This is a genomic window from Devosia sp. P2_G7 (assembly GCF_056403495.1).
Genome location: NZ_JBFUFI010000003.1, coordinates 53,890 through 108,785 on the forward strand (window position 1 = coordinate 53,890; position 54,896 = coordinate 108,785).

The 54,896-nt window shown below is 65.1% G+C and carries 59 protein-coding genes (2 of these 59 only partly in view); 28 read left to right on the top strand and 31 right to left on the bottom strand.

Annotation, left to right across the window (positions count from 1 at the left end):
- Positions 1-274 carry the 5' portion of an MmcQ/YjbR family DNA-binding protein gene (locus tag AC1DWU_RS06290; RefSeq protein WP_477149129.1) on the bottom strand. It extends 89 nt beyond the left edge of the window, so the window shows 274 of its 363 coding nt (coding positions 1-274); its start codon is at positions 272-274; the stop codon falls past the left edge of the window.
- A 119-nt stretch (positions 275-393) separates the two neighbouring features.
- Here AC1DWU_RS06290 and mgtE point away from each other — a divergent pair, with 119 nt between their 5' ends.
- The 5 genes from mgtE (at position 394) to AC1DWU_RS06315 (ending at position 4,666) form a co-directional block, all read left to right on the top strand.
- Positions 394-1,809, top strand: coding sequence for a magnesium transporter (mgtE, locus tag AC1DWU_RS06295; RefSeq protein ID WP_477149130.1), 1,416 nt, complete (start codon positions 394-396; stop codon positions 1,807-1,809).
- A gap of 357 nt (positions 1,810-2,166) precedes the next feature.
- Positions 2,167-2,844: a glutathione S-transferase family protein gene (locus AC1DWU_RS06300; protein ID WP_477149131.1), complete on the top strand. Its 678-nt coding sequence runs from the start codon at positions 2,167-2,169 to the stop codon at positions 2,842-2,844.
- Positions 2,841-3,272: a DUF1489 family protein gene (locus AC1DWU_RS06305; protein WP_477149132.1), complete on the top strand. Its 432-nt coding sequence runs from the start codon at positions 2,841-2,843 to the stop codon at positions 3,270-3,272. Before AC1DWU_RS06300 ends, AC1DWU_RS06305 begins: the two co-directional genes overlap by 4 nt.
- Complete coding sequence (locus AC1DWU_RS06310; RefSeq protein ID WP_477149133.1) at positions 3,272-3,619, top strand: DUF4180 domain-containing protein; 348 nt, start codon at positions 3,272-3,274, stop codon at positions 3,617-3,619. Before AC1DWU_RS06305 ends, AC1DWU_RS06310 begins: the two co-directional genes overlap by 1 nt.
- 144 nt (positions 3,620-3,763) lie before the next feature.
- On the top strand, positions 3,764-4,666 hold the full coding sequence (locus AC1DWU_RS06315; protein ID WP_477149134.1) for a division plane positioning ATPase MipZ: 903 nt from the start codon (positions 3,764-3,766) through the stop codon (positions 4,664-4,666).
- Positions 4,667-4,669: 3 nt separating this feature from the next.
- Here the strand turns inward: AC1DWU_RS06315 and AC1DWU_RS06320 are convergent, their stop codons facing one another.
- Together AC1DWU_RS06320 and AC1DWU_RS06325 are read right to left on the bottom strand one after the other, a co-directional pair.
- Positions 4,670-4,948: a hypothetical protein gene (locus tag AC1DWU_RS06320; protein ID WP_477149135.1), complete on the bottom strand. Its 279-nt coding sequence runs from the start codon at positions 4,946-4,948 to the stop codon at positions 4,670-4,672.
- Positions 4,949-5,008: 60 nt separating this feature from the next.
- Entirely contained in the window at positions 5,009-6,670 is a 1,662-nt protein-coding gene (locus AC1DWU_RS06325; RefSeq protein WP_477149136.1) for an SPOR domain-containing protein, read from the bottom strand.
- Between the two features lie 291 nt (positions 6,671-6,961).
- Here AC1DWU_RS06325 and clpS point away from each other — a divergent pair, with 291 nt between their 5' ends.
- From clpS to AC1DWU_RS06340, 3 genes are all read left to right on the top strand, one after another.
- Positions 6,962-7,363 carry an ATP-dependent Clp protease adapter ClpS gene (clpS, locus tag AC1DWU_RS06330; protein ID WP_477149137.1) on the top strand — a complete coding sequence of 134 codons (402 nt, stop codon included), beginning with the start codon at positions 6,962-6,964 and terminating at the stop codon, positions 7,361-7,363.
- Between the two features lie 10 nt (positions 7,364-7,373).
- The gene (gene clpA, locus AC1DWU_RS06335) at positions 7,374-9,746 is read left to right on the top strand and encodes an ATP-dependent Clp protease ATP-binding subunit ClpA (RefSeq protein WP_477149138.1); all 2,373 of its coding nucleotides are present in this window, start codon (positions 7,374-7,376) and stop codon (positions 9,744-9,746) included.
- Between the two features lie 77 nt (positions 9,747-9,823).
- Complete coding sequence (locus tag AC1DWU_RS06340) at positions 9,824-10,564, top strand: SDR family oxidoreductase (protein ID WP_477149139.1); 741 nt, start codon at positions 9,824-9,826, stop codon at positions 10,562-10,564.
- A gap of 1 nt (position 10,565) precedes the next feature.
- Here AC1DWU_RS06340 and AC1DWU_RS06345 read toward each other — a convergent pair whose 3' ends face one another.
- From AC1DWU_RS06345 to AC1DWU_RS06390, 10 genes are all read right to left on the bottom strand, one after another.
- Positions 10,566-12,314, bottom strand: coding sequence for a SulP family inorganic anion transporter (locus tag AC1DWU_RS06345; RefSeq protein ID WP_477149140.1), 1,749 nt, complete (start codon positions 12,312-12,314; stop codon positions 10,566-10,568).
- A gap of 78 nt (positions 12,315-12,392) precedes the next feature.
- Positions 12,393-12,656: a helix-turn-helix domain-containing protein gene (locus AC1DWU_RS06350; RefSeq protein ID WP_477149141.1), complete on the bottom strand. Its 264-nt coding sequence runs from the start codon at positions 12,654-12,656 to the stop codon at positions 12,393-12,395.
- Positions 12,657-12,768: 112 nt separating this feature from the next.
- Positions 12,769-13,368 (bottom strand): YoaK family protein, encoded by a 600-nt coding sequence (locus tag AC1DWU_RS06355; RefSeq protein WP_477149142.1) that lies wholly within the window; start codon positions 13,366-13,368, stop codon positions 12,769-12,771.
- Between the two features lie 32 nt (positions 13,369-13,400).
- Positions 13,401-13,826, bottom strand: a complete 426-nt coding sequence (locus AC1DWU_RS06360; protein ID WP_477149143.1) for an HIT family protein — start codon at positions 13,824-13,826, stop codon at positions 13,401-13,403.
- Positions 13,823-15,151: a glycosyltransferase gene (locus tag AC1DWU_RS06365; RefSeq protein WP_477149144.1), complete on the bottom strand. Its 1,329-nt coding sequence runs from the start codon at positions 15,149-15,151 to the stop codon at positions 13,823-13,825. Before AC1DWU_RS06365 ends, AC1DWU_RS06360 begins: the two co-directional genes overlap by 4 nt.
- A 146-nt stretch (positions 15,152-15,297) precedes the next feature.
- The gene (locus AC1DWU_RS06370; RefSeq protein WP_477149145.1) at positions 15,298-16,464 is read right to left on the bottom strand and encodes a GNAT family N-acetyltransferase; all 1,167 of its coding nucleotides are present in this window, start codon (positions 16,462-16,464) and stop codon (positions 15,298-15,300) included.
- The gene (locus AC1DWU_RS06375; RefSeq protein WP_477149146.1) at positions 16,457-17,218 is read right to left on the bottom strand and encodes a glycerophosphodiester phosphodiesterase family protein; all 762 of its coding nucleotides are present in this window, start codon (positions 17,216-17,218) and stop codon (positions 16,457-16,459) included. Before AC1DWU_RS06375 ends, AC1DWU_RS06370 begins: the two co-directional genes overlap by 8 nt.
- Positions 17,219-17,295: 77 nt before the next feature.
- Entirely contained in the window at positions 17,296-17,760 is a 465-nt protein-coding gene (locus AC1DWU_RS06380; protein WP_477149147.1) for a RidA family protein, read from the bottom strand.
- Entirely contained in the window at positions 17,741-19,069 is a 1,329-nt protein-coding gene (locus tag AC1DWU_RS06385) for a DNA polymerase IV (protein ID WP_477149148.1), read from the bottom strand. Before AC1DWU_RS06385 ends, AC1DWU_RS06380 begins: the two co-directional genes overlap by 20 nt.
- A 3-nt stretch (positions 19,070-19,072) precedes the next feature.
- Positions 19,073-19,345 (bottom strand): DUF3572 family protein, encoded by a 273-nt coding sequence (locus AC1DWU_RS06390; protein WP_477149149.1) that lies wholly within the window; start codon positions 19,343-19,345, stop codon positions 19,073-19,075.
- A 96-nt stretch (positions 19,346-19,441) separates the two neighbouring features.
- Between AC1DWU_RS06390 and AC1DWU_RS06395 the strand changes: the two genes are divergently transcribed.
- Positions 19,442-19,816 (top strand): response regulator, encoded by a 375-nt coding sequence (locus AC1DWU_RS06395; protein WP_477149150.1) that lies wholly within the window; start codon positions 19,442-19,444, stop codon positions 19,814-19,816.
- A 56-nt stretch (positions 19,817-19,872) separates the two neighbouring features.
- Complete coding sequence (locus AC1DWU_RS06400) at positions 19,873-21,243, top strand: PleD family two-component system response regulator (protein WP_477149408.1); 1,371 nt, start codon at positions 19,873-19,875, stop codon at positions 21,241-21,243.
- A gap of 362 nt (positions 21,244-21,605) precedes the next feature.
- Here AC1DWU_RS06400 and rpmG read toward each other — a convergent pair whose 3' ends face one another.
- The 4 genes from rpmG to topA form a co-directional block, all read right to left on the bottom strand.
- Positions 21,606-21,773 (bottom strand): 50S ribosomal protein L33, encoded by a 168-nt coding sequence (gene rpmG, locus AC1DWU_RS06405; RefSeq protein ID WP_055048921.1) that lies wholly within the window; start codon positions 21,771-21,773, stop codon positions 21,606-21,608.
- A gap of 145 nt (positions 21,774-21,918) precedes the next feature.
- Complete coding sequence (locus AC1DWU_RS06410; protein WP_477149151.1) at positions 21,919-22,335, bottom strand: DUF983 domain-containing protein; 417 nt, start codon at positions 22,333-22,335, stop codon at positions 21,919-21,921.
- A 2-nt stretch (positions 22,336-22,337) separates the two neighbouring features.
- Positions 22,338-24,629, bottom strand: a complete 2,292-nt coding sequence (gene rnr / locus AC1DWU_RS06415; protein ID WP_477149152.1) for a ribonuclease R — start codon at positions 24,627-24,629, stop codon at positions 22,338-22,340.
- An 11-nt stretch (positions 24,630-24,640) separates the two neighbouring features.
- Positions 24,641-27,292, bottom strand: coding sequence for a type I DNA topoisomerase (gene topA / locus AC1DWU_RS06420; protein ID WP_477149153.1), 2,652 nt, complete (start codon positions 27,290-27,292; stop codon positions 24,641-24,643).
- A 172-nt stretch (positions 27,293-27,464) separates the two neighbouring features.
- Between topA and AC1DWU_RS06425 the strand changes: the two genes are divergently transcribed.
- Positions 27,465-28,811 (top strand): hypothetical protein, encoded by a 1,347-nt coding sequence (locus tag AC1DWU_RS06425; RefSeq protein WP_477149154.1) that lies wholly within the window; start codon positions 27,465-27,467, stop codon positions 28,809-28,811.
- Here AC1DWU_RS06425 and dprA read toward each other — a convergent pair.
- The 5 genes from dprA to ruvX form a co-directional block, all read right to left on the bottom strand.
- Positions 28,779-29,897 (bottom strand): DNA-processing protein DprA, encoded by a 1,119-nt coding sequence (gene dprA, locus AC1DWU_RS06430; RefSeq protein WP_477149155.1) that lies wholly within the window; start codon positions 29,895-29,897, stop codon positions 28,779-28,781. The two genes, AC1DWU_RS06425 and dprA, sit on opposite strands and share 33 nt — an antisense overlap.
- 4 nt (positions 29,898-29,901) lie before the next feature.
- Complete coding sequence (gene plsY / locus AC1DWU_RS06435; RefSeq protein ID WP_477149156.1) at positions 29,902-30,537, bottom strand: glycerol-3-phosphate 1-O-acyltransferase PlsY; 636 nt, start codon at positions 30,535-30,537, stop codon at positions 29,902-29,904.
- Entirely contained in the window at positions 30,534-31,847 is a 1,314-nt protein-coding gene (pyrC, locus tag AC1DWU_RS06440; protein WP_477149157.1) for a dihydroorotase, read from the bottom strand. The genes plsY and pyrC overlap by 4 nt, the downstream gene beginning before the upstream one ends.
- Positions 31,844-32,830 (bottom strand): aspartate carbamoyltransferase catalytic subunit, encoded by a 987-nt coding sequence (locus tag AC1DWU_RS06445; protein ID WP_477149158.1) that lies wholly within the window; start codon positions 32,828-32,830, stop codon positions 31,844-31,846. Before AC1DWU_RS06445 ends, pyrC begins: the two co-directional genes overlap by 4 nt.
- Positions 32,831-32,925: 95 nt before the next feature.
- Positions 32,926-33,393: a Holliday junction resolvase RuvX gene (gene ruvX, locus AC1DWU_RS06450; protein WP_477149159.1), complete on the bottom strand. Its 468-nt coding sequence runs from the start codon at positions 33,391-33,393 to the stop codon at positions 32,926-32,928.
- 59 nt (positions 33,394-33,452) lie between these two features.
- Between ruvX and AC1DWU_RS06455 the strand changes: the two genes are divergently transcribed.
- The 5 genes from AC1DWU_RS06455 to AC1DWU_RS06475 all read left to right on the top strand — a co-directional run bounded on the left by AC1DWU_RS06455 (position 33,453) and on the right by AC1DWU_RS06475 (position 36,839).
- Entirely contained in the window at positions 33,453-33,968 is a 516-nt protein-coding gene (locus AC1DWU_RS06455; RefSeq protein ID WP_477149160.1) for a hypothetical protein, read from the top strand.
- A gap of 82 nt (positions 33,969-34,050) precedes the next feature.
- Entirely contained in the window at positions 34,051-34,338 is a 288-nt protein-coding gene (gene gatC, locus AC1DWU_RS06460; protein WP_477149161.1) for an Asp-tRNA(Asn)/Glu-tRNA(Gln) amidotransferase subunit GatC, read from the top strand.
- Between the two features lie 4 nt (positions 34,339-34,342).
- On the top strand, positions 34,343-34,822 hold the full coding sequence (locus tag AC1DWU_RS06465) for a GNAT family N-acetyltransferase (RefSeq protein WP_477149162.1): 480 nt from the start codon (positions 34,343-34,345) through the stop codon (positions 34,820-34,822).
- A 94-nt stretch (positions 34,823-34,916) separates the two neighbouring features.
- Positions 34,917-36,401, top strand: a complete 1,485-nt coding sequence (gene gatA / locus AC1DWU_RS06470) for an Asp-tRNA(Asn)/Glu-tRNA(Gln) amidotransferase subunit GatA (RefSeq protein WP_477149163.1) — start codon at positions 34,917-34,919, stop codon at positions 36,399-36,401.
- Between the two features lie 123 nt (positions 36,402-36,524).
- Entirely contained in the window at positions 36,525-36,839 is a 315-nt protein-coding gene (locus AC1DWU_RS06475; RefSeq protein ID WP_477149164.1) for a hypothetical protein, read from the top strand.
- Between the two features lie 372 nt (positions 36,840-37,211).
- On the opposite strand, the gene AC1DWU_RS06480 is transcribed toward AC1DWU_RS06475, so the two are convergent.
- On the bottom strand, positions 37,212-37,469 hold the full coding sequence (locus tag AC1DWU_RS06480) for a YjhX family toxin (RefSeq protein ID WP_477149165.1): 258 nt from the start codon (positions 37,467-37,469) through the stop codon (positions 37,212-37,214).
- 310 nt (positions 37,470-37,779) lie between these two features.
- On the opposite strand from AC1DWU_RS06480, the gene AC1DWU_RS06485 reads away from it, so the two are divergent.
- The 6 genes from AC1DWU_RS06485 to AC1DWU_RS06510 all read left to right on the top strand — a co-directional run bounded on the left by AC1DWU_RS06485 (position 37,780) and on the right by AC1DWU_RS06510 (position 41,498).
- Positions 37,780-38,088 (top strand): chorismate mutase, encoded by a 309-nt coding sequence (locus tag AC1DWU_RS06485; RefSeq protein WP_477149166.1) that lies wholly within the window; start codon positions 37,780-37,782, stop codon positions 38,086-38,088.
- Positions 38,089-38,115: 27 nt separating this feature from the next.
- The gene (locus AC1DWU_RS06490) at positions 38,116-38,637 is read left to right on the top strand and encodes an N-acetyltransferase family protein (protein WP_477149167.1); all 522 of its coding nucleotides are present in this window, start codon (positions 38,116-38,118) and stop codon (positions 38,635-38,637) included.
- Positions 38,638-38,652: 15 nt separating this feature from the next.
- Positions 38,653-39,132 carry an N-acetyltransferase family protein gene (locus AC1DWU_RS06495; RefSeq protein WP_477149409.1) on the top strand — a complete coding sequence of 160 codons (480 nt, stop codon included), beginning with the start codon at positions 38,653-38,655 and terminating at the stop codon, positions 39,130-39,132.
- Entirely contained in the window at positions 39,129-40,631 is a 1,503-nt protein-coding gene (gatB, locus tag AC1DWU_RS06500; RefSeq protein ID WP_477149168.1) for an Asp-tRNA(Asn)/Glu-tRNA(Gln) amidotransferase subunit GatB, read from the top strand. The genes AC1DWU_RS06495 and gatB overlap by 4 nt, the downstream gene beginning before the upstream one ends.
- A gap of 9 nt (positions 40,632-40,640) precedes the next feature.
- Positions 40,641-40,934 carry a DUF1330 domain-containing protein gene (locus tag AC1DWU_RS06505; protein ID WP_477149169.1) on the top strand — a complete coding sequence of 98 codons (294 nt, stop codon included), beginning with the start codon at positions 40,641-40,643 and terminating at the stop codon, positions 40,932-40,934.
- Between the two features lie 78 nt (positions 40,935-41,012).
- Positions 41,013-41,498 (top strand): VOC family protein, encoded by a 486-nt coding sequence (locus AC1DWU_RS06510; RefSeq protein ID WP_477149170.1) that lies wholly within the window; start codon positions 41,013-41,015, stop codon positions 41,496-41,498.
- Here the strand turns inward: AC1DWU_RS06510 and AC1DWU_RS06515 are convergent, their stop codons facing one another.
- From AC1DWU_RS06515 to AC1DWU_RS06525, 3 genes are all read right to left on the bottom strand, one after another.
- Positions 41,499-42,083, bottom strand: coding sequence for a carboxymuconolactone decarboxylase family protein (locus tag AC1DWU_RS06515; protein ID WP_477149171.1), 585 nt, complete (start codon positions 42,081-42,083; stop codon positions 41,499-41,501).
- 101 nt (positions 42,084-42,184) lie between these two features.
- Positions 42,185-43,075, bottom strand: a complete 891-nt coding sequence (locus tag AC1DWU_RS06520; protein WP_477149172.1) for a DMT family transporter — start codon at positions 43,073-43,075, stop codon at positions 42,185-42,187.
- A gap of 21 nt (positions 43,076-43,096) precedes the next feature.
- Entirely contained in the window at positions 43,097-43,483 is a 387-nt protein-coding gene (locus AC1DWU_RS06525) for a tautomerase family protein (protein ID WP_477149173.1), read from the bottom strand.
- A gap of 158 nt (positions 43,484-43,641) precedes the next feature.
- Here AC1DWU_RS06525 and AC1DWU_RS06530 point away from each other — a divergent pair, with 158 nt between their 5' ends.
- Positions 43,642-44,607, top strand: a complete 966-nt coding sequence (locus AC1DWU_RS06530) for a bifunctional helix-turn-helix transcriptional regulator/GNAT family N-acetyltransferase (RefSeq protein ID WP_477149174.1) — start codon at positions 43,642-43,644, stop codon at positions 44,605-44,607.
- Here the strand turns inward: AC1DWU_RS06530 and AC1DWU_RS06535 are convergent.
- From AC1DWU_RS06535 to purM, 4 genes are read right to left on the bottom strand one after another with little or no spacing between them, the layout of a single operon-like run.
- Positions 44,604-45,110, bottom strand: a complete 507-nt coding sequence (locus AC1DWU_RS06535; protein ID WP_477149175.1) for a P-loop nucleotide/nucleoside kinase family protein — start codon at positions 45,108-45,110, stop codon at positions 44,604-44,606. The genes AC1DWU_RS06530 and AC1DWU_RS06535 overlap by 4 nt on opposite strands.
- A gap of 3 nt (positions 45,111-45,113) precedes the next feature.
- The gene (gene purN, locus AC1DWU_RS06540; protein WP_477149176.1) at positions 45,114-45,713 is read right to left on the bottom strand and encodes a phosphoribosylglycinamide formyltransferase; all 600 of its coding nucleotides are present in this window, start codon (positions 45,711-45,713) and stop codon (positions 45,114-45,116) included.
- Positions 45,706-46,188 carry a P-loop nucleotide/nucleoside kinase family protein gene (locus AC1DWU_RS06545; RefSeq protein WP_477149177.1) on the bottom strand — a complete coding sequence of 161 codons (483 nt, stop codon included), beginning with the start codon at positions 46,186-46,188 and terminating at the stop codon, positions 45,706-45,708. Before AC1DWU_RS06545 ends, purN begins: the two co-directional genes overlap by 8 nt.
- A 2-nt stretch (positions 46,189-46,190) precedes the next feature.
- On the bottom strand, positions 46,191-47,267 hold the full coding sequence (gene purM / locus AC1DWU_RS06550) for a phosphoribosylformylglycinamidine cyclo-ligase (protein WP_477149178.1): 1,077 nt from the start codon (positions 47,265-47,267) through the stop codon (positions 46,191-46,193).
- 33 nt (positions 47,268-47,300) lie between these two features.
- Between purM and AC1DWU_RS06555 the strand changes: the two genes are divergently transcribed.
- Genes AC1DWU_RS06555 through AC1DWU_RS06570 form a run of 4 tightly spaced genes read left to right on the top strand, consistent with a single transcriptional unit; the run spans position 47,301 to position 52,927 of the window.
- The gene (locus tag AC1DWU_RS06555; RefSeq protein ID WP_477149179.1) at positions 47,301-48,488 is read left to right on the top strand and encodes an AI-2E family transporter; all 1,188 of its coding nucleotides are present in this window, start codon (positions 47,301-47,303) and stop codon (positions 48,486-48,488) included.
- The gene (locus tag AC1DWU_RS06560) at positions 48,485-49,225 is read left to right on the top strand and encodes a P-loop NTPase family protein (protein ID WP_477149180.1); all 741 of its coding nucleotides are present in this window, start codon (positions 48,485-48,487) and stop codon (positions 49,223-49,225) included. Before AC1DWU_RS06555 ends, AC1DWU_RS06560 begins: the two co-directional genes overlap by 4 nt.
- 1 nt (position 49,226) lies before the next feature.
- Complete coding sequence (locus tag AC1DWU_RS06565; RefSeq protein ID WP_477149181.1) at positions 49,227-51,392, top strand: RNA degradosome polyphosphate kinase; 2,166 nt, start codon at positions 49,227-49,229, stop codon at positions 51,390-51,392.
- Entirely contained in the window at positions 51,389-52,927 is a 1,539-nt protein-coding gene (locus AC1DWU_RS06570; RefSeq protein ID WP_477149182.1) for a Ppx/GppA phosphatase family protein, read from the top strand. The genes AC1DWU_RS06565 and AC1DWU_RS06570 overlap by 4 nt, the downstream gene beginning before the upstream one ends.
- A gap of 10 nt (positions 52,928-52,937) precedes the next feature.
- Here the strand turns inward: AC1DWU_RS06570 and rnd are convergent, their stop codons facing one another.
- A complete protein-coding gene (rnd, locus tag AC1DWU_RS06575) occupies positions 52,938-54,101 on the bottom strand; it encodes a ribonuclease D (RefSeq protein WP_477149183.1) in 1,164 nt (387 codons plus the stop codon).
- 177 nt (positions 54,102-54,278) lie between these two features.
- Between rnd and aspS the strand changes: the two genes are divergently transcribed.
- Positions 54,279-54,896, top strand: the 5' end (the start) of a protein-coding gene (gene aspS, locus AC1DWU_RS06580; protein ID WP_477149410.1) for an aspartate--tRNA ligase. Its footprint extends 1,155 nt past the window's final position; only the first 618 of its 1,773 coding nucleotides appear in the window; it begins with the start codon at positions 54,279-54,281; its stop codon lies off the right edge, out of view.

Genomic DNA, 54,896 nt, shown 5'->3' on the forward strand with positions numbered 1-54,896 from the left:
CGCCAATGACTTCGAGCCGCACCAGCAGACCCGGCCAGCCTTTGAAGTGGTCAGTCTGCCAGTAGATGTCGGGCGCCATCTCCATCAGCAGCTCTTTCTGCTCAAGCGGGCAGTGGAGGACCATCTCCTGCGGGCCGCGCACCGAGGCGAAATTCTTGCCCTTCACTTTGATCGATGGCGCGCCGTAGCTGGTGGACTGACTGACCTCGGGCAGGCCTAGCGCCGAGCACAGGCGCAGCATGCGGGCCATCTCGGCTTCCTTGGTCCTCGCCATCGCCATCTCCCTCTGAGCGAAGCAAAAAACAGCGGTCGACTGGGCAGCAAGTCTGGCGCATCTGCAACCGATTGGCTACACCAGCCTTGAACCCGAAGCGCCAGCCTCCCGGGGTCTCCATGACCAACGAATCCGACATCGCGGAAATCGGGGAAACCCGGCCCGATCCGAACGCGCTTCGCGGCCCGGACGATCACCTTAACCAAGAGTGGATCGAGCGCCTGCGCGCCCACTTGTCGGCCGGCGAAGAGCATGACGTCGCCGAGATGATGGAGCCGCTGCACGCATCCGATGCGGGCGACGTGCTGGAGGCGCTGGAGCAGGACGAGCGCGTCGCGCTGGTCCAGATGCTGGGCGATAAGTTCGACTACCTGGCGTTGACCGAGGTCGACGACAACGTTCGTACCGACCTGATCGAGGAACTGCCCGCCGAGGACGTGGCGCGCGGCGTCGCGACGCTCGACAACGACGACGCCGTCTACATCCTCGAGGACATGGATGCCGGCGACCGCGAGGAGATCCTCGCGCAGCTGCCGGCCTTCGAGCGGCTGAGCCTCAAGCGCAGCCTCGATTTCCCCGAGGACTCCGCCGGCCGGCGGATGCAGACCGATTTCATCGCCATCCCGCCATTCTGGGCGGTCGGGCAGACCATCGACTACCTGCGGGTCGAGAAGGATCTGCCGGACGAGTTCTTCCAGCTCTACGTCGTCGATCCGAGCTACCGGGTGCTGGGCACCATTCCGCTCGACAAGTTCCTGCGCGCCAGGCGGCAGGTGCGGATCGAAGACCTGATGAACCGCGATGTCCTCACCGTCGATGCGACCGAGGACCAGGAAGAGGCGGCGCGCGACTTCGAGCGCTACGATCTCGTCGAAGTGGGTGTGGTCGATGAGAACAAGCGGCTCGTCGGCGTGCTGACGGTCGACGATATCGTTGACGTGATCCACGAAGAGGCCACCGAAGACATCAAGCTGCTCGGCGGCGTGGGCGACGAAGAGCTGTCGGACAACGTGCTTTCGACTGTGCGCAGCCGTGCGCCGTGGCTGGTGGTCAACCTCTTCACTGCGATGCTGGCCTCGTTCGTCATCAGCCTGTTCAATGGCACCATCGAGCAGATGGTGGCGCTTGCCGCACTGATGCCCATCGTCGCCTCGATGGGCGGCAACGCCGGAACGCAGACCATGACGGTGACGGTGCGTGCGTTGGCGACGCGCGACCTCGATCGCGGCCGGGTCCGCCGGCTGATCACCCGCGAAGTCACCGGCGGCTTCCTCAATGGCTGCATCTTCGCGGTGCTGATCGGGTTGGTCACCTGGCTGCGCTACGCAAATCTGAGTCTGGGGCTGGTGATCGGCCTCGCCATGATCATCAACATGATTGCGGCAGGTAGCGCTGGAATATTGATCCCGCTGAGCCTCAACAGGCTGAAGGTCGACCCTGCGATCGCCTCCTCGGTGTTCGTCACCACCGTGACCGATGTCATTGGATTCTTCGCGTTTCTTGGGCTGGCGGGGCTGTGGTTCGGGCTGTTCTGAAAGCCGTCCACAAGTAATACACGACCTATCCACTGTGGCTTTCCCGCCACTTCCCAACCACGCCCTTGCCGGGTTAACGAATCATTACTGTCGCAATTCCGTCACTGTGTGTGGTTGCGGCAGCCCTATGAACGGCAAGAAGGAGCTTTGATGAGAGGCCAATCAAAGACCGAATGGTGGCGTTCGGCAGTGCCGACGGTGTCCTGGACACTGGTCTGTTTGCTGGCAATGTCACTCGTGTTCACTATCGTTGCCGGCGCCTAGGACGGAGCGCAACTGGACCTGAAGGTCCTTCGATAGTACAGAATTTTGGAAGGGCGCCGGGCCACCGGCGCCCTTCCGCATTTGAGGCCTACCATGAAGCTAATCTTCGGCAACCGTAACTACTCGAGCTGGTCGCTGCGCGCCTGGCTGGTGCTCCGCCACTTTGGAATCCCCTTCGACGAGGACCTGGTCCTGCTCAGCGGCGAAGGCTGGAAAGAAAACCTCCGCAAGAAATCGCCGAGCGGCCGGGTGCCGGTGCTGGTGGATGGCGACGTCGTGCTCCCCGAGACGACCGCCATTTTTGAGTACCTGCACGACAAGTACCCGGCCAAGGGCATCTGGCCGTCCAACCGGGTCGAGCGGGCATATGCGCGCTCTGCCGCAGCCGAGATGCATGGCGGTTTCAACGCGCTGCGCGACGCTGCGCCGATGAACCTGCGTGCCTCGCATCCGGGCAAGGTCGATTTCGACGAGGTCGCCGATGACCTGAAGCGCATCGAGCGGCTGTGGGGCGATCTGCTGTCGCGCTCGGGCGGGCCGTATTTGTTCGGCGCGTTCAACGCCGCGGACGCGATGTTCGCGCCGGTCGCCACTCGCATCCGCACCTACGAGCTGCCGGTCAGCGACCTGGCGCAGGAATATGTCGAGGCGATCTATGCGCTGCCGGCTTTCCAGGAGTGGTTGGCCGAAGCGGTGAAGGAGCCCTGGGTGGTCGAACAAGACGAGATTGACATCATCAACGCCAAGCGGGACGCGGCCGGCAACGCATGATGCATATGATCAAGCTCTGCGTCGGTGTGGCGACGCTGGAGGCCCTGGAGAGCTATCGCAACGAGCGGGCTCACTGGTGGGGCGCCGACTATGGCGAGGACGTCCATGTCCACCGCACTCGCACCATGCCCAAACGCAAGGACGAGATGGAGGGTCAGGGCTCGATCTATTGGGTGATCTCGGGTGTCGTGCGCTGCCGCCAACCGATCCTGCGGCTCGCCGAAGCGGTGGATGAGCAGGGCCTGAAGTGCTGCGACATCATCATGGCGCCGGATATGGTGCGCACGATCCCGCGGCCGAAATCGCCGTTCCAGGGGTGGCGCTATCTCGACCCGAAGGACGCTCCGCCCGACATTGGCCAGGGCGGTTTCGAGGAGGAGGGCTCGATAGAGATCGCCGAGGAACTGGCACGATTGGGATTGATCTGATGGACGTGACTGAGATCAAGGGCGTCACTGTTGGCTTCTACGAGGGGCCGACCATCGCGACCGAAGCGGACTCGAACGATGTGATCGGCGCGACCTACGGGTTGGGCGTCGATCTCATCGCGATTCCTGTGGAGCGGCTGGTGGATGACTTCTTCTGGCTGAGCAGCAGGCTCGCCGGTGCCGTGCTGCAGAAGTTCCAGCAGTATGGCTTCCGGGTCGCCATCCTCGGCGACATTTCCCGCTTCACCGCCGAGAGCCCATCGCTGCGCGACTTCGTCTATGAGAGCAACAAGCGCGGGCAGGTGCTGTTTCTTGCCGACCGCGCGGAGCTGGAAGCGCGGCTTTAGGGTGACGGTCCACGCCCGTCATCGGCAGATGCTGAAACACCCCTTGAACGGTGCAGGCGATCTCATCAATAGTTCCGGCGGGCAGATACATACCGAATCCCGAAATCGCGTCGCTTCGGGTCACCGGAGCGGCAGGGGAGACTGATGGGCAGGACAGGGACGCATGTCATTGTCGTGGGCAATGAGAAGGGCGGCTCAGGCAAGTCGACCACTGCATTCCATCTCGCCGTTTTCCTGATGTATCAAGGCTTTCGCGTCGCCTCGATCGACGTCGACAGCCGCCAGCAGACCCTCACCCAATACGTCCGCAACCGCCGTAACTGGGCCCAGGCACACGACCTGAAGCTGCCGCATGCGACGCACTATCACCTGCCACTGTCGAAGTCGGATTCGGTCAAGGAGAACCAGCGAGTCGAGTTCGACCTGTTCCGGCAGGCGATCATCGAGGTCGAGGGCGACGCGGACTTCCTGATCGTCGACACGCCGGGTTTCGACACCCATCTGACCCGGCTGGCGCACTCGCTGGCCGATACGCTGATCACCCCGCTGAACGACTCGATCATCGACCTCGACGTGATGGCGCATGTGGATCCGGTAACCGGCGATCCGCGGGAGATGAGCCATTACGCACGGCTGGTGCAGCGGGCGCGGACCGAGCGGCTGTCGATCGATGGACGGACCATTGACTGGGTGATCGTGCGCAACCGCATCTCGATGCTGCCGTCGCGCAGCACCAGGATCGTGCAGGGCGCCATAGAGAAGATTGCAGTAAGGCTCGGTTGCCGTGTGGCAGAAGGCATAGCCGAGCGCGTGATCTTTCGCTCGCTGTTCCCGACTGGCATGACCGTGTTCGATCCGCTCGATGAAGAGATGCTCGGCGGGCTGCCCTCGATGTCGCATCTCAGTGCCCGGCAGGAGTACCGGGCGTTGGTCGAGGCGCTGAAGCTGCCGGTAAGCGAGCGGGCCAAGGCGCGGATCGAAGGTGAGAAGGCGCTGGCCGCCACGGCGGGCGAGCCGGTCACCTTCGAGCACATGGCCGGCGAATAGACCTCAGGTTCGCCGGGGCAGCGTGATGTGAACGGCGCGGGCGCCGTCCGGATCGAACACGTCGAGTTCGATCTCGACATGCGGCATCAGCATGCGCCGGGTGCGGGCGCTCAGCGCCATCACCACGCCGAGCAGATCCCCGACGCCGCGGCGTTTGAGACCCGGATTGAAGCGCGTCACCATGGCGTTGACCGCCTGCCTGCGGACAACGGCATCTTCAGACGCGAGAGCCGACTGCCCTACAAATCGGGCGAGTTCGGATAGGCTAGACGTATCGCTCATTTGGGCTACTCCAACACAGGCCACAAATTCGCTTCCCTGGGGCGGCTGCTTTTTGCGTGCTTAGGACTGCATCGCGAGGCAGCTCATCTTGGCTTTCTTGAGCTCGTTGCACACACCGGCCGCGTCTTCACGGCCACCGAAACCGCCGAAGCGGGCGCGGAAGAACACTTGCCCGTTCTTCTCGAACCGCTCGACGTAAGAGCGGAACCCGGTGAGGTCACCAACCTTGGACGAGGCATCGGTGATCAGCGAGTTGGCGCCGCCCTCGGTGGGCGCGGCGCCGATCTGGACGATCCAGCCACCGGTGACGGCCTGCGGCTCCTCTGCCACGGCTGCAACCTGCAGCGCCGGCGGAGGGGTCTGGTCCTCGATGATATCTGGCGCGGTGTCGCCGATGCCGCCCGACGTCATCAGGTCGATCGGCTGGCCTTCTTCGCCGATGCCGACAGGCGGCAGCAGCGGAGCGGACGGGGCGGTCTGGCCCAGCGGAGCCGGGGCTGCGCCGAGCGAGAAGGTATCGCTGAGCCAGGCGCCGATCACATCGAGCGGACGCTCTTCCTGCGGGGCGATGCTGGCGATGGTCGGCCGGGTGGCGAGAGTGTTCGCTGCTTGTACTGCCTCGTCGAAGCCGAGGTCGGCCGGACGTGCCTCCGGCAACGGCGCGGCTTCGCCGATCGAGGCGACGACGATATCGTCGGGCTGCTGCGCGGCTTCCACCGGCTGCAGCTTGGCCGTGACGCTCACCGTGCCGCCACCGAGGCGGAAGGACGGGTAGGGCGCTGGCATAACCGGCACTGGATCGGCGGAGGCGACCATGACGGTGGCGCCCTTGCGGCCCGGCTGCGGGATCATCGCGACATCGAGATAGCCGCCGCTGCGGCTCTTGGGCAGATACTTCTTGACCAGCTCGCGCACCTTCGCATCGCGGGCGCCGCTGGAATCGAAGCCGAACCCGGCAACGACGATGTGGTGTCCATCGGCGCGGGCGGCGGTGAGCAGGTTGAAACCCGAGGCATTGGTGTAGCCGGTCTTGATGCCGTCGACGCCATTGTTGCCGAGCAAGCGGTTGTGGTTGCCGTAGGTGCGCTTGCCGTACGAGAAGCTCTTGGTCTGGAAGAACTCGTAGTAGTTCGGGAAGTGCTGGTAGACGGCGATGCCGAGGATGGCCTGGTCGCGCACCGTGGTCACCTGGCCCTTGTCCGGCAGGCCCGAGGCGTTGCGGTAGGTGGTGCTGGCCATGCCGAGCGCCTTGGCTGTCGACGTCATGCGCTTTGCGAACGCGCTCTCGGAGCCGGAGATGTTCTCGGCGATCACGCGGGCAATGTCGTTGGCGGAAATGGTGACGATCGCCTTGATGGCGTTCTCGACAGTGATGGTCGAGCCGGCCTTGAGGCCGAGCTTGGTCGGCACCGCCTGCGAGGCGTATTTCGAGACGGTGAACTTGGTCTTCAAGGTAATGTTACCAGCCTCGAGTTCCTGGAACAGGACATAGAGGGTCATCACCTTGGTGACGGACGCCGGGTAGCGCGCGGCGTTGGCCGAGCTCTCGTACATCACCTTGCCGGATTTGGCGTCGATCACGATGCCCGCGAACTTGCGCGGCACGGATGCGGCGTCGGCTGCGCTGACCATGGGCAGGATCAATGCGAAGGCCAGCATCACCGCTGCCGCAAGGCGCGAAAACAGCCCGCACATAAGGGAAAAATGCTTTTGCGAAAGCACCCGGTACTCCAACTACTCTCGGGCGGTAACGCCACCCGTACTCTACTCTTGGAGAAGCGGCGGTAGGTCCTCCCCAAACGAGACCCGCCACGCTCCCTGTCAGACGGCAGCTTAGGCAAGCGGTCTTACCATTCCGTAAAATGCGATGGATTTCGGGCACTTGGTTAAGCGGAGGTGACCCGCGCGACCTGCTCCAAAGTTTAGGTAGTTCGGCACTTAACAGTGGGGGAGTTTTGCCTACATAATGGCCTCACCATGCTGCTTCGAACCGATCTTCCCCAGACCCGAGCCATGCGTGCAGCCATCGACCTGACGCTCCTGACGGTTGGCGCCTCTGGCGTGCCGCTGCGCGGGGCCGACGACGACCGCAAGGACGGCAACGGCAATAGGGGAAGCAAGAACGATACGGCGACCATCACCAAGCCGAAGACCAAGAGCAAGCGGCCCAGCCTCTATCGGGTGCTGCTGCTGAATGACGATTACACTCCCATGGAGTTCGTCGTCCTGGTGCTGCAGGATGTGTTCAACAAGACCCGCGAAGAGGCCATGCGCATCATGCTTCACGTCCACAACCAGGGCGTAGGCGAATGCGGCGTGTTCCCCTTCGAGGTGGCCGAGACCAAGGTCACCCGGGTCATGGACGCGGCGCGCAAGAACCAGCACCCACTTCAGTGCGTGATGGAAAAGCAATAGGAACCGACATATGCCCTCTTTCTCCCGCGGACTTGAGAAGGCCCTCCATCAGGCAATGAACCTGGCCCGCGAACGGGCGCATGAGTTCGCGACCCTGGAGCACCTGCTGCTTGCCCTGACTGACGACCGCGACACCATCGCGGTGCTGACCGGTTGCGACGTCGACATCGAGGCTCTGAAGTCGGACCTCGAGGACTTCATCAACGAAGAGCTCGACAGCCTCGTGGTGCCCAATGGGCAGGACGCACGGCCGACGGCAGCATTCCAGCGCGTCATCCAGCGCGCGGTGATCCACGTCCAGTCGTCCGGTAAGGAAGAGGTTACGGGCGCGAACGTGCTCGTCGCCATCTTTGCCGAGCGCGAGAGCCACGCTGCCTATTTCCTTGAGCAGCAGGACATGACGCGGCTCGACGCAGTCAATTTCATCTCGCACGGCATCACCAAGTCCGGCCAAACCGAGGAGCGGCGCGTGCGTGGCGCCGAAACTCCGAGTGGCAGCGGGCAGGGCGAGGAAGGCGAGCGGTCCGGCAACGGGCAGAGCTCAGCCTTGGCCGACTTCTGCGTGAACCTCAATGAGAAGGCCCGGGCCGGCAAGATCGACCCGCTGATCGGCCGCGACGCCGAGCTGCGCCGGACGATCCAGATCCTTTGCCGGCGGTCGAAGAACAACCCGCTCTATGTCGGCGACGCCGGCGTGGGCAAGACCGCCATTGCCGAAGGCCTGGCCCGCAAGATCATCGAAGGCGACGTGCCCGAGGTGCTGCGCGAGTCGGTGATCTACGCGCTCGACATGGGTTCTCTGCTAGCCGGGACCCGCTATCGCGGCGACTTCGAGGAGCGGCTGAAAGCCGTGATGAAGGAGCTTGAGAAGCATCCGGACGCCATCCTGTTCATCGACGAGATCCACACGGTGATCGGCGCCGGTGCCACTTCGGGCGGCGCGCTCGATGCTTCGAACCTGCTGAAGCCGGCTCTGGCTTCGGGCAACATCCGCTGCATCGGCTCGACCACCTACAAGGAGTACCGCCAGTTCTTCGAGAAGGACCGGGCCTTGGTCCGGCGCTTCCAGAAGATCGACGTCGCCGAGCCGACGATCCCCGATGCGATCGAGATCGTGAAGGGGCTACGGCCGTATTTCGAGGACTACCATAAGCTCAAGTACACCGATGACGCCCTGAAGGCTGCTGTCGAGCTCAGCGCCCGGTACATCAATGATCGGAAGCTCCCGGACAAGGCGATCGACGTGATCGACGAGACCGGTGCCAGCCAGATGCTGCTGACCCCGGAGAACCGCAAGACCACGATCGACGTGGAGGATATCGAGCAGACCATCGCCACGATGGCCCGCATCCCGCCCAAGTCGGTGTCGAAGTCGGATACCGAACTGCTCGCCAACCTGGAGAGCAACCTCAAGACGGTGGTGTTCGGCCAGGACCAGGCGATCACTGCGCTCGCTTCGGCGATCAAGCTGGCCCGTGCCGGCCTGCGCGAACCGGAAAAGCCGATCGGCTCGTACCTATTCACCGGCCCCACCGGCGTCGGCAAGACCGAGGTGGCAAAGCAGCTGGCGGATACGCTGGGTGTGGAACTGCTGCGCTTCGACATGTCCGAGTACATGGAGCGGCACACTGTTTCGCGGCTGATCGGTGCCCCTCCGGGCTATGTCGGCTTCGACCAGGGCGGCCTCCTCACCGATGGCGTGGATCAGCATCCGCACTGCGTGGTGCTGCTCGACGAAATCGAGAAAGCCCACCCGGACCTGTTCAACATCCTGTTGCAGGTGATGGACCACGGCAAGCTGACGGACCATAACGGCAAGTCCGTCGATTTCCGCAACGTCATCCTGATCATGACCTCGAACGTCGGGGCCATGGAGCTCTCCAAGGCGCCGATCGGCTTCGGCCGCAAGCGCGAGCAGGGCGACGACGAGGATGCGGTGAACCGGATGTTCACGCCGGAGTTCCGCAACCGCCTCGATGCCATCATCTCGTTCGGGCCGCTGCCGCCGGCAACGGTGCGCCGCGTGGTCGAGAAGTTCGTGCTGCAGCTCGAAGGCCAGCTGGCCGAGCGTGGCGTGACGATCGAGCTGACCCCGGAAGCGGCCGAGTGGCTGGCCGTCCGTGGCTATGACGAGAAGATGGGTGCGCGTCCGCTGGGCCGTGTGATCCAGGAGCACGTCAAGAAGCCGCTGGCCGACCAGGTGCTGTTCGGCGAACTGCAGAACGGCGGTTCGGTCACTGTCGCCGTGGTCGGTATCGGCCCGGATGCCAAGCTCGAGCTGATCGCGGTTCCGCCGCGGCCGGCCCGGCCCAAGGCGATCCCGGCACCCAAGGCCAAGAAGCCCGCAAAGGCGGCCGACAAGCCGGCAGAAGAGAAAAGCTGAGTTTCCATGCAGGGACTAGACGAGGCCGGGAGCGATCCCGGCCTTTTTCTTGAGGGCGAGGGTTTGGGGAGGGACGAATGGGACTTGAAGGCAAGACCATCGCCATAACCGGCGCGGCGCGGGGGTTGGGAGCGGCCCTCTCCATCGTCGCGGCCGACCGCGGCATGATCCCGCTCCTGCTCGGCCGGAATGCGGCGGGCATTGGAGCGGTGGCCGAGGCGATCGAGGCGCGGACGGGGAAGCGCCCGGATGCCTTCGTGTGCGACCTCGCCGATCCGGTGTCGGTGGCCGGTGCGGCAAGCAAGATCGGCGCGGTTTGCCCGGAGCTGGACATCCTGGTCAATTCCGGGTCGCAATGGGTGGGCGGCGCCTATCAGGCGATGACCGACGCGCAGATCGCCGCGGTCGTGGATTCCACCGTGACCGGGACCATGGCGCTGACGCGGCGGCTGCTGCCGCTGTTGCGGGCGCGGCCAGCGGCGGACATTCACACGGTCGTCTCGATGAGCGGCTTGCCCTATGCGCGGATGCGTGGATCGTCGGTTCCGTTCGTGGCGGCCAAGCACGCACAGAACGGCTTCGTGCAGGCGCTGACCGAGGAGATGATCGGCACGAGCGTGCGGGTCACGTCGGTGCATCCGGGACATATCGAGGATAGCTCGCCGCTCGAGGAGGGCTGGGACGTGCCGCGCGGCGCGGCCGATCCGCTGACCGATCGCGATGTGGTGGAGGCGATCCTTTACGTGCTCGGCCAGCCGCCGAACGTGGCGATCCGCTCGCTGGTGATCGAGCGGCAGCAGACCGAGTTCCTGTCCTGACCTAGGCCGGAACAGCGGGTTCCGAGGCGCTTCGTCGGGTGATTTCGCGGTGCGCTGCGACGATTGCAGCTTCGATGGTGCTTTCGTAGAGCACCTCTGGCGGCCGTACCCCGTGCGACGTCAGGGACTTTCGCGCGGCAGGCGTGGTGCCCGAGATCAGCAGCACGACGTGGTGGCGGGCGGCTTTGCGGGCGATGCCCTCGATAGTGTTGGCGGCGGTCGAGTCGATGAAAGGTACCGCCGAGAAGTCGATGACGAAGGCGCGGTGCTGGTCGGCGATGCGATCGAGGACCGAGCCGACCGTCGATGCCGCGCCGAAGAAGAAGGCGCCGGTGATGCGGTAAACGGCGACGTCGGGATCGGTGGCGATGCTGGGATCGTAGGGCCGGCGGGCCGCGCCGGCGGTGTCCGCCTGATCCTCGGGGATGGGCGGTACATGCACCTCTACGCCGGCCGATTGCGCCATGCGGTGGATGAACAGCAGCGCGCCGAGCGCGAAGCCGACGACAATGCCCTCGGTGAGGCCGCGGAAGACCGTGAGGCCGAAGGTCGCGAGCAGCACCACGGCGTCGCCGGGTGACGTCCGGAGCAGCGTGGCGAAGGCCTGCTTCTCCGCCATGTTCCAGGCAACGACCACCAGCACACCAGCCAGCGCCGCAAGCGGGATGAAGCTCGCCAGAGGTGCCGCGACCAGCATGAACAGCACGATGAAGGCGGAGTGGAACATGCCGGCGAGCGGGCTGCGGGCGCCCGAGCGGACGTTAGTGGCAGTACGGGCCACAGTGCCGGTGGCGCAGATGCCGCCGAACAGCGCCGAGCCGATATTGGCGATGCCTTGGGCGACGAGCTCCATGTTCGATCGATGCCGCCGGCCGGTCATGCCGTCGGCCACCATGGCGGAGAGCAGCGACTCGATGGCCCCGAGCAGGGCGAATGAGATGGCGTCGGGCAGGACGGCCTGCGCCTTGTCGAGCGAGAACGACGGCAGGGAGGGACTGGGCAGGGAGTTGGGGATGCCGCCGAAGCGGGTGCCGATCGTCTCGACAGGCAGGTTCAGCAGCGCCGCGGCCAGCGAAGCGGCAATGACGGCGATGAGAATGCCGGGCCAGTGCGGCCGCCAGCGCCGCAGCCCCACGATGATGCCAACACTGAGGGCAGCTATCCCGAGCGCGGCGGGGCTCGTCGTGCCAATGCCCCCGGCAAGCGCCTCGAGCTTGGGAAGAATATCTCCGGGAACGGCAGCCGGCAGGCTGAGCCCGAAGAGATCCTGGATCTGGCCGACGAACAGGATCACGGCGATGCCGGAGATGAAACCGACGGTCACCGGGTAGGGGATGAACTTGATGTAGCTGCCGAGGCGGAACACGCCCATCAGCAGCAGGAACAGGCCGGCCATGATGGTGGCGAGTAGCAGCCCGTCGAGCCCGTGCCGGCTGATGGTGGCGGCGACCAGCACCGTGAAGGCGGCGGCCGGGCCGCCGATCTGGAAGCGGCTGCCGCCCAGCGCCGAGATCAGGAAGCCACCGATGGCCGCCGTGAACAGCCCTCGTTCGGGCGTGGTGCCAGAGGCGATGGCAATGGCCATGGAGAGCGGCAGCGCGACGATGGCCACGGTCAGCCCGGCCAGAACGTCCGCCCGCAGGTCGGCGAGACCATAGCCCTCGCGCAGGACAGTGATCAGTTTGGGGGTGAACAGGTCGGTGAGTGCAGGTGACGGAGCGGCGCGGGAAGTCGGGGCAGTACTGGCCATCGGATCATTCGCCTTTCGCGAACAAGCGCGGCGATCATCGGGGGCTGGGGCCGTGATCGCCCGTATGACGTCTGGAACTCAATCGATCTTAGGCATGGGTCGTCGGAGGCGCACGCCGCGGCCGCCGGTGTCGCTCCGGGCGTTGTCGCCGATCAACTCGACACCCGCCTCGTTCAGCGCCTCGATCACTTTGGTGAGGGTTTCGACGATGCCGCGTACGGTGCCATCGCTGGCTTCCATGCGCTGGATGGTCGGCAGCGACACCCCAGCCATGTCGGCCAGGGTCTTCTGGTCGATGCCGAGCAGGGCCCGGGCGGCGCGGAGTTGCGAGGCAGTCATCATCGTGTGCTAACGCCTGGACCAGCAAGTCTAGGGTAGAATGTCGACGAACTAATGCTCAGAACATCACTGTTGAGAGGCTAGCACCTCTGCCCGGAGTCGCAAAGCGTGTGGACTAGTCCGGCCTGCGGACGATGAAACCGGCCATGAACAGCAGGTACACCGCTCCCGGGATGACCAGCGCCCCGACTTGCCAATATCCGTAGGCGGCAGCGCCAATGAAGGCGCCGAACAGTAGCGCGAACCAGACCAACAGGTGCTGGGCCCAGCGCAACGGCGGGGCTTCGCGGCGGACGGCGCGCGCCATATCCTGGCCCACAGCGAACAGCGTCCCGGTGACGAAGGTCGTGCCGAGCCGGGCGGCTCCGGTTTGCGGCAGCACCGCATTCTGTGCGCCTGCGGCAGCCGCCAGCGCGAGCATCGCCTGTGCGGCGGAAAAGCCGTTGGTGTGGAGCGTCAGGGTGATGAGCAGGCCGGCAATCACGATGGCCAGCACGCCGACCCGGCCGCGACGATTGCCGATGCTGGAGACCAGGCTGCCGAGAAAGCTGCCGATGACGAACATGACCACCAGGCCGGCAGGGAGTGCCAGCGCGGGGCCCAGATGTGCGAGGCCGGCGCCCAGTTGCGTAGTGTTGCCGCTCATGAACGAGGTGTAGAAGCCCCCCAGTTCGATGAAGCCGACGACGTCGATCATGCCCGCGGCAGCGGTCAACAGCAGGCCCAGGGAGAGATGCGGCGCCGGAGTCACGTCAGATTGGCTGCGATCGCCTTGGCCTGTGCGGCAAGTTCGGCATCGTCAGCCTTGCCGCTGTCGCCGTGCCGCCCGACGGGGATACCCTCGTAGACCGGGATGACGTGGAAATGCAGGTGGAACACCGACTGGCCGGCCGGCGCCTCGTTGTACTGCACGACGCGGATGCCGTCGGGGTTGAGGGCGGTCTGGGTGGCCTTGGCGACGCGCTGCACCTGGCTGATCGCCCTGGCGAGGACCGCCGGATCGGCATCGAGCAGGTTACGCGAAGCGGCCTTGGGGATGATCAGGACGTGACCCTTGGACTGCGGGAAGATGTCCATCATGACGAAGACATCGGCATCCTCGTAGACCTTGTGCGATGGGATTTCGCCCTTGATGATCCTGGAGAAGATGTTGCTCGGATCGTAGGCGGTCACGAGGCGGTCTCCATCACGTCGTCGGTGTCGTAGAAGTTGCCCGGGTAGCTCTCGATCGTCTCCTCGACGATGTCGGCGGCGAGGCCGGTGCCATCCTCGAGGACGAGGCGGTCGCGGAGTTCGGTCGCGGCGATCTGGAACGTGGTGTCGGTGGCGAGTTCATCGAGCGCCGAGGCGAGGATGCCCGGGGTAAGTTTCCGCAGGCGCACCGGGGCAGGGCCGCAGCCGAGTTCGTAGACGCGGCGGCCCCAGTAGGGCTGGTCGAAGAAGTGCGGTACGACGAAGGTCGGGCGACCGGCATAAAGGCCGGCATACGTGGTGCCGGCGCCGCCATGATGGACCAGCGCCTTCATCAGCGGGAACAGCTTGGTGTGGGGCGCCTTGTCGATGGTGTAGACGGTCTCGGGCAGGTCTTCGGCCTTGATGCCGCCCCAGCCCTTGCCGACGACGGCGCGGCCGCCCCATTCCTTGAGCGCTTTGGTGATGATTTCGGTGTTGCGCGCCGCGCCCCAGGGCATCGAACCAAAGCCGAGATAGATCGGCGCTTCGCCGGCATCGAGGAACTTGCGGAACGACGCGTCGGGTTGCCAATTGGTGATGTCGTCGAGCCGCCAGAAGCCGGTGACGGTGGTGGTCTCCGGCCAATCGCCGGGGCGGGGGGAGATCACGGGGGAATAGGCGTGCAGCGCCGGGATCGGCTCGCCGCGGGCGTTCTTGGAGAAGCCCGAGCGCTTGCGGCTGCGGAGGCCGAGAAGCTTGGCGCGCATCCGGTCGCGCGGGAAATCATAGTAGCTCTGGTGCGCGGCCTGGACGACGTAGCTCAGCCGGTTGAACAGCGGATCGAGGCTGATGCGGTTGAACAGCGGCTCGGGCTGCGGGCCGTCATAGCCGAAGTACGGGAACTCGCCGGTCGGGTTGATCGGCTGGAACGCCGTCATGATCGCCGGGATGTCCAGCGCCTCGGCGATGTCGACGGCGAAGTTGGTGGTCTGGTGGAAGATGATGGCGTCGACGTCCTGGGCGGTGGCCCAGAGGTGCCGGCAGGCCTCCTTCATGATCTTCTGGCCGTCGCGGAGCAGCTTTGGCGCGTAAAGCAGCGAGTTCTTCGACATGACGTTGTCGAACTGGCTCTGCCGCATAAAGGCCTGGATGTCGCTGCCCAGCGTCGCGAACTCGACGCCGTGGCCGGTGACGAAGCCCTCGAAATCGCTGGTGGCGCAGAGCACGACCGAATGCCCGCGCTTCTTCAGCGCGAGCGACAGCGCGACGAAGGGCTGAACGTCTCCCATCGTACCAATCGCGGCTATGGCGATGCGCTTGCTCATTCAGTCTCCGTCGGCCTCGGGATGAGGCGGGGCGTCATATCCATCGCGAGTGTGGTCTGGCTGAGGCGGCAAGGTACCGCGCCAGACCCAAACCCGTCCAGTGTGGTGCTTTCGAACCACAGCGGCGAAGGCCGCGCAACTCCCAGCTATTGCGGGTCCCCATGTCTGAATGGGGTGTAGCGCTCCAGCGCCTCCTGTTCGCGCGCCACCGATGCGCGTTCCTGCGCGACGAAACGGGACACCGCGTCGCGGAGACCCGGGTGGCCGATCCAGTGAACGGAGCGGGTGGTGGCGGGAGCGTAGCCCCGCGCCAGCTTGTGCTCGCCCTGCGCGCCGGCCTCGACCACGGGCAGCTTGTGCGCGATGGCGAAGTCGATGGCCTGGTAGTAGCAGAGCTCGAAATGGAGGAACGGCACGTTGCGGGTGGCGCCCCAGTAGCGGCCGTAGAGCCGATCGTGCCCAATCATGCTGAAGGTGCCGGCGATAGGCTCGTCGCCGTCATAGGCGAACATCAACAGCACCCGGTCGGCCATGGCCTCGGAGAGCAGCGAGAAGAAGCGGCGGTTGAGGTAAGGCCGACCCCACTTGCGGCTGCCGGTATCCTGGTAGAACTCGAAGAACGCGTCCCAGACACTCTCGGTGAGGTCGGCGCCGGTGAGCCATTTCACCGTCAGACCGTCGGCCTCCAGCGCATCGCGGCGCTCGCGACGGGTAACCTTGCGGTGACGCGATGACAGGGTGCCGAGGAAGTCCTCAAAGCTCGAGAAACCGTCATTGTGCCAGTGGTACTGGGTGTCGTGGCGCACCAGCCAGCCGGAGGCGCGGGCGAGATCGGCCTCGGCCTCGCTGACGAAGGTGGCGTGGACCGACGAGATGTTGTTGCGGGTGGCGAGCGTTTCGGCGGTGCGGATCAGCGCGGTGCGGCTGGCGTCGTCGCGGGCGAGGAAGCGTGGGCCGGTCACCGGGGTGAAGGGCACGGCGCATTGCAGCTTGGGGTAGTACTCACCGCCGGTGCGGGCGAAGGCATCGGCCCAGCCGTGGTCGAAGACATATTCGCCCTGCGAGTGCGACTTGAGGTAGAGCGGCATGGCCCCGACCGGGGCGCCGCCACTGTTGCTGAGCAGGATGTGCTGCGGCTGCCAGCCGGTGCGGTTGGAGGCAGAGCCGGACTGCTCCAGCGCCAGCAGGAAGCGGTGATCGAGGAAGGGGTTGTCGACTACCCCGTCATGACTCGGGGCCAGTCCGTTCCATACCTCCGCGGGGATCTCCGCGATGGAGCTGAGCACGTCGGCGCTGAGCGTTTCCTCAGGCACTTGGCGGATCGAACCCCTCGAATACGATCTGGTCGGCCTTGCCGAGCACGGCGAGCGCCGCGGCCGGCGACTTGATGGTCCAGGCGGTGACCGGCATGCCGAACGAGCGGAACAGCTTCACTGCCGGCAGATCGAGCGACTTGTCGCGGCATGAGATGAAATCGAAGCGGCTCGCCGGCCAGTGCAGCAAGTGGCGCAGCACGAACTTCGTGCCGTCGCTCAGATGCTGGTCCCACTCCGGTTCATCATAGGCATAAGTGACGATGCCGACGGGCATGGTGGCGCCGCGCTTCTTCACCTCGATGATCAGCTTGGGGTCGAAGGATTCGAGCGTCACCGGACCCCGATAGCCCTTGAGGCCATCCATCACCGTCTGCGCCAGCACTTCGGTCGAGGCCTGGTTCGGCTGCTGTTTCAATTCGATCTGCAGCAGTACGCGTCCGTTGATCTGGGCGAGGAACTCGTCGAAGCGCTGCGGGGTATCGCCGGCGGCACTGTCGAGCAGGGTGTAGCTCGCGAGCTCCGCCATGCTGCGCGCGCCGACCGGACCGGTGACGCCGGTCAGCCGGTCGAGATCGTCGTCGTGGAAGATCATCGGGATGCCGTCGCGGCTGAGCTGGACGTCGCACTCGATGGCGTAGCCACGGTCGATCGCCGCGGCGAAGGCGCTCGCGGTGTTCTCGATGATGCCGCGAGCGCGGTCATGCAGACCGCGATGGGCGATAGGGCGGTCGAAATTGGGTTTGGCGCTCATGCTTCTAAGCCGTCATATGGGGTTCAGGACGCGCCGGCGCTAGCAGCCCCGCATGACACTTTCGCGTCGCTGCCGTCTCAGTCCTCGACTTCGATGATGCCTTCGACTTCGACGGCGGCGCCGAGGGGCAGCGAGGCCATGCCGACAGCCGACCGGGCATGTTTGCCCTTGTCGCCAAGTACACCGACGATGAGATTTGAAGCGCCATTGGCGACGAGGTGCTGTTCGGCGAAGTCAGGCGTCGAGGCGACAAACACCGTGAGCTTCAGCACGCGCTTGACCTTGGCGAGGTCGACGCCGGCGCTGTGGACGATCTGGCTGAGGAAGTTGACTGCAGCGAGTTCGGCGGCGTTGCCGCCCTGGACGACGTTCATGGTATCGCCGAGCAGACCGACCGCCACGCCATCGGGGCCCGAGGAGATCTGGCCCGAGACATAGATGATGTTGCCCGTGCGGGTGACCGGAATGTAGGTCGCGACCGGCGCTTTCGGCTGCGGCAGCTCGTAGCCATATTCGCGGAGCTTATCGAGGGGGCTGGTCATCCTGGTTCTCTTCGTCTTTGTCTGCGTTGCGGGCGGCGCGAGCCTTCACCCGGTCGTATAGCTTGCCGCGGATCACCGCGTCCCGTCCGAAGCGATCGCGTACACGATCAATGGCCCGTTCGGCGGCAGCGCGCCGTGCGATTCCCGGCTCGATCAGGTCGACCGGATCGACGCCATCTGCCTCCGAAATGCCGCTGACGCCGATGCCGATCAAGCGGAACGCCGTCCCGTCGATCTCGCGGGCAAGAAGCTGCAAGCCGGTCTCGTAGAGCACGTTGGCAAGCTGTGTCGGGATCATCAATTGCCGGGCCCGGGTGCGCAAGCGAAAACCGGCGGACTTGAGCTTGAGGGTGACGGTATCGCCGAGGATCGACTTGGCCTTGAGCCGCTCCGACAGGCGTTCGCAGAGGGCCAGCAGCTCGGTCGACAGGTCGTCGAAGCTCTTGAGGTCGGTGTTGAAGGTGGTCTCCGCAGAAACCGTCTTCATCTGGTCGTCGGTGGAGACGATGCGCGCATCTTCGCCACGGGCCAGACGAGCGAGGCGGGCGCCGGAATCGCCATAGAGACGCATCAGCTTTTCGGGTGGCGTCGCCTGCAGCTGGCCGATGGTGTCGAACCCGTCCTTGCGCAGCGTTTCCGCGAACACCTTGCCGACGCCGTAGATCAACGTGACCGGTTGGCGGGCGAGGAAATCCACGGTTTCGGCCCGGCCGATCACCGCGAAGCCGCGCGGCTTGTCCAGGTCCGAGGCGACCTTGGCGAGGAACTTGTTGTGGCTGAGGCCGACCGAGATAGTGACGCCGATCTCCTGCTCGACCTTGCGGGCAAAACGGGCGAGGACCACGGCGGGCTTGGCCTTGTGCAGAGCCTCCGTGCCGGTGAGGTCGAGGAACGCCTCGTCTATCGACAGCGGTTCGACCAGCGGGGTGAGCTGGTCCATCAGCACGCGGATCTTGCGGCTGACCGTGACGTACTTCTGCATGTTCGGCGGGATGATCACCGCGTGGGGGCAGAGTTCCTTGGCCTTGAACATGGGCATGGCGGAGCGCACGCCAAACTGCCGGGCGATGTAGCAGCAGGTCGAGACCACGCCCCGTACGCCACCGCCGATGATCAGCGGCTTGTCGACAAGGCTCGGATCGTCGCGCTTTTCGATCGAGGCGTAGAAGGCGTCGCAGTCGACGTGGGCGATGCTGAGCGCGCCGAGCTCGTCATGGGCGATGATTCTCGGTGAACCGCACGTGCGGCAGCGGCTGGGGGCGTCGAGAGCCTCCAGCGTTGCCGAACAGTCGCGGCAGATCGAGAGCATGCGTCATCCCGCCGGGTTGAGCCTGGCCCAGACGCGCATGAAGTCGTCGGGCTTGAAGCTGTTGTTGGCGCAGAGCGCGAGGAGCAGGGCCTCGTTAGTGGCAAAGTAGTCGATCAGACCGCTATCGAGCCCGTCACCGCCGGCGGCCTTGCGCAGCGCATCGGGTGAGTAGCCGGTCAGGCTCATGAACTCGGCGAGTTGCGCCGGGTTCTCGGCCAGGTGGTGCAGGCACAGATCGCCCAGCGTGCGGGAGGTGAGTTCGGCGGTTTTGGGCAAGGGCAGGGGCTCGGTTGTAATCGATTGATGTTACCCCGAACTTCGGGCAGAACACGAGTACCCGCCAGCCCCCTTTCCGGGTGGATTTGAGTCTGCATGCCCAAGACTGTGATGATCGTTGAAGACAATGAGCTCAACATGAAGCTCTTCAACGATCTGCTTGAATCGCGTGGATATTCCATCATCCAGACCCGTAACGGACTGGAGGCGCTGGACCTTGCGCGGGCGCACCGTCCCGACCTGATTCTGATGGACATCCAGCTGCCGGAAGTCTCGGGCCTGGTGGTCACCAAGTGGCTGAAGGAAGACGACGAGCTCATGGCGATTCCCGTCATCGCCGTCACCGCTTTCGCCATGAAGGGCGACGAGGAGCGTATCCTGCAGGGCGGCTGCGAGGGATACATCTCCAAACCGATCTCCGTGCCTCACTTTTTGGAAACCATTGCCCGCTACATTGGACCCGCCAGCTAGGCTTTTGCCTTGGCTGGCAACGGCAGATTTCCTCAAATCGCGGGGGCTTGAGGTCTTTGACGGCGCGGGTGCTGATCGTCGACGATATTCCGACCAATGTACGCCTGCTCGAGGCGCGGCTTTCTGCCGAGTATTTCGATGTGGTCACGGCGTCGTCGGGCAAGGAAGCGCTCGCCATCTGCGCCGAAGGCGAGATCGACATCATCCTGCTCGACGTGATGATGCCCGAGATGGATGGCTTCGAGGTCTGCGCGCGGCTGAAGGCTGACCGCAAGACCAGCCACATCCCGGTGCTCATGGTCACCGCGCTCGACCAGCCCTCCGATCGGGTGCGCGGGCTCGAGGCCGGCGCCGACGATTTCCTGACGAAGCCGGTCGACGACATCCAGCTGATGGCGCGGGTGAAAAGCCTTGTTCGCCTCAAGGCGCTGACGGACGAGCTGAGGGCCCGTGCCCGCACCGGCCAGGAGATCGCCATCGAAGACGCGATGCGCGCCATGGACACCATCGACCACGAGGATGGCCGCATCCTGCTGGTTGACGCCGACGTTCGGCACGCGGAGCGGATCAAGGGCTACTTGAGCGCCAACAATCGGGTGGATGTGCTCGTCAACCCGTCCGACGCGGCGCTGGCGGTCAGTGGTGGCGACTTCGAACTGGCGCTGGTCTCGATGGCGCTGGGCGACTTCGACCCGCTGCGCATCTGCTCGCAGATGCGGACTGCCGAACAGACACGAACGCTGCCGATCATCCTGATCGCCGAGGAAGACGACCGGCCGCGCGTGGTGCGGGGGCTCGACCTCGGGGTCAACGATTTCATCATGCGCCCGGTGGAGCGCAACGAGCTGATGGCGCGGGTGCGGACGCAGATCCGCCGGCAGCGCTACGCCGTGGAACTGCGCCAGAGCGTCAACAATACGCTGGCGCTGGCGGTGACCGACGAGCTGACTGGGCTCTATAACCGGCGCTACTTCGAGCGGCATCTGTCGATTCTGTTGCAGAAGGCGCAGCAACAGGACCGCGACATGGCGGTAATGCTGATCGACATGGATTACTTCAAGGCGGTCAACGACACGCACGGCCACGACACCGGCGATGCGGTGCTGCGCGAGTTCGCCGATCGGCTGCGCCGCAATATCCGCGGCGTCGATCTCGCTTGCCGATTCGGCGGTGAGGAATTTGTGGTGCTGATGCCGGACACTGACTTTCGCCAGGCGCAGGGCGTTGCCGAGCGGGTGCGCGGGGCCGTGGCGGAGAAGGGCTTTGACGCCGGCAACGGGCGGCCCTTGGCAGTTACGGTGTCAGTCGGGATGGCGCTCAACGAGCACGATACCGATACCCCTGAGATGCTGCTGAAGCGCGCCGACGTGGCGCTTTACCGCGCCAAGCGCGAGGGTCGGAACCGAGTCGTATTCGACGCAGCGTAGTTGCGATCGTCACGATTCCGTCGCATACCCAAATCATTAAGGTTAAGGATTAGTAACGTTGTGGAGCGCCTATTTGCTCCGCAGCGAGAAAGGGTTAAGTTAGCCCCATAGAACAACGCCGACACTATCGGTGTCAGCAGTCACCCCTACGGTTCTCCTCAGGTCCGCCGCAACTCCTGGGTCCGTAGGGAGGCTGGTCCGTAGCGGGCAAGAGTGGCCTCTTCGACATGCCGCTACGGACCAGCCACTCATCGAACGCCCGTCCCGTTTACCGGGGCGGGCGTTTTCCATTCGTGATGCCCATAACGCAAAACCCCGCGCCAAGGGGCGCGGGGCTTTGAAACCGGCACGAAAGCGGCAGATTATTTGATCTTGGCTTCCTTGAACTCGACGTGCTTGCGCACGACGGGATCGTACTTCTTGAACGAGAGCTTCTCGGTCTGGGTACGCGAGTTCTTCTTGGTGACGTAGTAGAAGCCGGTGTCGGCGGTCGACACGAGCTTGATCTTGAGGGATACGGCTTTGGCCATGGTCAGGTTCCTTGAAACGGCTTGCCGCGCGCTATCCGCGGGGCACTGAATTCAACCGGCCAACCGGCCCGTGGAAATTTGGCCGGAAACTACGGATTTTCGGGCCGATGTCAAGCGGACACTAGGCGGCCGCCCGCCCATTGTCTCAGACGTCGCTGCGCGAAGTATCGCCGCGGCTCGGGTCGAACCCGTACATGTAGTTGGCCCACTGAAGGCCTACGACGGCGCCCTTGATCGAGGGCAGCATGATCAGCGGCAACAGAATCGCGGCGGGGATCATGGTCCAGACGTAGAGCATCGGATCGACCGGGCCGCTCATCTCTGCGTGCAGCATCCAGCCGATCAGCACGTGGCCAACGATGAAAATCGCGATATAGGGCGGGAAATCGTCGGCACGCGCCGCGCTCAGCTTCTCGCCGCATTCGCTGCAAGTGTCGTTGAGCTTGAGGTAGGAACGGAACAGCTTGCCCTTGCCGCAGTTCGGGCAGCGGCACATCACGCCGTTGCCGATTGCCTTCCACAGCGAACGCTGCTCGCGCACAAAACCGATCTCGACCGCCATCGCTATCTCTTTCGTTTGGCGAGCTTGCGATAGGCGCCCGCCTTGCCTCGGCTGCTAGATGGTCCTTTGCGGCCGCGCCCACCAGATGACGGAACGCCGCGGCTACCTTCGCTCAGGAGTTCGAAGCGAAGAGCCCCGGCAACGGGGGCGACCTCGAGCAGGCGGACGCTGACATCATCGCCGATGCGGAAGGTTTCGCCGGTGCGATCGCCGACCATCGCCTGCATCTCCTCGACGAAGCGATAGTAGTCCTGCCCGAGGGTGGAGGCGGGAACGAAGCCGTCGGCGCCGGTATCCTTCAACCGGACGAACAGGCCCGAGCGGGTGACGCCGGAGATGCGGCCCTCGAACTTGGCGTTGACGTGAGCGGCGAGGAACTCCGCCAACAGCCGGTCGATGGTCTCGCGCTCGGCCAGCATGGCGCGGCGCTCGGTCGACGAGATGTGCTGGGCGATGCCCGGCAGCTTGACGATCTCGCCTTCGGTCAGCCCGTCCTTGCCGAGATCGAGCGCAGTGATCAGCGCGCGGTGCACGATCAGGTCGGCATAGCGGCGGATCGGCGAGGTGAAGTGGGCGTAGCGATCGAGGTTGAGGCCGAAATGGCCGTAGTTCTCGGCCGCGTACTCGGCCTGCGCCTGGGTGCGGAGGATGATCTCGCTGACTTGCTGGATCTTGCCGTCGGTGCGGGCCTTGTCGAGGATGCGGTTGAAGTCGGAGGGACGCACCGCGTCGGACTTGGGCGCCGGCAGCTGCAACGAACTCAGGAAGTCGCGCAGCGCCACCAGCTTCTCCTGGCTGGGCGTGTCGTGCACCCGGTAGAGCAGGGCGCTCTTGTGCTTTTCCAACGTCTCGGCGGCCGCGACGTTGGCGGCGATCATCATCTCTTCGATCAGCCGGTGCGCGTCGAGCCGCTCGGGGACTTTGACGTCGACGACCATCCCGGCCTTGTCGAGGATGATCTTGCGCTCGGGCAGGTCGAGGTCGAGCGGACCGCGATTGTCGCGGGCTTTGGCCATGGCACCGTAGGCAGCCCAGAGCGGGCGGAGGATAGTGTCGAGGATCGGGCCGGTCTTGTCGTCCGGCCGGCCATCGATCGCCGCCTGGGCCTGCTGGTAGTTGAGCTTGGCGGCGGAACGGAACAGCACGCGGTGGAAGCTGTGCGAGCGCTTCTTGCCATGCTGGTCGAAGACCATGCGCACCGCCATCGACGGACGGTTCTCACCCTCCTTGAGGGAGCAGAGGTCGTTGGAGATGCGCTCGGGCAGCATCGGCACGACGCGGTCGGGGAAATAGACCGAGTTGCCGCGGATGTAGGCTTCGCGATCGAGGGCCGTGCCTGGGCGGACGTAGGCCGAGACGTCGGCGATGGCGACATAGACGATGTGGCCGCCGGCGTTCTTCGGGTCGGTGTCCGGTTCGGCATAGACCGCGTCGTCGTGATCCTTGGCGTCGGCCGGATCGATGGTGACGAGCGGGATGTGCCGCCAGTCCTCGCGGCCCTTGATCGTGGTTTCCTTGGCCGCTTCCGATTCCTTCAGCACAGAGGCCGGGAAACGGTAGGGGATATCGAGGTTGTGGATAGCGATCATCGAGACCGCGCCCTCGGTCTTCGGATTGCCAATGACCAAGGTGACCTTGGCCTTGGGGATCATCAGCCGGCCGGTGAGCTTCACCTCCACTTCGACCAGGTCGCCATCACGGGCGCCGCCGAGGTCGCCACCCTCGATGCGCATTTCCTTCTGCTTGCGATCGACCGGGATCAGGCGTGCGCCGTCTTCGTCCATGCGGACGATGCCGATCTGGCCGCGCCGCGGCTTGTCGAGGATCTTCATCGCCCGGGCAGTGTAGTTCGGCAGCTCGCCATCGCCGGCGCTGATGCGGGCGAGGATGCGGTCGCCCGGGGCGGGAGCCACACGGGCATCCTTGGGCTGCTTGAGCATGACGCGGGGCCGCGCGCCTTCCTCGTCGTTCCACTGAGCGGGGAAGGCGTGGAGGTTGTCTGGGTCGGCGTCGGTTGGGATATCGAGCACGGTGACGGCGGGCAGGGCGGCTGTGGGCCGGATCTGCTTGCGGGTGCGGGCGATGAAGCCCTCACCCTCCATCTGCTTCAGCAGCACCTTGAATGGGGTGCGCATGTCGCCATGGATGCCGAAATGGCGCGCCAGGTCGCGCTTGCCATCGAGGGTCGGCTGCTGCGCCATCGCTTCGAGGATGGCTTCGCGAGAGGGGAGGTTGCCGACGGCGAACTGCCGCGGGCCTTTGGGAGTAATCTTGGTTTTTGGCGCTTTCGCCATTGTCTCTTTCTTTAGGCGGGTGTCTCCGCCTTCGTCTTCGATGCGGCCTTGGGCTTGGCTGCTGTCTTTGCAGTCGATTTGGCCTTGGCCGCTGGTTTCTTTGTCGCCGCTTTCTTCGCTGGGGCTTTCTTAGCACCCGCGCTGCGCGACGAGGATTTCTTTGCGCCGGATGCGCCTCCCTTGGCCGCGATCAGTTCGAGCGCCTGCTCGATCGTCACGTCTTCGGGCTTCAACTCCTTGGGCAGCGTTGCGTTCACCTTGCCCTGATTCACATAAGGGCCATAGCGGCCGGCGCGGACCGAGATCGGACCAGCGTCGTGCTCGAAGGTCTTGATCGCCGCCGGCGTACCGGAGCCTCCTCGGCCGAACCGTCCGCCGCCCGCCGCCTTCTGGGCGAGGAGATCGATGGCGCGGTTGAGCCCGACCGTGAACACTTCCTCGACTTCGGGGAGATTGGCATAGGTGCCATCGTGCAGGATAAACGGTCCATAACGGCCGATGCCGGCGCTGATCGGCTTGCCCGTCTCCGGGTGCATTCCGACTTCGCGTGGCAGCGTCAAAAGCTGCAACGCCTTCTCGAGCGTCAGACTGTCGGGAGTCCAACCTTTTGGGAGGGACGAGCGCTTAGGCTCGGTTCCGTCGCCAAGCTGTACATATGGACCGAAGCGGCCCGACTTCAAGGCTACCTCCAACCCGCTCTCGGGGTCGGTGCCGAGGATGCCGTCACCGGTACCGGCCTCGCTGGCCCCGCCGGCGGCGGCGTCAGAAAGCTGCATGGTGTAGCGGCACTCGGGATAGTTCGAGCAGCCGATGAAGGCGCCGAACTTGCCCAGCTTCAACGACAACTGGCCGGTCCCGCAATTCGGGCAGCGGCGCGGATCGGAACCGTCGGCCTTGGCCGGGAAGATATGGTCGGCCAGCATGTCGTTGAGGGCATCGAGCACCTCGGAAACGCGCAGGTCCTTGATGTCTTCGACGTGGCGCTGGAACTCGGTCCAGAACTCGCGCAGCACGTCCTTCCAGGCAAGTTTGCCGTCGGAGATCAGGTCGAGCTGCTCCTCGAGGCTGGCGGTGAAGCCGTATTCGACATAGCGATCGAAGAAGCTCTCGAGAAAGGCGGTTACGATGCGGCCGCGATCCTCGGGGATCAGCGTGCGCTTTTCGAGCCGAACATAGTTGCGGTCCTGCAGCACGCTCATGGTGGCGGCGTAGGTGGAGGGTCGGCCGATGCCGAGCTCTTCCATCTTCTTGATCAGGCTTGCTTCGGTGTAGCGCGGCGGCGGCTGGGTGAAGTGCTGTTCGATCAGCGCTTGTTCAAGCTTGGGCCGGTCGCCGACGTTGAGCGGCGGCAGCTCGCGGCTATCCTCGTCGTCCTCGCTATCGGCAGTGCGATCTTCCTTGGCCTCGACGCCATAGAGCGCGAGGAAGCCTGAGAAGGTGACGACCGAGCCGACGGCACGTAGCGCGATATCGCGGCTGGTGGCGAAGACCGAGATGTCGGCCGTGGTGCGCTCGATTTCGGCCGAGCGCATCTGGCTGGCGAGGGTGCGCTTCCAGATCAGCTCGTAGAGGCGATGGCGGTCCGGGTCGTCACGCACGGTGTCGGGGTGGCGGAACATGTCCGTGGGACGGATCGCCTCGTGCGCCTCCTGGGCGTTCTTGGCCTTGGTCTGGTAGATGCGCGCCTTCTCGGGGATGTAGTCGGCGCCGAAATTCTTGACGATGGCGCGGCGCGCCTGGTCGATGCCTTCCGGCGCCATCTGCACGGCGTCGGTTCGCATATAGGTGATGATGCCCTCTTCGTAGAGCCGCTGCGCGATCTGCATGGTGCGGCTCGGCGAGAAGCCGAGGCGCGACGAGGCGTCCTGCTGCAGGCTCGAAGTGGTGAAGGGCGGATAGGGGTTGCGCTTGGTCGGCTTCTTGTCGACCGACGACACGCTGAACGTGCCGGCCTCGATCGCCTTCTTCAGCGCCTCGGCTTCGTCGCCGGTGCCGACGTCGAGCTTGTCGGTCTTTTTGCCATCGACCGAGTAGAGCCGGGCCTCGAAGGATTTGCCCTTCTCGCTCAGTTTGGCGCCGATCGACCAGTATTCCTGCGGGCGGAACTTCTCGATCTCGCGCTCGCGGTCCGAGACGATGCGCAGCGCAACGGACTGCACACGGCCGGCGGAGCGGGAGCCCGGGAGCTTCCGCCAGAGTACGGGCGAGAGCGTAAAGCCAACCAGGTAGTCGAGGGCGCGGCGCGCCAGGTAGGCATCGACCAACGGCTCGTCGATCTGGCGCGGATGCTGCATCGCCTCGGTGATCGCGGCCTTGGTGATCGCGTTGAACACGACGCGGCTGACCGGCTTGTCCTTGATCAGCTTCTTTTGCCGCAGCACGTCGAGCACGTGCCACGAGATCGCTTCGCCTTCGCGATCCGGATCGGTAGCGAGGATCAGTTCGTCGGCGTTCTTGAGCGCATTGCCGATATCGGCGAGCCGCTTCTTGGAGTTGGTATCGACCTCCCAGATCATCGCAAAGTCATCGTCGGGCAGCACCGAGCCATCCTTGGCCGGCAGGTCGCGGACGTGACCGAAGCTCGCCAGGACCTCATAGTCCTTGCCGAGATAGGTGTTGATTGTCTTGGCCTTAGCCGGACTTTCAACGATGACGAGCTTCATGGGATAGGGCTTTCGGGAGTGGCGTTCGAACGCGGCGCAACATGGTGAAGCGGGTTGGGGCTGTCAACCGGGCGGGCAGCGCCGGTCGGCGTTCCCCCTATGGGGGAAGAAACTTGGGCTCAGCAAAGCATAAAGAGACTCGTGCTAAGCCGAGGACGGTTTGGGGGCCGGCATGCGCATAGTAAAGGCGGCGATCATCTTCGTCCTGGTGTTCCTCGCCTTTGCGCGTCTGGCGCCGCAGGACCCCTACAACCCGCAGCATATCACTCGCGTCGCTCTGGCACTGTCGCTGAGCGAGGGGCGCGTCGATATCGACTCGTTCGCCGCGCAGACGGTCGATAAGGCCTTCTTCGATGGCCATTACTATGCCGACAAGCAGCCCGGCATCTCGTTCCTCGCGGTGCCGGTCGTGGTTGGGACCCGCATGGCGCTGCAGGCCGCGGGGGCGCAGAGCGACCCGACTGATCTCGATACGCTGGCGGTCTACGTGCGGGCTGTGGCCGTCGCGACGGTGTCGTTGCCGGCCGCGCTGGCAGTGATGCTGCTCTATCTGATGGCGTTGCGGCTTGGCGCCGGCCATGTGGCCGCGACTTTCGCCAGTTGCGCGCTCGCGCTGGGAACACCGTTCTTTGGTTGGTCGACGACAGTGTTCGCCCATTCGCTCTCGGGAGCGATGCTGCTCGGCGCGCTGTCACTGATCGTGCTCGCTCGACCATCGGGCTGGGTGCCGCCGCTGGTGGGGCTGTTGCTCGGCTACCTGTTGGTCGTCGACATAACGGCGGCACCGGCCGGGGCCATAGTCGGACTGTTCGCGTTGATCCGCTCGGACCGCCGCGGGCGGGATTTCGTTGGGCTCGCGCTGGGTGGGATCGTCGGGCTGCTGCCACTGCTGGCCTACAACCAACTGACGTTCGGTTCGCCGTTTCGCCTTGGCTATTCGCAGGTGCAGGGCTTCGAGGGCATGCAGCAGGGGTTCTTCGGCATCACCTTCCCGCAGCCGATGGTGCTCGGCGAACTGCTCTTCGGCCACTATCGCGGCCTGCTGCCGCTGGCGCCGGTGCTGCTGATGGTGCCGATCGGGCTGGTGGCCATGCTGAAGCAGGCGCCGACCCGCGGCGTCGGCATCGTGATGGTCGGAGTGGTGCTGAGCTTCCTCCTGATCAACGCCAGCTACTTCTATTGGGACGGCGGGTCGTCGACGGGGCCACGGCACCTGGTGGCGGCGCTGCCGCTGGCGTGCCTCGCACTGGCGTTCGCCTGGCCGCCGGGATGGCCGGCCAAGACCGTGGCTTTGCTGTTGCTGCTCATCAGCCTGCTGACCTCGATGGTCTCGGCCAGCGTCGACAGCATGTCGCCGCCGTGGTTCGCCAATCCGCTCTTCGACTACCTGCTGCCGGGCTTCTTCAACGGCGGCTGGCTGCAGGCGACGGGGGCGACGGCGGTGCTGTGGGTCGGCTTCGCGATTATCGCCCTGCTGCCGGATCGCTCAGGGGCGGAGCGCCACCAACTGGCCGCTTGACCATTCGACGCGGCCTTCGAGGTCGAGTTCGAGCAGCAGCGTCTGCACGCGGCTGATGGCGATGCCGGTGGACTTGATGACGTCGTCGACCGCGACCGGCGTGATGCTGAGCGCGTCGACCAGGCGGGAGCGCTCGTCCTCCGATGGCGGGGCGGGGTCGAACACATCGGCATCGGGGAGCCAGTCGGGTTCGAGGAGGCTCGTGCGCGAGGGATCGGCCTCGCGCAGCGTTTCGATGATATCGGCGGCACCGGTGATCAGCTTGGCACCCTGCTGGATCAGCGCGTTGCCGCCTTCGGCACGCGGGTCGAGCGGCGAGCCGGGTACCGCGAAGACTTCGCGGTTCTGCTCCAGTGCCAGGCGGGCGGTAATCAGCGAGCCGGAGCGCTTGGCGGCTTCGACGACAACGGTGCCAAGCGTGAGGCCGGAGACGAGGCGGTTGCGGCGGGGGAAGTCACGGGCCCGCGGCTCCCAGCCGAGCGGCATCTCGGTGATCAGAGCGCCGCCGTTCTCGACGATCTGGTGCGCCAGCGGGATGTTCTCGTCGGGATAGATACGGTCGAGGCCGCCGGCGAGCACGGCAACGGTGCCGGTGCGGAGCGCTGCCTTGTGGGCCGCCGCATCGATGCCGCGGGCGAGGCCGGAGACCACCGTGTAGCGCGCTTCGCCCAGATCGAGCGCCAGCATCTGCGCGAACTTCTGCCCGGCGGTGGAGGCGTTGCGGGCGCCGACGATGGCGACGCTGCGCCACCAGTCGAGATTGTAGCCGCCGGCGATGGCGACCAGCGGCGGGGCGCCGGAGATGTAGCGGAGGAGCGGCGGGTAGTCGGGCTCGCCCGAGCCGACGAAACGCGCGCCGAGCCGCTCGGTGCCGGCGATCTCATCTTCAGCTTCGGAGACTGAGGGAATGCGGGAGGGTGTGCCGAGGCGTTTCAGCAGGTCGGGCAGGGCGGCGAGGGCCGCCTCAGCCGAGCCTTCGCGGTTGATCAACTGGCGGAAGGTCTGCGGTCCGACATTGTCGGTGCGGATGAGCCTCAGCCATGCAGTGCGCTGCGACGGCGTCAGTTCGATGCCGTCGCGCGCCATGATTTCAGCCGGCCTTGGGCTTTTCCGAGCCGATCTTCGGCTCCGTGCCGTTCCACAGCCGCCGGATGTTCTGCCAATGCGTGAAATAGAGCACGAAGCTGAGCAGCCCGCAGGCCGCGGCGAAGGTGAAGCCCTGCATGTCGGTGCCGGCGAGCGCGTAGGCGAAGACGGGGGCCGTTGCGGCAGCAGTAAGAGCGGCGAGCGAGGAGAAGCGGCGAGCCACGGCGATCAGCAGCCAGACGGCGCAGAAGATCAGGCCGACGACCCAGCTCCAGGCCAGCAGCACGCCGATATAGGTGGCGACGCCCTTGCCGCCCTTGAACCCGAGCCAGACCGGGAAGCAGTGGCCGAAGAACGCACCGATGCCAGCGCCGTAAATGATGAACTCGGCCGCGAGCGGCGAGTCGGCGCCCGGGGCGAGGAAGTAGCGCGCGATAAGGACGGCGGCGGCGCCCTTGCCGGCATCGAGCAGCAGCGTGGCGACAGCGAGCCAACGGTTGCCGGTGCGGAGCACGTTGGTGGCGCCGATATTGCCCGAGCCGATCGACCGGATGTCGATGCCGACGGCGCGTGTCAGCAGCATGCCGAACGGGATCGAGCCGAGGAGATACCCCAGTACGGTTGCGATCAGAAAGTTCATGCGTCGGCCCCCTCAGCGGTTGCAGCATGGCTGAAGACCGGACTGCCTGCAACGAACGTATGCATCACGGCGCCCTGCATCCTCGCGCCCTCGAAAGCGGTGTTGCGGGAACGGGAGCGCAGTGCAGCTTCCTTCACCACCCACGGGAAGTCCGGATCGAAGATGATCAGGTCGGCCGGAGCGCCGACTGCGAGGCGGCCCGAGCTGAGGCCAAGCAGCTCAGCCGGGCGGCTGGTCATGGCGCGCAGCAGGGTGAGCAGCGGCACGTCACCGGAATGAACGAGGCGGAAAGCTGCAGCGAGCAGGGTTTCGAGACCGACCGCGCCGTACGACGCCTCGGCGAACGGCTGGCGTTTCACCTCGCTATCCTGCGGATCGTGCCCGGAGTGGATGGTGTCGATGGCGCCGGAGTTGAGACCATTGATGACCGCGCGACGATCGTCCTCGGAGCGGAGCGGCGGCGACAGCTTGAAGAACGAGCGGTAGGGCGCGACGTCGTTTTCGTTGAGCGAGAGATTGTTGATCGAGATGCCGGCCGACACCGTCGAGAGGCGACGCTTGGCATTGGCCATCAGATCGACGGCGGCACCGGTCGATATCTGCGCCGCGTGGTAGCGGACGCCGGTGAGGGCGGCGAGCTGCAGGTCGCGGGCGAGGGGGACAGTCTCGGCTTCGCCGGGGATACCCTTGAGGCCGGAGACGGTCGCCAACGTGCCCTCGTTCATCACGCCGTCGCCGACCAGCGTGTGGTCAGCGACATGGTGGATGATTGGCAGGTCGAAGTTGCGGGCGTAGGTGAAGGCGGCGCGCAGCAGGCCTGCGGACTGGATCGACTCGCGGCCGTCGGTGAGGGCAACGGCGCCGGCTTCCTTGAGCAGGCCGAACTCGGTGATCTCCTCGCCCTTGAGGCCGCGCGTGATGGCGGCGGCGGGGAGGATGTTGACCGACGCTTTAGCGCCGGCGCGACGGAGGACGAAATCGACCAATGCGCCGTCGTCGATCACCGGCGTGGTGTCGGGCATCAGCACGAAGCTGGTGACGCCACCGGCGGCGGCTGCCTCAGCTGCACTGGCGAGGGTCTCGCGGTATTCGTGGCCGGGCTCGCCGGTGAAGACGCGCATGTCGATGAGGCCGGGCGCAACGATCTGGCCCTTGGCGTCGTAGGTTTCGGCACCGTCGGGGATGCCCTGTGGGGCGCCGTTGGTGATGCCGGTGATCTTGCCGTTTTCGACCAGCACGGCGCCGGGGGCATCGCGATTGGTGGCCGGGTCGACCACGCGGGCATTGGCGATGACGATGGGCTTGGTCATGGCTCGTTCCGCTGCGGATCGGCAAGGAGAGTATCGAGCACTGCCATGCGCACGGCGACGCCCATCTCGACCTGCTCGGTGATCACCGAACGCGGCCCGTCGGCGATGGCCGGGTCGATCTCGACGCCGCGGTTCATCGGGCCGGGGTGCATGACGATCGCGTCCGGCTTTGCGTAGCCGAGCTTTTCCTCGTCCAGACCGTAGAAGTGGTAGTACTCGCGCACTGACGGGATCATCCGGCCGTTGGCGCGCTCGTGCTGCAGGCGCAGCATCATCACCACGTCGGCGCCTTCGAGGCCCTGGCGCATGTCGGTGAAGACTTCCGAGGTCAGCGCCTCGATGCCCTTTGGCAGCAGTGTCCTCGGCGCGATGACGCGGGTACGGGCCTGCATGGCGCCGAGCAGCAGGAGGTTCGAGCGGGCGACGCGGGAATTGGCGATGTCGCCGCAGATGGCGACGGTGAGGCCGGCGAGGTAGCCCTTGTGCTGGCGAATGGTCAGCGCGTCGAGCAGCGCCTGCGTCGGGTGCTCATGGGCGCCGTCGCCGGCATTGATCACCGAGCAGCCGACCTTCTGGCTGAGGAGTTCCACTGCGCCTGACGAGCCGTGGCGGACGATGATCACATCCGGCCGCATGGCGTTGAGCGTCGCGGCGGTATCCACCAGCGTCTCGCCCTTGGCGACCGACGAGGTCTTCACCGACATGTTGGTGACCTGCGCGCCGAGGCGCTTGCCGGCGATCTCGAAGCTCGACTGGGTGCGGGTGGAGTTCTCGAAGAACAGGTTGATCTGGGTCTTGCCGGTCAGTGTCGGCAGGATCTTCCGCGGCTGGCGGGAGATCGGGATCATCGCCTCGGCCCGATCCAGCAGATCGACGATCTCGTACTGGTTGAGCTGGCTGATGCCGAGAAGATGGCGATGGCGGAAAGCCGGTCTCGCAGCCCCCTGGCCGCCGGTGACCGATGCTGGCGAGGAAGTAGCCATGCCGCTCCGTTCCGAATGTTCGCGGGGGCATACCGCACGAGGCGTCGGCTGTATAGTTTAACTGTACATTTTCCCCACGGGTGCCAAGGCAGACCCTACAAGGAGCCTCGCCGCAGCCGCTCCAGAGCGCCCTGCAGGATGTAGCTGGCGGCCAGCTTGTCGACGACCTCACGGCGCTTGTCGCGCCGGACATCCGCTTCGATCAGCGTGCGGGTAACGGCGGTGGTAGAGAGCCGCTCGTCCCAGAAGACGATGGGGATGGTGATCTTGGCGGCGAGATTGCGGGCAAAGGCGCGGGTGGATTGGACGCGGGGGCCCTCGGAGCCATCCATGTTGAGCGGCAGGCCGAGCACGATGCCGACCGCGTCGTTCTCGGCGATCAGTTCCTGCAGCCGAATCGCATCCTGAGTGAACTTCAGGCGCTTGATGGTCTCGAGCGGGGTAGCCGAGTAGCGCATGCCATCCGAGATCGCGACGCCGATAGTCTTGGTGCCGAGATCGAGCCCGAGCAGCTTGCCTGCAGGAGGCAGGGCGGTCAGCGGGTTGAGAGCGTCGTCTGTCACGCGCATCCTTTGCATCAGCTTCAGTTCTGGCTACCTGTGGCGCTGACAAGAGGCAAGCGATGAAACTCACCTGGTTCGGCGGCACCACGATCCGCATCCACATCGGCGGCAAGATCCTCGTGGCGGATCCGTCCGGAGTTGGCGGCGTGGTGCCCGAGGAGTTGGTCTCGGGGGCCGATGCGACGTTTGCGCTCGATGGCAGTTTGCCCGAGATCGATCCGGTGCTGTGGCAGCCCGGGCGGGCAGGGACAATGCTCGATGAGGATGTGCTGGGCAAGGTGACGGGGCACGGGCTGGCCGGCGGCGCGCTGATTGCGGCGGTCGGCGAGGCGCCCCTGCTGTTGCTGGCTGGTGCCGTGCCTAAGGCCGGGCGCTGGGCGCGGGATGCAGTGGTAGTGGTGTTTGGCGACGAGGGCGACAGGCTTGCGGCCGAAGTGCTGGACGCATTCGGGCCGCGGCTGATCGCGGTTGCCGGGCCCGATGCGGTGGGGGAGAGGGCGATCGCGGCGCTGCGCGATCGGCTCGCTGGCACGGCGCTGGTGGCGCTGGAGGCCGGGATGGCCTTGGAAGTTTGATGGCGCCCATCAACGCTTTTCGTTTTTCTTCACCGGCTTCCGTTGCTAGAACGCCGGAAATCGTGACGCTCGGAGTGACCCCATGTCGGTAGATGCCGCCACCGTGAAGCGCATTGGGCGCCTCGCCCGCATTCGCATCGAGGAAGGCGAGGTCGAGACCTATCGCAATGAGCTCAATGCCATTCTCGGTTTCGTCGAGCAGCTCGGTGAGGTCGACGTGACGGGCGTCGAGCCGATGACCTCGGTGACGCCGATGACGCTGCGCCGGCGCGAGGACAAGGTCACCGACGGTGGCTACCCGGACAAGATCGTCGCTAACGCGCCGCTGACCGAAGACAACTTCTTCATGGTGCCCAAGGTCGTCGAGTAGCGCCATGGTCACCATCGCCATCGAGACGCCGCTGCAGGATGATGTCCGCGGGTTGGTCGAAGAGTTGAACGCGCACCTGATTCCGCTGTCGCCGCTGGAGTTCCAGTTCAAGATGACGGTCGAGCAGATGGCCGGCGCCGACACCACGCTGTTCGTGGCGCGCAACGAGGTCGGCGAGGCTGTCGGCTGCGGGGCGCTGAAGGTGATCTCGGCCGACGAGGGCGAGGTGAAGCGGATGTACACCCGGCCGTCGGTTCGCGGTCAGCGAGTGGGTTCGCGGCTGCTCGAAGCGATCACCGAGCTGGCGCGGTCGAAGGGGATCTCGCACTTGCTGCTGGAGACCGGGACGGGGCCGGGAATGAGCGAAGCGCACCGGCTCTATACCAACTCGGGCTTCACCGAGCGCGGGCCGTTTCTCGACTATCCCGAGAGCGAGTGGTCGGTGTTTTTCGAGAAGCGCATCGGGCAACCGGCCGTCGCTTGATGCGACCAGTGTTGCGAATGTTGCGATAATCGCGACACAGCTATAGGAACGGCGGTCGACTAATCCCCGCGTCCTTTCCTCGCGAGCCAAGCCTTTGACCGACCTTACCCGCCTGACCCTTGCCGCCGCTCGTGATGGGCTGAAGGCCAAGGATTTCACCTCGAGCGAACTCACCGGCGCCTATCTGACGGCGATCGAGGGGGCCAACCCCAAGCTCAATGCCTATGTGGCGGTGACCGGCGAGCAGGCGCAGGCGCAGGCAAAGGCCAGCGACGCCAAGCTCGCGGCCGGGCAGGGTGGTCCGCTCGAGGGGATTCCGCTGGGGATCAAGGACCTGTTCGCGACCAAGGGCGTCCATACCCAGGCGGCGAGCCACATCCTCGACAGCTTCAAGCCCGAGTACGAATCGAGCGTCACCAGCAACCTGTGGCGCGACGGCGCGGTGATGCTGGGCAAGCTCAACATGGACGAGTTCGCCATGGGCTCGTCGAACGAGACCAGCTACTACGGCCCGGTGATCAACCCGTGGCGGGCGAACAACTCGAACGCGCAGCTCGTGCCGGGCGGTTCGTCCGGTGGTTCGGCCTCGGCGGTTTCCGCCTGGCTCTGCGCCGCGGCGACGGCGACAGATACCGGCGGCTCGATCCGCCAGCCGGCAGCCCTGACCGGCACCGTGGGCATCAAGCCGACCTACGGCCGCTGCTCGCGTTGGGGCGTGGTGGCTTTTGCATCGTCGCTCGACCAGGCCGGCCCGATCGCCCGCACCGTCGAGGACGCGGCGATCATGATGACTTCGATGTCGGGGTTCGACCCCAAGGACTCGACCAGCGTCGACCTCGCCGTGCCGGATTTCGCCGCGGCGGTGGAGCGCGGCGTGAAGGGCCTCGTCATCGGCATTCCGCGCGAGTACCGCATGGACGGCATGCCGGCCGAGATCGAGGCCTTGTGGCAGCAGGGCATCGCCTGGCTGAAGGCCGAGGGCGCGACCGTGCGCGACATCTCGCTGCCGCACACCAAGTACGCCCTGCCGGCCTATTACATCGTGGCGCCGGCCGAAGCGTCGTCGAACCTTGCCCGCTATGACGGTGTGAAGTACGGCCTGCGCGATACCGGCAAGGACATCACTGACCTTTACGAGCTGACCCGCGCCGATGGTTTCGGCCGCGAGGTGAAGCGCCGCATCATGATCGGCACCTATGTGCTGTCGGCGGGCTATTACGACGCCTATTACGTGCAGGCGCAGAAGGTCCGTACGCTGATCAAGCGCGACTTCGAGATCGTCTTCAACGACGGCGTCGACGCCATCCTGACCCCGGCGACCCCGTCGGCGGCGTTCGGCATCGGCGACGAGGACATGAAGGCCGATCCGGTCAAGATGTACCTCAACGACGTGTTCACCGTGACCGTGAACATGGCCGGGCTGCCGGGAATCGCGGTTCCCGCTGGCAAGGACGGAGCGGGTCTGCCGCTCGGCCTGCAGCTGATCGGCAAGCCGTTCGACGAGGAAACGCTGTTCGCGGCGGGCCGTGTCATCGAGCGTTCGGCCGGTATCGACTTCTCTCCTGACAAGTGGTGGTAGTCACCATCAGAGTCGAAACCGCTTGAAGCCTAGCGGTTTCAGCACTATTTGCCGCCCATGCGCAAATTGAGACTTGTCGACCTCCCGGCCAAGCCGGTGGTTTCGTTTCAGAGGATTGGCTCCATGGCCGATGTGTTCACGACCCTCGACTGGTCGGCCCCGCCCAAGGATATGTCCAAGCCTCTGCAGGCCCTGTGGTGGATGAAGAAGGGCGAGTTGCGCGTCGGCCCCGAATGGGAAGAAGCGCATCGCATCGTCCAGGCGATGGAGGGCACGTTCGAGTTCGACTGGGTGCACGCGCTGCTGCACTGGATCGAAGCCGACATGGGCAATGCCGACTACTGGTATCGCCGCGCCGGCCGCAAGCGCGCCACGGCAAGCGTGTCCGCCGAGTGGGAACACATCGCCAAGGAATTGAGCGGCGTCACGCAGCACTAGAAGCCCGACGGCCTTGGGCCTCGGGGTTTCTTGTCAGTCTTGCCGTTTCTTGCGAAAGCGGCATGGGCGGGACTTCGTCCCTGTGGCGGTCGTCCGCCGAACTGTACAAGGTTGGGACTTTCGCCCCGCCCATTGCGAACGGTCTTTTGACCCGATGGTGCGCAAAGCGGACGCTTCCACCAAGCCCTGGCCGGGACGCCTCCCAACCAGCCCGAACCCTCCCCGCGACGCCGCGTAGCGCCTCGCATCGGAAAGGTGGAGGGAAGGTACGAGATGGCCGGAGTGCGGGGATAAGTTTCTTTGCAGGTCGAGAGAGACGGCCCCCTCCCGGCCTCCCCCATGAAGGGGGAGGTGAAGAGGGGACCATCGACGCTACCTGTTGTCGTACTCGCTTCGCACCAGTTCGAGGCCGCGCCGGGTGATGCGGTAGGGGCGGCCGCTGCTGGAGGCGATGGCGTTCTTGTTCTTCAGTTTGCGGAACAGGCTGAGGTTGCATTGCTGCATCAACCAGCCGTCGCGGTTGAGGCATTCGACGCTGACGACCTTGCCGTTCGGGGCTTTGAGCACGTGAATAGCGCCGCCCTGCGCGAGTGCGTGCAGCACCCGCTGTTCCTCGCGGGAAATATCCATGAAAGTCTAGACCTTGGGATGCGTGGAAAGAAGGCCCGGCCAGCATCTCGCCTGGCAGGTCGCCTGGTTCCAAACCCCGTCGCAACGCGTCGTGAGCCCTAGGGCTCAGCGGGCGGACGGGGTACTACGCAATCTCAACTTTGCTAGACATGGGGCAGTCCATTTCTTGACGGCGCCGCGATATCGCCTTGCCGGTGAACGATGGCTGAATAGCTGATGAGCGGATTCTGCGCCAGCGTTGCGGTTGCAATCCCGGTTCCGCCGGTGCAAACCAGCAACAGTGAAAGTCCTGCCAACGAGTGCCTCCCCCGTGACCAAAGCCCCCGCCGAATGCCGGACCAAGGAAGATGTACGCGTCGAGATCGACCGGATTGATCAGGCGCTGCTGACCCTGCTCGCCGAGCGGCACGGCTATGTGACGCGGATGGCTGAGATCAAGACCGATCCGCACGAGGCGTATGATCCGACCCGCATCGAGTCGATCATCGCCAAGCAGCGCAAACGCGCCGAAGAGCTGGAACTCGACGAGGACCAGGCAGAGTTGATCTGGCGCACGCTGATCAACTGGAATGTGAACTACGAAAAGGGCATTATCGCTGCACGCAAGCGCCACGGCTGAGTTAGGCTGGTTGCAGTGGAGACTTCGATGACGTCGCCGGAGATCACGATCCGCAAGGCTGTGGCGAGCGAGGCAGAGCGTCTCGCCGACATCGCGCTGCTCGCCTGGGAGCGCGACCTGAAGCCCTTCCTCAGCGGGGAAGCGGCTAGCCGCCAGAACGAGAAGCGCCGGCTTGGCATTGCCGTCCACGAACTGCTGGACCGCACCATCGTCGCCGAGATCGACAGCTCTCCGGTGGCCTGGTGCGCGCGGGCGCGGAGCCGGCCCTACATCCCGTATCTGTTTGTCACCCCGTCGCTGCAGAACCAGGGCATCGGCTCGCTGCTGCTCAGGCGGATGGAATCGATCATCGAGCTCGAGGGCGCCGACCGGGTGCAGCTCGATACGCTGAGCGACAACGTGCGGGCCGTGAACTTCTACCAGCACCAGGGCTATCGCATCCTGGTGCTGAAGCGCGAGGGCGCCACCGGCAGCGACCCGCAAACCAGCGTGCGGCTGGAAAAGCGGCTCTCCCCGTACCGCGGTCCGCTGACCGACGACGAAGACTGAGAAATCAACGTGAGCATGACGGTGCGGCGCGCCCGGCCGGAGGAGGCCGTGATCCTTGGCGACATTGGCTTTGCCGCCTGGGAGGCCAGCGCCTTTGCCGAGGGCGACGCCGGCAGGGTCGATCGCGACCGGTTGCGCGAGGAGTTCCGTGGCTTCGGGGTCAGTCATGCACCGACCATCCTCGTTGCCGAAGCCGGCGGCCAGGCGCTCGGCTGGGGCGCACGCGAGGATAGCAACCAGCTGATCTCGGACCTCTGGGTTGCGCCTGAGGCGCAGGGGCGCGGTGTCGGCAGTCTGCTGCTGGAAGCGCTGGTCGCCGAGATCAGGGCCGCCCACTACCCATTGGCCGAGCTCGAGACGCTGGCCAGCAACGCGCGAGCGATCGGCTTCTACCAGCGGCACGGATTTGCTGTCGTCTGGCGCAGGGAGAAGTTTTCCGCCTCGCTCGGTTATGCCATAGACAAAGTTGGAATGAACAAGAGCCTTAGCCCATGACCCTCATCGATACCCGCACCCCCAACCCCAAGAGCTTCATCAAGGGAGCCACCGGGGACTGGGAGATCGTCATCGGCATGGAAGTGCATGCGCAGGTGACCTCGGAGAGCAAGCTGTTCTCCGGCTCCTCGACCGAATTCGGCTCGCCGCCGAACTCCAATGTGAGCTTCGTCGACGCGGCGATGCCCGGCATGCTGCCGGTGATCAACGACGAGTGCGTTCGCCAGGCGGTGCGGACCGGGCTGGGGCTCAAGGCCAAGATCAACAAGCGCTCGATCTTCGATCGGAAGAATTACTTCTATCCGGACCTGCCGCAGGGCTACCAGATCAGCCAGTTCAAGGATCCGATCGTCGGTGAGGGCTCGGTATTCCTCGACATGGGTGGCGAGGAGCACATCGAGATCGGCATCGAGCGGCTGCACCTCGAGCAGGATGCCGGCAAGTCGATCCACGACCAGCACCCGAACCTGAGCTTCGTCGACCTGAACCGCTCGGGCGTGGCGCTGATGGAGATCGTGTCGAAGCCCGACCTCCGGAACTCGGACGAGGCCAAGGCGTACCTCTCGAAGCTGCGCACTATCCTCCGCTATCTCGGCACCTGCGATGGCAACATGGAGCAGGGTTCGATGCGCGCCGACATCAACGTCTCCGTGCGCAAGCCCGGCGGCGAGTTCGGCACGCGCTGCGAGATCAAGAACGTCAATTCGATCCGCTTCGCCGGCCAGGCGATCGAGTTCGAGGCGCGTCGCCAGATCGACATCCTCGAGGATGGCGGCAAGATCGACCAGGAGACGCGGCTCTACGACCCCAAGACCGGCGAGACGCGCTCGATGCGGAGTAAGGAAGAGGCGCACGATTATCGCTACTTCCCCGATCCGGACCTCCTGCCGCTGGAATTCGACCAGGCTTTCATCGACGAGCTGGCCAAGCACCTGCCAGAGCTGCCGGACGACAAGGAAGCCCGCTTCATCAAGGAATACGGCGTGACGCCGTATGACGCGATGGTGCTGACGCTGGAGCGCGAGACGGCCGACTACTACGAAGCCGCGGTGAAGTTCGGCGGGACCAAGCGCGACGGCAAGGCGGTGGCCAACCTCGTTACCGGCGACATCGCAGCGTTCGCCAACAGCCAGGGGCTGTCGGCGTTCGAGACGCACATCAAGCCGAGCCAGATCGCCGGCATCGTCGACCTCGTGGCGGCCGGGACGATCTCGTCCAAGGGCGCCAAGGACCTGCTGCAGGTGATCATCGCCGAGGAGCCCGAAGGCGAGCCGGCCGAGATCGTCGAGCGGCGCGGCATGAAGCAGGTGACTGACCTGGGCGCCATCGAGGCGGTGATCGACGAGATCATCGCAGCCAACCCGGGCCAGGTGGCTGCCGTGCAGGCGAAGCCGACCATGCTCGGCTGGTTCGTCGGCCAGGCCATGAAGGCCTCGGGCGGCAAGGCCAACCCGCAGGCGCTGAACGAGATCCTGAAGAAGAAGCTGGGGCTCGAGTAGGAGGGGCCGATGGCCAAGGGCTACTGGGTCGTCAACATCGAGGTCAGCGACCCCGAGACGTACAAGCAGTACCAGGCCTCCGTCCGGCCCTTCCTGGCAGCCAATGACGGCCGCTTCGTCGTCCGCGGCGGCCAGGTGAGCGTCGTCGAGGGCCAGGTCGGCCCTCGCGTCGTAGTGGTCGAGTTTCCGAGCTACGACCACGCGTTCCGCGCATACCACTCGCCGGAATACCAGGAGGCAATGAAGACGCGGCTGAACTCCAGCACCGCCAACTTTGCCATCGTCGAGGGTTTTGACGGCTGACGCACGAATAGGCGCCGGTTTCGGAACCGTCCCCCGCTCCGCATCGTTGACGAGAAACCCCCGTCAAAGGAGCCTGCGATGTCCGTGCTCAACCGTGTCCTGTTCAATGTCCTCTGCAAGGACCTCGCCGACAGTACCAAGTTCTACAAGGAGCTGTTCGGACTCGAGACGATCTACGACAGCGACTGGTTCGTGGTGCTCACGCCGAAGGGTCAGGCGAATGTGCAGATCGGGTTGATCGACCAGATGAGCCAGTTCACCCCGCGCCACGCCTGGGGCATGCACGAGGGGACCTACCTGACCTTCGAGGTGGACGACGTGTTCGAGGTGCTGGACCGGGCGCGCGCCATGGGCGCCGAGGTGGTGTCCGAGGCGATCGCGCTCGACTACGGCCAGACGCGTGGGCTGATTCGCGATCTCAACGGCATGGTGATCGACGTGTCGACGCCAACCGCCCAGCTTGCCATGCGCGAGGACGTGATCATCGAGGATGGCGAACGCCGCACTGCCATCGATCAGCAGCAGCCGGAGGACCGCGGCTCGGCATCGCGGCCCGTCTGGTAGCTAGGTCGGCTTGCCCACCGTCATTGCGGCACGGAACGCCGGATCGGGATCGAGCCAGGTGGATTCGGGCATCGCACCGACGGCATCGAAATATCGGCTCATGAAGCAGCGGTAGGAGGCGCAGAAGGCTATGTCGGCGATCTCCCGGTCGGTGAAGCCGTGCTTGCGGAGCCTTTCGACATCCTCCTCGGTGATGAGGCTGGCGTCCCGCGCAACCTGCTCGGCGTAAGCCAGCATCGCAACGGTCTTGGCCGCGAGGCCGGCGCTGCGGAAATCGTGCTGGATGGCGAACACCTTCTCCTTCGAGCCCAGGTCGTTCACCAGCAGCTTGGCATAGACATGCGAGCAATAGGTCGACGGGATCTGCTTGGCTGCGATCAGGGTGATCAGCCGCCAGCTCACCAGGCCCAGCGAGAAGTTGTTGCGCGCGGCATGCAGCAGATGCTCGACCATCGGGGAGAGGTGCGGCAGCGCTGTCCAGCACTTGGTGCCTTCCATGACGAAGCCAAGCGCCTTGGCCTCATCCCGGTAGATCTCGGCGATCTCGCCGGTGGCATCCTTCTCGTCGATCGTTCCGATAAACACGTCTGGCCTCCTCAGATCATATGATGACTGAGGACACTAAGTCGCCAAGCTGAACCGGACTTGAACGGAAGTGTTCTATCACCGGTTAGGCACGAAGGAGATCAGGCCGGCGCTTTGCGCCAGCCTTTCACCAGGCGGCCATCGATGAATACGAGGCCGAGGAAGATCACGATGATGCCGAGGATATGCACCAGCTCGAAGCGCTCGTGCAGGACCAAGACGCCCAGCAGGATCGCCGAGATCGGGGTGATGAAGGTGTTGAGCGACAGGTTGGTGGCGCCGACGCGGGGCAGCAGCCAGTAGACGAGGAGGAAGCTGAAGCTGGTGGAGAACACCGAGATACCGAACAGCGCCGCCCAGGTCTCGGGCAGGGTGATCACGGGGATGCCGCTGAAGAACAGCGCGATGGGGATCGACACCAGCGCCGCGCCGGTCAGCGAGCTCGAGGCGACCGCATAAGGTTCGACCTTGGCGAAACGCCGGGCATAGTTGAGCGTCAGGGCATAGCAGAGCGTGGCAACGAACGCCGCGAGCAGGCCAATCACCTGCGCCGAGGCGCCGACGCCGAGCGAGGGCAGGGACAGGATGACCGCGCCGGCAAAGCCGATGGCAACGCCCACCACCTTGTTCCAGGTCGCCTTCTCGCCGCCCGGCCAGAGCTGCGAAACGATCACCGTGGTCATTGGGGTCATGCCGTTGATGACGCCGACGATGGAGCTGGCGACGGTCTGCTCGGCGAAGGGGAACAGCGCGAACGGGATGGCGTAGTTGAGAATGCCGAGAATGAGAAACTGCACATAGAGCTTGGGATCGGTGGGCAGCTTCTTGCGGGTGGCGAAGAAGACTACCCAGCAAATTGCGGCGCCGATGGTGACGCGCCCCGCTGCGACCCATAGCGGGCTGATCTCCCGGATCAGCACGGCGTTGAACAGGAACGAACAGCCCCAGACGGCGCCGAGCAGGATGATAAGCAGCCAGTATTGCAGTTTCATGGGGGTGATCCGTTCCGTTGGTCAGACGTCGACCTTGAAGCCGAGTTCTATGTCACTAGCAGCCTTGCCGCCCAGCCCCCAATTTTCGCGCGGCACGTCATGGACGATGACCTTGAGGTCGGACGGGGCGATGTCGAAGGCGGCCAGCTCTGCGACGAGACTGGCATAGAGCCGGCGCTTGGCATCCAGCGACCGCCCGGAAAACATGGCGATCTCGATGATCGTGTAGTGAGGGCCGCGTCCGGGCGGCGGGGCGAAGGCTTCGCCTGAGTATTCGAGGATGCGGATGTCGCGATCCTGCTGCGGGATGCGGATGCCCTCGACCAGCGCCCGCTGGATGGCGGCGATGAACTCGGCGTGGCGGCCGCCGAGCCAGCCGGCTCGGGTTTCGACGCGTGTGGACGGCATGGGCAATTCTCCAAGCCGCCATAGATGAACCCGCAAGAGGAGTCGCGTCGAACCGATTTTGACGATGGGACCCATCGATTCTGGTGATGGGCGGATGCCTCTGGCTCGCATCGCGAGGATATGTTAGTACTTACATATCTCTGCTTCGAGGAACGAAGATGACCTATCTCGGCGACATGGGGCTGCTCTCCCTTGGCAGCCAACTCAAGGCGATCAGCGACCAGCTCTATGCGATGGCGGACGAGATCTATGCGCGCCACGGCATTGAGCTGCAGGGCCGCTGGTTCCCGATCCTGCGGCTGCTGCACGATCGCGGCCCGCTGACTGTGGGCGAGATCGCTACGGCTGTCGGGCAGACGCATTCGGCGATCAGCCAGCTGACGACGCGGCTGGTACGCGATGGCTGGGTCAGTACGTCGAGCGATGCCGACGACAGGCGCACGCGGCGGCTGGCGCTGACCGCAAAGGCCGAGGCGACCCTGCAGGCAGCAAAGCCCTTGTGGCGGGCTATTCGCGAGGGCCTGGCAGAGCGCGTTCGCGGCGCCGGGCTCGATGCGGAGGCGCTGCTCGCCGGGCTCGAGCAGGTGGCGGCGCCGGGCTTGGCGGATATCATTGCGGCCAAGGTGCGCGCGCATCAGCAGGACGCCGTCCGGATCGTCCCGCTGCGACCGGAGTTGCGAGAGCACTTCTACCGGCTCAACGTCATCTGGCTCGAACGCTACTTCGTGCTGGAACCCTACGATATCGAGGTGATGTCGAACCCCGAGGCGATCGTCGAGCACGGTGGCGCCGTGCTGTTCGCGCTGCTCGGTGGCGCGGTCGTGGGGACCTGTGCGCTGAAGCAGCACGCGCCGGGGGAATACGAGCTCACCAAGATGGGCGTCGACCCATCGGCGCAGGGCGTCGGCATCGGCCGGCGGCTGATCGAGGCGGCGATCGCCGAGTTCGAGCGGCTGGGCGGGCGGGAGTTGTTCCTCGAGACCAATACCCGGCTCGAATCAGCGATCCATCTCTACGAACGCACCGGGTTTGAGCACCAGCCGGCGGTCCGCGCGGGCTCGCCCTATGACCGAGCCAATGTCTACATGATCTGGCGCGGCCACTCGGCGACGAAGGCGGCCTAAGGGGCCGACGGAGCGAGGCGGGCGATGATGCGGTCGACCGCATCGGGGGGAGGCTCGTGCGACGTGTCGACGACCAGGGTCCCCGACGGGAATGGCTCGAATGTGATGGCCTCTACCTCGGCCCAGGTCGGCAGCGCGTGGCCCGCGATCTCGGCGGCGCGGGTTTCGACGCGCCGGCGGTGTTCGACCGGGTCGGAGCAATGGACGCCAACCAGTAGAGTGCGGACCGCGAGCCGTCCGCCGAGCTCGTGCCACGCGTCTCGGCTGATGGCGGCGGCGTTGACCGCGTCTGCAACCACGGCGGTACCGGCGCGCAGCGTATCTTCGGCTATTGCGAAAGCGACCGCGTAGCCCTCGACGCCGACGGGTGAGGCCGCCCCGGCCCGGATCAGCGCCTGTTCGATGCTGTCGATGCGCAGATAGGCCGCGCGAAGGCGGGCCGCGACCAGTTTGGCGATCGTCGACTTGCCGCTGCCGGGGAGGCCGCTGAGCGCGATCAGCATGGCTCAGCCCGGCCGGTAGAGGGCTTCGCCGCGCGCCAGCATGGCGAGTGCTTCGGGATAGGCACGGTGCTCTTCGACGAGGATGCGGGCACCCAGCGTCTCCTCGGTGTCGCCGGGCAGGATCGGCACGCGGCGCTGCAGGATGGCCGGGCCCTCGTCCATGCCGGGGGTAACGAAATGCACGGTGCAGCCGCTCTCGCTGTCGCCGGCATCGAGCGCCTGCTGCTGGGGGTGGAGGCCCTTGTGCAGCGGCAGGAGCGAGGGATGGACGTTGATCATCCGGCCTTCCCACTTGGCGGTGAACTCGGGCGTGAAGATACGCATGAAGCCCGCGAGCGCGATGATGTCGGGGCGCCAGAGCTTCAGCACGTCGCTCAGCGCCAGCTCGAACCCGGTGCGGCTGGGATAGTCCTTGTGCCAGCGCCAGGCGGTGGCGATGCCGTGGCTGGCGGCGGACTGCAGGCCTGCTGCATCGGGCTTGTTGGCGAACACGCCGACGATCTGCGCCGGGTAGTCCGGCGCCTTGGCGGCCTCGATCAGCGCGGACATGTTGGAACCGCGGCCGGAGATGAGGATGGCGACGCGCTTCTTGGGTTCAGTCACGAGGCATGGCCTTTGCTGGGGGATCGTAGAGGGCGAGTTCGTCCGGCGTCGACACTTCGAACGCCGCCGCGGCATCTTCTAGCATGGCGCGGCCGATCGGCGGCGATTCCCTGCCGCGCTGGGTGACGCGGCCGAGCAACACGTCGATTGGGGCATCCATATGGATGAGTTCCACCGCGGCACCGAGGGCACGCGCACCCTCGCGCAGGGCATCGCGTTCGGAACGGGCCCAAGTGCCCCACTCGATAACGGCGGTGCCGCCAAGGGCGAGCAGACTCTGTGCCGCCTGCCACTGCAGCGTCTCGATGCCGGCACGCTTCTGCTCATCCCACAGGTTGATGCCGAGGGCATCCATCCAGTCGTCGGGCGAATAGCGGACGCCGTGATGTCGCTCGGCCAGCTCGGTCGCAAGCGTAGTCTTGCCCGATCCGGGCAGGCCGCAGATGATGATGAGGCGACCGCGCGGACCGGCCATTTCTAGAGGGCCAGTGCGCCTTCGAATGTCACGGGTTCGCCAGTGCGGGGGCGGAGTTCACCGACGATTGCGGCGGTTTCGCCAGCTGCAGCAAGATGTTCGACGAGTTTACTCGCGTCATCCTTCGAGACGGCGCAGAGCATGCCGACGCCGCAGTTGAAAGTGCGGAGCATCTCGCGCTCGTTCATGCCGCCGACCCGGGCCAGCCAGCCGAACACCTTGGGTACGGTGATCCGGTTCAGCTCGATATGGGCCGACAGGCTGTCGGGCAGGACGCGCGGGATGTTGTCGATGAAGCCGCCGCCAGTGATGTGGGCGAGGGCCTTGATGCCGATGCCGGCCTTCAGCGCCGAGAGCAGCGGCTTGACGTAGATGCGGGTCGGGACCAGCAGCGCGTCGCTGAGGGACTTGCCGGGCTCGAACGGGGCCGGCAGGTACCAGTCGATGCCTGAGACTTCGACGATCTTCCTAACCAGCGAATAGCCGTTGGAATGGACGCCCGAGGACGCGATGGCGACGAGCACGTCGCCGGCCTCGACATCTTCACGTGGCAGCAGTGTGCCGCGCTCGGCGGCGCCGACGGCGAAGCCGGCGAGGTCGTAGTCCTTGCCATGGTACATGCCCGGCATTTCGGCGGTTTCGCCGCCGATCAGCGCGCATCCGGCAATGCGGCAGCCCTCGGCGATGCCTTCGACGATCGCGGCGCCGGTGGCGACGTCGAGCTTACCGGTGGCGAAATAGTCGAGGAAGAACAAGGGCTCGGCGCCCTGCACGATAATGTCGTTGACGCACATCGCGACGAGGTCGATGCCGATGGTGCCGTTATTGCCGGTCTCGATGGCAATCTTCAGCTTGGTGCCCACGCCGTCATTGGCGGCGACGAGGATCGGGTCGACGAAGCCGGCGGCCTTAAGATCGAACAGGCCGCCGAAGCCGCCGATTTCCGCGTCGGCGCCGGAGCGGCGGGTGGACCGGACGGCGGGCTTGATGGCCTCGACAAGCGCGTTGCCCGCGTCTATGTCGACGCCGGCCTGCTTGTACGAGAGCCCGTTTGATGGCACGTTTTGCGCGTCGGACATGGGCTGTTCGCCAGATTTTCAGGGGTTGCGGAATTGCCGAGCGCTGATAACCGCTCCACCTCGGTGAAGCAAGAGACGCCCGGGACGTTGAGCCTAAGATATCAGGTCGTGATCTGGGCGGGGCTGTTTCTTGCGGCCATCCTGCTGCTCTGGGTCTTCCGGTCGATCCTCCTGCCGTTCGTCGTGGGACTGACGCTCGCCTACCTGCTCAATCCGGTGGTTAACTGGTTGCAGAAGCTGGGGATTGGCCGTTCGTGGGGCTCCATGCTGGTACTGCTGCTGGTGCTGATCCTGCTGCTCGGGCTGCTGCTGGCCCTGGTGCCGCTGGTCGCGGTGCAGGTCGGTGGTCTCATCGCCGGCTTGCCTGGATATGTTGCCGATTTGCAGGACCTGCTGCGGCAATACATGCCGCAGTTCACCGAATGGCTCGGTCCGGAGCGTACGGCGCAACTCGAAAACAGCCTCACCGACCTCATCGGCCGTGGCGTCGAGTTCGCTGGAATCATCACCGCGACGCTGGCGCAGAGCGGGCTGACGGTGATCAACACCATCGCCGTGCTGTTCATCACCCCGGTTGTCGCGTTCTACCTGCTGGTCGACTGGGAGGGCATGGTCAAGAAGGTCGATGACCTGCTGCCGCGCCGTTATCGCGGTGAAATCCGTGGCGTGATCGCCGATATCGACAAGGCGATGGCCGGCGTGATCCGCGGGCAGGGCTCGGTGATCCTCGTGCTCTGCGTGTACTACGCCACGTCGCTGACGCTCGCGGGGCTGAACTACGGGCTGGCCATCGGGCTGATCGGCGGCATCCTGAGCTTCGTGCCCTATGTGGGGTTCTTCGTCGGCTTCGCCCTGTCGATGACGGTGGCCCTGGTGCAGTTCTGGCCCGATCGCTGGGTGTTCGTGCTGATCGTGCTGCTGATCTACATCGTCGGGCAGTTCCTCGAGGGCAACATCCTCTACCCCAAGCTGGTCGGGCAGAGCATCAACATCAACCCGGTCTGGCTGATGTTCGCGCTGTTCGCCTTTGCCCTGCTGTTCGGCTTTGTCGGCCTGCTGCTGGCGGTGCCGCTTGCGGCCATCTCGGGGGTGCTGACGCGGTTCGCGCTGACCAAGTATCAGCAATCGAGCCTCTATCTCGGACCCGACGACCTTCCCGCAGAAGCGCAGGCGGTGGTGGCGAAACCGGCACGGAAGCCGCGCGTTGCGGCGGAGAAATGATCATCGCTGATTCCGCTCAACCGGGGCGCGGCCAGCTGGCGCTGGATCTGGGGCACGAGGCATCGCATGCAGAGGCCGACTTCATCGTCGGCGAGGGCAACCGGCTGGCGCATGCGCATATCCTGGCATTTCCACGTTGGCCCGGACCACTGACGTTGATCGAGGGCGCGGCGAGCTCCGGGAAATCGCATCTGGCACGGATTTGGGCGGAGCGGGCAGGGGCCGAGCACGCCACGCCGCCAACCGCCGAGGCGTTGTCGCGCGATGGCGGCACGCAGCCACTGGTGGTCGAGGATGCCGATCGGGCGGGCTATGACGAGGCGGCGCTGTTCCACCTTCTCAACCAATCGATGCGCGATCGGCGGCCGGTGCTGCTGACGGCGCGGGAGTCGGTTGCAAACTGGCCGTTCGCGACCGATGATTTGAAATCGCGGGCCAGACTCGCGGCGCATTTCACTGTGTCACTGAGCGACGATATCCAATTGTCACAGATGTTCGTGAAGCTGTTCGATGACCGCCAGGTGACCGTTGAGCCCAAGATCATTGCTTACCTGGTGGCTCGCATGGAACGATCGTCCGAAGAGGCGGTTGCGCTTGCGGGGATGATGGATCGCATGGCGCTGGAGCGCGGTACCGCCATCAATCGTGCCATTGCCAGCGAAGCGCTCAGGCACCGCAGCGCGCTGCGCGACGATACTCAACTGGCCCTAGACCTCGGAGCCGACGACGATGAATGAAATGAGCGAAATCGCCGAAGAGCAGGTTGGCGAGGCTCCGGACGTCAGCGAGCTGCGCCAGAGCCCGGCGCGCTTCGTCAACCGCGAGGTCAGCTGGCTGCAGTTCAACATGCGGGTGCTGGAGGAGGCGGGCAACATCAACCATCCGCTGCTCGAGCGGCTGCGGTTCGTGTCGATCTCGGCCAACAACCTCGACGAGTTCTTCATGGTGCGCGTCGCCGGGCTGAAGGGCCAGCTGCGCGCCGGGCTGACCAAGCAGAGCGCGGACGGGCTGAGCCCCGCCGAGCAGCTCGAAGAGATCGCGACGCTGGCCCAGCACCTGCATCTCGAGCAGCAGGACCATTGGCAGCAGCTGCGCGAAGAGCTGTTCGCCAAGGACGTGGTGATCCATGAGGCCGACGATCTGACGCCGGAGCAGGTGAAGTACCTGCAAAAGCTGTTCCGCGAAGAGATCTTTCCGGTGCTGACCCCGATCGCGGTCGATCCGGCGCACCCGTTCCCGTTCATCCCCAATCTGGGCTTCACGCTGGCTTTCGAGATGGTGCGCGAGGGAACGGCCCAGACGCTGACCGCGCTGGTGCGCGTGCCGTCCAATCTCGACCGCTTCGTGACGCTGCCGAACGAGCTGGCGGCGCCGAACCGGGTCGAGGTGGTGACCATCGACACCCTGATCAACCGGTTCATCGACAAGATGTTTCCGGGCTACACCGTGTCGGGTTCGGGCGCCTTCCGCATCATCCGCGACAGCGAAATCGAAATCGACGACGAAGCGGCCGACCTGGTGGTGGAGTTCGAATCCGCGCTGCGGCAGCGCCGCCGCGGCATGGTGATCCGCCTCGAGATCGAAAAGAAGATGCCGCGGGCGCTGCGCCGCCACATCTCCGAGCGGCTTGGCGTCGGGCCGACCGACACCTTCGAGGTCGAAGGCTTTCTGGGGCTCGCCGACGCATCGAAGATCTGCGACATCGACCGGGCGGACCTGCGGTTCCCGCCCTACCAGCCGCGTTTCCCGGAGCGCGTCCGCGATTTCAATGGCGACATCTTCGCCGCCATCCGGGCCAAGGACCTGTTGGTCCACCATCCGTTCGAGAGCTTCGACGTGGTGGCGCAGTTCCTGATGCAGGCAGCGCGCGATCCGGACGTGGTGGCGATCAAGCAGACGCTCTATCGCACGTCGCGCGACAGCCCGATCGTCAAGGCGCTGGTGCAGGCCGCCGAAGCGGGCAAGACCGTGACGGCGCTGGTGGAACTGAAGGCGCGCTTCGATGAGGAGGCCAACATCCGCTGGGCCCGGGACCTTGAGCGCGCCGGCGCACAGGTGGTGTTCGGCTTCATCGAGCTGAAGACACACGCCAAGATGAGCCAGGTGGTGCGGCGCGAGGGTGGGAAACTGGTGAGCTATTGCCACCTCGGGACCGGCAATTACCATCCGATCACCGCCAAGATCTACACCGACCTCAGTTACTTCACGACCGAGCCGTCGATCACCCGCGACGTGGCACGGGTGTTCAACTTCATCACGGGTTATGCACGGCCCGCGGAGATGGAGGCGATTGCGTTTTCGCCAGTGACGCTGCGGCAGACGCTGCTCGATCACATCGCCCGCGAGATCGAGTTCGCCGAACGGAACGAGCCGGCCAATATCTGGCTGAAGATGAATGCCCTGGTCGACCCGGAGATCATTGACGCCCTCTACGACGCCAGCCGCAAGGGCGTGAAGATCGAGCTGATCGTGCGCGGCATCTGCTGCCTGAGGCCAGGTATCCCGGGCTTCTCGGATAATATCCGGGTGAAGTCGCTGGTCGGGCGCTTCCTCGAGCACAGCCGCATCTTCTGCTTCGGGCAAGGGGCGCTGCTGCCTTCGCGCAAGGCCAAGGTCTACATGAGCTCGGCTGACATCATGCTGCGCAACCTCGATTGGCGCGTCGAGGTGATGGTGCCGATTCTCAACACCACGGTGCACGAGCAGATTCTCGATCGCACCATGGTTGCGTATTTGAAGGACAACCAGCAGAGCTGGGAGGTGCTTCCCGACGGCAGTTCCGATAGGATAAAGCCCAGGGAGGGCGAGGAGCCCTACAATGCGCACGACTACTTCATGACGCACGCGAGCCTCTCCGGACGCGGCACGGCTCTGAAGCGCGACAACGAAGAGAGAAGCCAGTGAACCAATACTGGGGCGTCGACGCCGACCCCACCGCGCAGGGCCGCCTCAAGGGCGCACGTCCTGTTGCCGTGCTCGATATCGGGTCCAACTCGGTTCGTCTCGTGGTCTACGAACGGCATGCCCGCTCGCTGACCCCGCTCTACAACGAGAAGACTGCCTGTGCGCTCGGCCGTGGCTTGGCGCAAACCGGCAAGATTGCCTACGAGAACATCGACCGGGCGCTGACGGCGATCCAGCGCTTTGCGCTGGTGTCGCGGCTGATGCGGGTGGGCACGACGCATATTCTCGCGACGTCCGCTGTGCGCGAGGCCTCCAATTCCAAGGCCTTCGTCGACGCGGTCGAGGAGATCATGGGCGCCAAGGTGATGGTACTGTCCGGCGCCGAGGAGGCGCATTTCGCGGCGCTGGGCGCGATCTCGGGCATGCCCGGATTCGTCGGCGTGGTCGGCGATCTCGGCGGCGGCAGCCTCGAGCTGTCCTCGATCGCCGACGGGACCGATTCGACCGGCGAGACCCATGAGCTCGGCGTCATCCGGCTGCAGGACGATTCGGAGAACTCGCCGGCAAAGGCGCAGGCCGTGGCCAAGCGCCGGCTGAAGAAATCGGCGCTGTTGACGGCGAGGGGCGGCAGTTTCTGCGCCATCGGCGGTACCTGGCGGTCGCTCGCCAAGGTGCATCAGGTGCTGCGCGACTATCCGCTCCACATGGTGCAGCACTACGAGGTCGCGGCGGCAGACATGCTCGAGCTGTGCGAGCAGATCGTTGCGGCGACGGCGGCGGGCAAGCCCTACACGGGCTCCGAGCATGTCAGCTCCAGCCGGCGCGAGCTGGTGCCATACGGCGCCGCGGTGATGATCGAGGTGCTGAAGGCCGGCAAGTTCGACACCGTGGTGTTCTCGGCGCTGGGCGTCCGCGAGGGCTATCTCTACGGCCTGCTCGGCGACGCCGAGCGATCGGTGGACCCGCTTATGCAGACCGCCGAGCAGATGAGCGTGCTGCGTTCGCGCTCGCCGGCGCATGCCGAGGATCTGATCGAGTTCACCGCGGAGTTTCTGACCACGGTGGGGATCACCGAGACCGAGGAAGAGCTGCGGCTACGCAAGGTTGCCTGCTACCTTGCCGATATCGGCTGGCGCGGGCATCCGGACTATCGCGGTGAGCAGGCGGTCGACATGGTCGCCTACGGCTCGGCTACCGGCGTCGACCACCCGGGCCGGGCGTTCCTCGCCGAGGTGCTGGCGGTGCGCTACATGGGCCTGAAGCAGAAATCGATGAGCCAGAGCCTGCTGGCGCTTTCCGGAGCGGGGATGAGCGCCCGGGCGCGGCTGCTGGGCGCGGCGTTCCGCGTCGCCTACCCGATGTCGGCGGCGATGCCGGGCGTGCTGCCGCGTGTCAGCTTCTCGGTCGACAAGGGCATCCTGAGACTGCACCTGCCGACGGATCTGGCGTTCCTCGACGGCGAGCACCTGCGCGGCCGGCTGGATCAGCTGGCGGGCGTGGTGGGCATCAAGTTGACGGATGTGGTGGCGGGGTAGGGCCTGAGCCCTACTCCTCGTCGTCCAGGATCTCGATCTCGATCACGCCCTGCTTGCTCGCGGCGAGCCCGAGTTTTCCGTGCTTGATGGCCAGCGCCTTGTCGCCGAACAGCTTGCGGCGCCAGCCTTTGAGCGCCGCCACATCTGCGTCGTCGTCGAGCACCAGGGCGTCGATGTCGTCCGAGGTGGCGATGATGCGGGAGGCGACACCGTTGTCTTCGGCGACGGACTTCAGCAGCACGCGCAGCAGGTCGCCGACGGCGCCCTTGGGCGAGGGGCCGCGGTAGCGGTCCGGCAGCTTGGGAAGGTCGGTCTTGTTGAGGGCCTCGACGTCCTTGAGGATCGAGACGATCTCGCCGGCGGCGGACGAGCGGCCGTAGCCGCGCTGGACGGCGCGCAGCTTGTCGAAGCTCTCGGGGTTGAGCGGGCGCTGCATGGCCAGTTCGATCAGCGCGTCATCCTTGAGGATGCGGCTGCGCGGCTGGTCGGTGTCCTGGGCGCGCTGCTCGCGCCAGGCAGCGAGCGCCTTGAGGGCCGCGACGTCGCGCGGCTTGGTGAGGCGCGCCTTGAGCCGCTCCCAGGCGTGCTCGGGCTGCACCACGTAGGTGTGGATGGATTCGAGCACCGCGAGCTCGTCCTCAACCCAGTCCCAGCGGCCGGTGTCGTCGACCTGCTTGACCAGCGCGGCGTAGACATCGCGGAGGTGGGTCACGTCGGCGAGGGCGTAGGTTTTCTGCTTCTCGGTGAGCGGCCGGGCCGACCAATCGGTGAAGCGCGAGGACTTGTCGAGTTCGACCTTGGTTATCGAGCGGACGAGATTGTCATAGCTGACGCTGTCGCCGAAACCGCAGACCGAGGCCGCGACCTGGGTGTCGAAAATGTTGACCGGAACCTTGCCGGTCAGCTTGACGAAGATTTCGATATCCTGGCGCGCCGCATGGAAGACCTTGCGGACCTTGTCGTTGGCGAGGAGCTTGAAGAACGGCGACAAATCGAGGCCGGGGGCGAGCGGGTCGATCAGGACCGCTTCGTCGAGAGTTGCCGCCTGCAAGAGGCAAAGCTTCGGCCAGTAGGTTGTTTCGCGCAGGAACTCGGTATCGACCGTCACGAAATCATAACCGGCGGCGCGCTTTGAAAAGGCAGCGAGCACGTCGGTCGAAGTAATGAGCTCCATCAAGACTCTTTCAAGGGCAGCAAGACTAGAGCCCTTGCATAACAGGCGAATCCAGCACCTGCCAGCGTCGAATCACAGCTTGGTTGCCAGCGGTGGCCCTCAACTTGACAATTGCGCCCTCGCGTGCGCTTGTCCGGCCCCGAAATCCGCCTGCCTCAGAGACAAGAGATGAGTGAAATGCACCGCTATCGCACCCATACCTGCGCCGCCCTTCGTCAGGGTGACGTGGGCAATAATGTGCGGCTTTCGGGCTGGGTGCATCGCGTCCGCGACCACGGTGGGCTGCTGTTCATCGACCTGCGCGACCATTACGGCCTGACCCAGCTGGTCGTGGATCCGGATTCGCCTGCGTTCAAGGACGCCGAGCGCGTACGCTCGGAATGGGTGATCCGCGTCGATGGCGAAGTGAAGCAGCGCACGCCCGAGACGGTGAACGGCAAGCAGCCGACTGGCCAGGTCGAAGTGTTCATCCGCGAGCTCGAAGTGCTGGGCGAGGCGACCGAGCTGCCGCTGCCGGTGTTCGCCGAGCCGGACTATCCCGAAGACATCCGGCTCAAGTACCGCTTCCTCGACCTGCGCCGCGAAACGTTGCACGCCAACATCGTCAAGCGCACCAAGGTGATCTCGTCGATGCGCCGACGCATGGGCGATATCGGCTTTGCCGAATACTCGACCCCGATCCTCACCGCGTCGTCGCCGGAAGGGGCGCGCGACTTCCTGGTGCCGAGCCGCATCCATCCGGGCAAGTTCTTCGCCCTGCCGCAGGCGCCGCAGCAATATAAGCAGCTGCTGATG

What these genes read in the sequence shown, in the direction of transcription:
- mgtE (WP_477149130.1), top strand. Translation starts at nt 394, where the DNA reads ATGACCAACGAATCCGACATCGCGGAAATCGGGGAAACCCGGCCCGAT.
- AC1DWU_RS06300 (WP_477149131.1), top strand. Translation starts at nt 2,167, where the DNA reads ATGAAGCTAATCTTCGGCAACCGTAACTACTCGAGCTGGTCGCTGCGC.
- AC1DWU_RS06305 (WP_477149132.1), top strand. Translation starts at nt 2,841, where the DNA reads ATGATGCATATGATCAAGCTCTGCGTCGGTGTGGCGACGCTGGAGGCC.
- AC1DWU_RS06310 (WP_477149133.1), top strand. Translation starts at nt 3,272, where the DNA reads ATGGACGTGACTGAGATCAAGGGCGTCACTGTTGGCTTCTACGAGGGG.
- AC1DWU_RS06315 (WP_477149134.1), top strand. Translation starts at nt 3,764, where the DNA reads ATGGGCAGGACAGGGACGCATGTCATTGTCGTGGGCAATGAGAAGGGC.
- AC1DWU_RS06320 (WP_477149135.1), bottom strand. Translation starts at nt 4,948, where the DNA reads ATGAGCGATACGTCTAGCCTATCCGAACTCGCCCGATTTGTAGGGCAG.
- clpS (WP_477149137.1), top strand. Translation starts at nt 6,962, where the DNA reads ATGCGTGCAGCCATCGACCTGACGCTCCTGACGGTTGGCGCCTCTGGC.
- clpA (WP_477149138.1), top strand. Translation starts at nt 7,374, where the DNA reads ATGCCCTCTTTCTCCCGCGGACTTGAGAAGGCCCTCCATCAGGCAATG.
- AC1DWU_RS06340 (WP_477149139.1), top strand. Translation starts at nt 9,824, where the DNA reads ATGGGACTTGAAGGCAAGACCATCGCCATAACCGGCGCGGCGCGGGGG.
- AC1DWU_RS06345 (WP_477149140.1), bottom strand. Translation starts at nt 12,314, where the DNA reads ATGGCCAGTACTGCCCCGACTTCCCGCGCCGCTCCGTCACCTGCACTC.
- AC1DWU_RS06350 (WP_477149141.1), bottom strand. Translation starts at nt 12,656, where the DNA reads ATGATGACTGCCTCGCAACTCCGCGCCGCCCGGGCCCTGCTCGGCATC.
- AC1DWU_RS06365 (WP_477149144.1), bottom strand. Translation starts at nt 15,151, where the DNA reads ATGAGCAAGCGCATCGCCATAGCCGCGATTGGTACGATGGGAGACGTT.
- AC1DWU_RS06375 (WP_477149146.1), bottom strand. Translation starts at nt 17,218, where the DNA reads ATGAGCGCCAAACCCAATTTCGACCGCCCTATCGCCCATCGCGGTCTG.
- AC1DWU_RS06380 (WP_477149147.1), bottom strand. Translation starts at nt 17,760, where the DNA reads ATGACCAGCCCCCTCGATAAGCTCCGCGAATATGGCTACGAGCTGCCG.
- AC1DWU_RS06385 (WP_477149148.1), bottom strand. Translation starts at nt 19,069, where the DNA reads ATGCTCTCGATCTGCCGCGACTGTTCGGCAACGCTGGAGGCTCTCGAC.
- AC1DWU_RS06395 (WP_477149150.1), top strand. Translation starts at nt 19,442, where the DNA reads ATGCCCAAGACTGTGATGATCGTTGAAGACAATGAGCTCAACATGAAG.
- rpmG (WP_055048921.1), bottom strand. Translation starts at nt 21,773, where the DNA reads ATGGCCAAAGCCGTATCCCTCAAGATCAAGCTCGTGTCGACCGCCGAC.
- AC1DWU_RS06410 (WP_477149151.1), bottom strand. Translation starts at nt 22,335, where the DNA reads ATGGCGGTCGAGATCGGTTTTGTGCGCGAGCAGCGTTCGCTGTGGAAG.
- rnr (WP_477149152.1), bottom strand. Translation starts at nt 24,629, where the DNA reads ATGGCGAAAGCGCCAAAAACCAAGATTACTCCCAAAGGCCCGCGGCAG.
- topA (WP_477149153.1), bottom strand. Translation starts at nt 27,292, where the DNA reads ATGAAGCTCGTCATCGTTGAAAGTCCGGCTAAGGCCAAGACAATCAAC.
- AC1DWU_RS06425 (WP_477149154.1), top strand. Translation starts at nt 27,465, where the DNA reads ATGCGCATAGTAAAGGCGGCGATCATCTTCGTCCTGGTGTTCCTCGCC.
- dprA (WP_477149155.1), bottom strand. Translation starts at nt 29,897, where the DNA reads ATGGCGCGCGACGGCATCGAACTGACGCCGTCGCAGCGCACTGCATGG.
- plsY (WP_477149156.1), bottom strand. Translation starts at nt 30,537, where the DNA reads ATGAACTTTCTGATCGCAACCGTACTGGGGTATCTCCTCGGCTCGATC.
- pyrC (WP_477149157.1), bottom strand. Translation starts at nt 31,847, where the DNA reads ATGACCAAGCCCATCGTCATCGCCAATGCCCGCGTGGTCGACCCGGCC.
- AC1DWU_RS06445 (WP_477149158.1), bottom strand. Translation starts at nt 32,830, where the DNA reads ATGGCTACTTCCTCGCCAGCATCGGTCACCGGCGGCCAGGGGGCTGCG.
- AC1DWU_RS06455 (WP_477149160.1), top strand. Translation starts at nt 33,453, where the DNA reads ATGAAACTCACCTGGTTCGGCGGCACCACGATCCGCATCCACATCGGC.
- gatC (WP_477149161.1), top strand. Translation starts at nt 34,051, where the DNA reads ATGTCGGTAGATGCCGCCACCGTGAAGCGCATTGGGCGCCTCGCCCGC.
- AC1DWU_RS06465 (WP_477149162.1), top strand. Translation starts at nt 34,343, where the DNA reads ATGGTCACCATCGCCATCGAGACGCCGCTGCAGGATGATGTCCGCGGG.
- AC1DWU_RS06475 (WP_477149164.1), top strand. Translation starts at nt 36,525, where the DNA reads ATGGCCGATGTGTTCACGACCCTCGACTGGTCGGCCCCGCCCAAGGAT.
- AC1DWU_RS06480 (WP_477149165.1), bottom strand. Translation starts at nt 37,469, where the DNA reads ATGGATATTTCCCGCGAGGAACAGCGGGTGCTGCACGCACTCGCGCAG.
- AC1DWU_RS06490 (WP_477149167.1), top strand. Translation starts at nt 38,116, where the DNA reads ATGACGTCGCCGGAGATCACGATCCGCAAGGCTGTGGCGAGCGAGGCA.
- AC1DWU_RS06495 (WP_477149409.1), top strand. Translation starts at nt 38,653, where the DNA reads ATGACGGTGCGGCGCGCCCGGCCGGAGGAGGCCGTGATCCTTGGCGAC.
- gatB (WP_477149168.1), top strand. Translation starts at nt 39,129, where the DNA reads ATGACCCTCATCGATACCCGCACCCCCAACCCCAAGAGCTTCATCAAG.
- AC1DWU_RS06505 (WP_477149169.1), top strand. Translation starts at nt 40,641, where the DNA reads ATGGCCAAGGGCTACTGGGTCGTCAACATCGAGGTCAGCGACCCCGAG.
- AC1DWU_RS06510 (WP_477149170.1), top strand. Translation starts at nt 41,013, where the DNA reads ATGTCCGTGCTCAACCGTGTCCTGTTCAATGTCCTCTGCAAGGACCTC.
- AC1DWU_RS06520 (WP_477149172.1), bottom strand. Translation starts at nt 43,075, where the DNA reads ATGAAACTGCAATACTGGCTGCTTATCATCCTGCTCGGCGCCGTCTGG.
- AC1DWU_RS06525 (WP_477149173.1), bottom strand. Translation starts at nt 43,483, where the DNA reads ATGCCGTCCACACGCGTCGAAACCCGAGCCGGCTGGCTCGGCGGCCGC.
- AC1DWU_RS06530 (WP_477149174.1), top strand. Translation starts at nt 43,642, where the DNA reads ATGACCTATCTCGGCGACATGGGGCTGCTCTCCCTTGGCAGCCAACTC.
- AC1DWU_RS06535 (WP_477149175.1), bottom strand. Translation starts at nt 45,110, where the DNA reads ATGCTGATCGCGCTCAGCGGCCTCCCCGGCAGCGGCAAGTCGACGATC.
- AC1DWU_RS06545 (WP_477149177.1), bottom strand. Translation starts at nt 46,188, where the DNA reads ATGGCCGGTCCGCGCGGTCGCCTCATCATCATCTGCGGCCTGCCCGGA.
- purM (WP_477149178.1), bottom strand. Translation starts at nt 47,267, where the DNA reads ATGTCCGACGCGCAAAACGTGCCATCAAACGGGCTCTCGTACAAGCAG.
- AC1DWU_RS06560 (WP_477149180.1), top strand. Translation starts at nt 48,485, where the DNA reads ATGATCATCGCTGATTCCGCTCAACCGGGGCGCGGCCAGCTGGCGCTG.
- AC1DWU_RS06565 (WP_477149181.1), top strand. Translation starts at nt 49,227, where the DNA reads ATGAGCGAAATCGCCGAAGAGCAGGTTGGCGAGGCTCCGGACGTCAGC.
- rnd (WP_477149183.1), bottom strand. Translation starts at nt 54,101, where the DNA reads ATGGAGCTCATTACTTCGACCGACGTGCTCGCTGCCTTTTCAAAGCGC.